Source organism: Burkholderia sp. Ap-955 (assembly GCF_011753045.1).
GTDB lineage: Bacteria > Pseudomonadota > Gammaproteobacteria > Burkholderiales > Burkholderiaceae > Burkholderia > Burkholderia lata_D.
This window is the reverse complement of the sequence record NZ_VWWH01000042.1, coordinates 1-57,671: the sequence shown is the minus strand read 5'-3', so window position 1 is coordinate 57,671 and position 57,671 is coordinate 1. Positions and strand designations below refer to the sequence as shown.

The 57,671-nt window shown below is 68.1% G+C and carries 50 protein-coding genes and 2 pseudogenes; 27 read left to right on the top strand and 25 right to left on the bottom strand.

Features of this window, described 5'->3' with window-relative positions:
- Positions 1-235 precede the first annotated feature (235 nt).
- Complete coding sequence (locus F3J15_RS21755) at positions 236-1,921, top strand: metallophosphoesterase family protein (RefSeq protein WP_166893957.1); 1,686 nt, start codon at positions 236-238, stop codon at positions 1,919-1,921.
- 66 nt (positions 1,922-1,987) lie between these two features.
- Here F3J15_RS21755 and F3J15_RS21750 read toward each other — a convergent pair whose 3' ends face one another.
- Positions 1,988-2,599, bottom strand: a complete 612-nt coding sequence (locus tag F3J15_RS21750; protein ID WP_166893956.1) for a hypothetical protein — start codon at positions 2,597-2,599, stop codon at positions 1,988-1,990.
- Positions 2,600-2,635: 36 nt separating this feature from the next.
- Complete coding sequence (locus F3J15_RS21745) at positions 2,636-2,863, bottom strand: TonB family protein (protein WP_205190905.1); 228 nt, start codon at positions 2,861-2,863, stop codon at positions 2,636-2,638.
- Positions 2,864-3,139: 276 nt separating this feature from the next.
- Between F3J15_RS21745 and F3J15_RS21740 the strand changes: the two genes are divergently transcribed.
- Positions 3,140-3,427, top strand: a complete 288-nt coding sequence (locus F3J15_RS21740; RefSeq protein WP_166893953.1) for a hypothetical protein — start codon at positions 3,140-3,142, stop codon at positions 3,425-3,427.
- 207 nt (positions 3,428-3,634) lie between these two features.
- Positions 3,635-4,579, top strand: a complete 945-nt coding sequence (gene yddG / locus F3J15_RS21735; protein ID WP_166893951.1) for an aromatic amino acid DMT transporter YddG — start codon at positions 3,635-3,637, stop codon at positions 4,577-4,579.
- 72 nt (positions 4,580-4,651) lie between these two features.
- Here the strand turns inward: yddG and F3J15_RS21730 are convergent, their stop codons facing one another.
- Complete coding sequence (locus F3J15_RS21730; RefSeq protein WP_166893961.1) at positions 4,652-5,281, bottom strand: LysE family translocator; 630 nt, start codon at positions 5,279-5,281, stop codon at positions 4,652-4,654.
- 123 nt (positions 5,282-5,404) lie between these two features.
- Positions 5,405-6,301: a LysR family transcriptional regulator gene (locus F3J15_RS21725; RefSeq protein ID WP_166893949.1), complete on the bottom strand. Its 897-nt coding sequence runs from the start codon at positions 6,299-6,301 to the stop codon at positions 5,405-5,407.
- Between the two features lie 320 nt (positions 6,302-6,621).
- On the opposite strand from F3J15_RS21725, the gene F3J15_RS21720 reads away from it, so the two are divergent.
- Together F3J15_RS21720 and F3J15_RS21715 are read left to right on the top strand one after the other, a co-directional pair.
- Positions 6,622-7,482, top strand: coding sequence for a sulfite exporter TauE/SafE family protein (locus F3J15_RS21720; RefSeq protein ID WP_089447800.1), 861 nt, complete (start codon positions 6,622-6,624; stop codon positions 7,480-7,482).
- Between the two features lie 98 nt (positions 7,483-7,580).
- Complete coding sequence (locus F3J15_RS21715) at positions 7,581-7,718, top strand: hypothetical protein (RefSeq protein ID WP_166893899.1); 138 nt, start codon at positions 7,581-7,583, stop codon at positions 7,716-7,718.
- A 121-nt stretch (positions 7,719-7,839) separates the two neighbouring features.
- Here F3J15_RS21715 and F3J15_RS21710 read toward each other — a convergent pair whose 3' ends face one another.
- Positions 7,840-8,790, bottom strand: a complete 951-nt coding sequence (locus tag F3J15_RS21710; protein WP_166893947.1) for a LysR substrate-binding domain-containing protein — start codon at positions 8,788-8,790, stop codon at positions 7,840-7,842.
- A 109-nt stretch (positions 8,791-8,899) separates the two neighbouring features.
- On the opposite strand from F3J15_RS21710, the gene F3J15_RS21705 reads away from it, so the two are divergent.
- The 3 genes from F3J15_RS21705 (at position 8,900) to F3J15_RS21695 (ending at position 11,123) form a co-directional block, all read left to right on the top strand.
- A complete protein-coding gene (locus F3J15_RS21705) occupies positions 8,900-10,225 on the top strand; it encodes a D-serine ammonia-lyase (protein ID WP_166893946.1) in 1,326 nt (441 codons plus the stop codon).
- A 53-nt stretch (positions 10,226-10,278) separates the two neighbouring features.
- On the top strand, positions 10,279-10,533 hold the full coding sequence (locus tag F3J15_RS21700) for a hypothetical protein (protein WP_089447803.1): 255 nt from the start codon (positions 10,279-10,281) through the stop codon (positions 10,531-10,533).
- Positions 10,534-10,823: 290 nt separating this feature from the next.
- Complete coding sequence (locus tag F3J15_RS21695; protein ID WP_089447804.1) at positions 10,824-11,123, top strand: DUF4148 domain-containing protein; 300 nt, start codon at positions 10,824-10,826, stop codon at positions 11,121-11,123.
- Between the two features lie 103 nt (positions 11,124-11,226).
- On the opposite strand, the gene F3J15_RS21690 is transcribed toward F3J15_RS21695, so the two are convergent.
- From F3J15_RS21690 to F3J15_RS21680, 3 genes are all read right to left on the bottom strand, one after another.
- Entirely contained in the window at positions 11,227-13,017 is a 1,791-nt protein-coding gene (locus tag F3J15_RS21690; protein WP_166893944.1) for a sensor domain-containing diguanylate cyclase, read from the bottom strand.
- Complete coding sequence (locus F3J15_RS21685; protein WP_089447806.1) at positions 13,014-14,144, bottom strand: extracellular solute-binding protein; 1,131 nt, start codon at positions 14,142-14,144, stop codon at positions 13,014-13,016. The genes F3J15_RS21690 and F3J15_RS21685 overlap by 4 nt, the downstream gene beginning before the upstream one ends.
- Positions 14,145-14,306: 162 nt before the next feature.
- On the bottom strand, positions 14,307-15,029 hold the full coding sequence (locus F3J15_RS21680; protein ID WP_166893942.1) for a FadR/GntR family transcriptional regulator: 723 nt from the start codon (positions 15,027-15,029) through the stop codon (positions 14,307-14,309).
- 270 nt (positions 15,030-15,299) lie between these two features.
- On the opposite strand from F3J15_RS21680, the gene uxuA reads away from it, so the two are divergent.
- The 5 genes and pseudogenes from uxuA to F3J15_RS21655 all read left to right on the top strand — a co-directional run.
- Positions 15,300-16,364 carry a mannonate dehydratase gene (gene uxuA, locus F3J15_RS21675; RefSeq protein WP_345891572.1) on the top strand — a complete coding sequence of 355 codons (1,065 nt, stop codon included), beginning with the start codon at positions 15,300-15,302 and terminating at the stop codon, positions 16,362-16,364.
- Between the two features lie 71 nt (positions 16,365-16,435).
- The gene (locus F3J15_RS21670) at positions 16,436-17,746 is read left to right on the top strand and encodes an MFS transporter (protein ID WP_166893937.1); all 1,311 of its coding nucleotides are present in this window, start codon (positions 16,436-16,438) and stop codon (positions 17,744-17,746) included.
- Between the two features lie 130 nt (positions 17,747-17,876).
- A complete protein-coding gene (locus F3J15_RS21665) occupies positions 17,877-19,310 on the top strand; it encodes a PLP-dependent aminotransferase family protein (protein WP_166893935.1) in 1,434 nt (477 codons plus the stop codon).
- A gap of 121 nt (positions 19,311-19,431) precedes the next feature.
- The gene (locus tag F3J15_RS21660; RefSeq protein WP_089447809.1) at positions 19,432-19,827 is read left to right on the top strand and encodes a hypothetical protein; all 396 of its coding nucleotides are present in this window, start codon (positions 19,432-19,434) and stop codon (positions 19,825-19,827) included.
- Positions 19,828-19,954: 127 nt separating this feature from the next.
- Positions 19,955-20,087 (top strand): annotated as a pseudogene (locus F3J15_RS21655) (IS5/IS1182 family transposase); the annotation flags it as partial.
- A 9-nt stretch (positions 20,088-20,096) separates the two neighbouring features.
- On the opposite strand, the gene F3J15_RS21650 reads toward F3J15_RS21655, so the two are convergent.
- The 3 genes and pseudogenes from F3J15_RS21650 to F3J15_RS37810 all read right to left on the bottom strand — a co-directional run.
- Complete coding sequence (locus F3J15_RS21650) at positions 20,097-20,870, bottom strand: glycine betaine ABC transporter substrate-binding protein (RefSeq protein ID WP_345891573.1); 774 nt, start codon at positions 20,868-20,870, stop codon at positions 20,097-20,099.
- Positions 20,871-21,247: 377 nt separating this feature from the next.
- Positions 21,248-21,814 carry a LysR substrate-binding domain-containing protein gene (locus F3J15_RS37815; RefSeq protein WP_240159107.1) on the bottom strand — a complete coding sequence of 189 codons (567 nt, stop codon included), beginning with the start codon at positions 21,812-21,814 and terminating at the stop codon, positions 21,248-21,250.
- A gap of 183 nt (positions 21,815-21,997) precedes the next feature.
- Positions 21,998-22,051 (bottom strand): annotated as a pseudogene (locus tag F3J15_RS37810) (hypothetical protein); the annotation flags it as partial.
- Positions 22,052-22,132: 81 nt separating this feature from the next.
- On the opposite strand from F3J15_RS37810, the gene F3J15_RS21640 reads away from it, so the two are divergent.
- The 4 genes from F3J15_RS21640 (at position 22,133) to F3J15_RS21625 (ending at position 27,064) form a co-directional block, all read left to right on the top strand.
- Entirely contained in the window at positions 22,133-23,173 is a 1,041-nt protein-coding gene (locus F3J15_RS21640; RefSeq protein ID WP_205190904.1) for a hypothetical protein, read from the top strand.
- An 81-nt stretch (positions 23,174-23,254) separates the two neighbouring features.
- Positions 23,255-24,475, top strand: a complete 1,221-nt coding sequence (locus F3J15_RS21635) for a Xaa-Pro peptidase family protein (RefSeq protein WP_205190903.1) — start codon at positions 23,255-23,257, stop codon at positions 24,473-24,475.
- Between the two features lie 397 nt (positions 24,476-24,872).
- Positions 24,873-26,657, top strand: a complete 1,785-nt coding sequence (locus F3J15_RS21630) for a nitrite/sulfite reductase (RefSeq protein ID WP_166893933.1) — start codon at positions 24,873-24,875, stop codon at positions 26,655-26,657.
- Positions 26,654-27,064 carry a DUF934 domain-containing protein gene (locus tag F3J15_RS21625; RefSeq protein WP_089447814.1) on the top strand — a complete coding sequence of 137 codons (411 nt, stop codon included), beginning with the start codon at positions 26,654-26,656 and terminating at the stop codon, positions 27,062-27,064. Before F3J15_RS21630 ends, F3J15_RS21625 begins: the two co-directional genes overlap by 4 nt.
- A gap of 78 nt (positions 27,065-27,142) precedes the next feature.
- Here the strand turns inward: F3J15_RS21625 and F3J15_RS21620 are convergent, their stop codons facing one another.
- The 4 genes from F3J15_RS21620 to F3J15_RS21605 form a co-directional block, all read right to left on the bottom strand.
- Entirely contained in the window at positions 27,143-28,423 is a 1,281-nt protein-coding gene (locus F3J15_RS21620) for a virulence factor family protein (protein ID WP_166893931.1), read from the bottom strand.
- Entirely contained in the window at positions 28,420-31,014 is a 2,595-nt protein-coding gene (gene mprF, locus F3J15_RS21615; RefSeq protein ID WP_089447816.1) for a bifunctional lysylphosphatidylglycerol flippase/synthetase MprF, read from the bottom strand. Before mprF ends, F3J15_RS21620 begins: the two co-directional genes overlap by 4 nt.
- A 427-nt stretch (positions 31,015-31,441) precedes the next feature.
- On the bottom strand, positions 31,442-31,876 hold the full coding sequence (locus tag F3J15_RS21610; protein ID WP_069251745.1) for a hypothetical protein: 435 nt from the start codon (positions 31,874-31,876) through the stop codon (positions 31,442-31,444).
- Positions 31,877-31,956: 80 nt separating this feature from the next.
- Positions 31,957-32,871, bottom strand: a complete 915-nt coding sequence (locus F3J15_RS21605; protein WP_205190907.1) for a LysR family transcriptional regulator — start codon at positions 32,869-32,871, stop codon at positions 31,957-31,959.
- A 95-nt stretch (positions 32,872-32,966) separates the two neighbouring features.
- Here F3J15_RS21605 and F3J15_RS21600 point away from each other — a divergent pair, with 95 nt between their 5' ends.
- Positions 32,967-33,404: a heme-binding protein gene (locus F3J15_RS21600; RefSeq protein WP_069251747.1), complete on the top strand. Its 438-nt coding sequence runs from the start codon at positions 32,967-32,969 to the stop codon at positions 33,402-33,404.
- A 4-nt stretch (positions 33,405-33,408) separates the two neighbouring features.
- A complete protein-coding gene (locus tag F3J15_RS21595) occupies positions 33,409-34,185 on the top strand; it encodes an SDR family oxidoreductase (RefSeq protein WP_166893927.1) in 777 nt (258 codons plus the stop codon).
- A gap of 43 nt (positions 34,186-34,228) precedes the next feature.
- Here the strand turns inward: F3J15_RS21595 and F3J15_RS21590 are convergent, their stop codons facing one another.
- Genes F3J15_RS21590 through F3J15_RS21575 form a run of 4 tightly spaced genes read right to left on the bottom strand, consistent with a single transcriptional unit; the run spans position 34,229 to position 42,739 of the window.
- On the bottom strand, positions 34,229-38,416 hold the full coding sequence (locus F3J15_RS21590; RefSeq protein ID WP_166893925.1) for a bifunctional nitrate reductase/sulfite reductase flavoprotein subunit alpha: 4,188 nt from the start codon (positions 38,414-38,416) through the stop codon (positions 34,229-34,231).
- A gap of 16 nt (positions 38,417-38,432) precedes the next feature.
- A complete protein-coding gene (nirD, locus tag F3J15_RS21585; RefSeq protein WP_069251750.1) occupies positions 38,433-38,780 on the bottom strand; it encodes a nitrite reductase small subunit NirD in 348 nt (115 codons plus the stop codon).
- A gap of 38 nt (positions 38,781-38,818) precedes the next feature.
- Positions 38,819-41,392 (bottom strand): nitrite reductase large subunit NirB, encoded by a 2,574-nt coding sequence (gene nirB / locus F3J15_RS21580; protein ID WP_166893923.1) that lies wholly within the window; start codon positions 41,390-41,392, stop codon positions 38,819-38,821.
- Between the two features lie 21 nt (positions 41,393-41,413).
- Positions 41,414-42,739, bottom strand: a complete 1,326-nt coding sequence (locus F3J15_RS21575) for an MFS transporter (protein WP_166893921.1) — start codon at positions 42,737-42,739, stop codon at positions 41,414-41,416.
- Positions 42,740-43,403: 664 nt separating this feature from the next.
- Here F3J15_RS21575 and cobA point away from each other — a divergent pair.
- The 7 genes from cobA (at position 43,404) to F3J15_RS21540 (ending at position 49,445) form a co-directional block, all read left to right on the top strand.
- On the top strand, positions 43,404-44,174 hold the full coding sequence (gene cobA / locus F3J15_RS21570; RefSeq protein WP_166893919.1) for a uroporphyrinogen-III C-methyltransferase: 771 nt from the start codon (positions 43,404-43,406) through the stop codon (positions 44,172-44,174).
- A 156-nt stretch (positions 44,175-44,330) separates the two neighbouring features.
- On the top strand, positions 44,331-44,927 hold the full coding sequence (locus tag F3J15_RS21565) for an ANTAR domain-containing protein (protein ID WP_089427317.1): 597 nt from the start codon (positions 44,331-44,333) through the stop codon (positions 44,925-44,927).
- Between the two features lie 5 nt (positions 44,928-44,932).
- Positions 44,933-45,985: a CmpA/NrtA family ABC transporter substrate-binding protein gene (locus tag F3J15_RS21560; RefSeq protein ID WP_166893917.1), complete on the top strand. Its 1,053-nt coding sequence runs from the start codon at positions 44,933-44,935 to the stop codon at positions 45,983-45,985.
- A 122-nt stretch (positions 45,986-46,107) separates the two neighbouring features.
- A complete protein-coding gene (locus F3J15_RS21555) occupies positions 46,108-46,707 on the top strand; it encodes a uracil-DNA glycosylase family protein (protein WP_166893915.1) in 600 nt (199 codons plus the stop codon).
- A gap of 61 nt (positions 46,708-46,768) precedes the next feature.
- Positions 46,769-47,560: a YkgJ family cysteine cluster protein gene (locus F3J15_RS21550; protein WP_166893913.1), complete on the top strand. Its 792-nt coding sequence runs from the start codon at positions 46,769-46,771 to the stop codon at positions 47,558-47,560.
- 119 nt (positions 47,561-47,679) lie between these two features.
- Entirely contained in the window at positions 47,680-48,621 is a 942-nt protein-coding gene (locus F3J15_RS21545; RefSeq protein WP_069252956.1) for a helix-turn-helix transcriptional regulator, read from the top strand.
- Positions 48,622-48,746: 125 nt separating this feature from the next.
- Entirely contained in the window at positions 48,747-49,445 is a 699-nt protein-coding gene (locus F3J15_RS21540) for a fumarylacetoacetate hydrolase family protein (protein ID WP_089447828.1), read from the top strand.
- Between the two features lie 69 nt (positions 49,446-49,514).
- Here the strand turns inward: F3J15_RS21540 and F3J15_RS21535 are convergent, their stop codons facing one another.
- The 4 genes from F3J15_RS21535 to F3J15_RS21520 all read right to left on the bottom strand — a co-directional run bounded on the left by F3J15_RS21535 (position 49,515) and on the right by F3J15_RS21520 (position 55,110).
- The gene (locus F3J15_RS21535; protein ID WP_089447829.1) at positions 49,515-50,054 is read right to left on the bottom strand and encodes a DUF4303 domain-containing protein; all 540 of its coding nucleotides are present in this window, start codon (positions 50,052-50,054) and stop codon (positions 49,515-49,517) included.
- Between the two features lie 148 nt (positions 50,055-50,202).
- Positions 50,203-51,414 (bottom strand): MFS transporter, encoded by a 1,212-nt coding sequence (locus tag F3J15_RS21530; RefSeq protein WP_166893911.1) that lies wholly within the window; start codon positions 51,412-51,414, stop codon positions 50,203-50,205.
- Positions 51,415-51,641: 227 nt separating this feature from the next.
- On the bottom strand, positions 51,642-53,225 hold the full coding sequence (locus F3J15_RS21525; RefSeq protein WP_166893909.1) for a trypsin-like peptidase domain-containing protein: 1,584 nt from the start codon (positions 53,223-53,225) through the stop codon (positions 51,642-51,644).
- A gap of 412 nt (positions 53,226-53,637) precedes the next feature.
- Positions 53,638-55,110, bottom strand: coding sequence for a PLP-dependent aminotransferase family protein (locus F3J15_RS21520; RefSeq protein ID WP_166893907.1), 1,473 nt, complete (start codon positions 55,108-55,110; stop codon positions 53,638-53,640).
- Between the two features lie 202 nt (positions 55,111-55,312).
- On the opposite strand from F3J15_RS21520, the gene F3J15_RS21515 reads away from it, so the two are divergent.
- Positions 55,313-56,515 (top strand): GNAT family N-acetyltransferase, encoded by a 1,203-nt coding sequence (locus F3J15_RS21515; protein WP_166893905.1) that lies wholly within the window; start codon positions 55,313-55,315, stop codon positions 56,513-56,515.
- A 24-nt stretch (positions 56,516-56,539) separates the two neighbouring features.
- Here the strand turns inward: F3J15_RS21515 and F3J15_RS21510 are convergent, their stop codons facing one another.
- Entirely contained in the window at positions 56,540-57,019 is a 480-nt protein-coding gene (locus tag F3J15_RS21510) for a DUF3331 domain-containing protein (RefSeq protein WP_166893903.1), read from the bottom strand.
- Between the two features lie 38 nt (positions 57,020-57,057).
- On the bottom strand, positions 57,058-57,671 hold a 614-nt coding region (locus F3J15_RS21505), incomplete at its 5' end, for an MFS transporter (RefSeq protein WP_166893901.1).

Below are 57,671 nucleotides of genomic sequence, written 5' to 3'. Positions count from 1 at the left end.
AAATAAATTTCGGTCGAACCGGATGCGCGCCTGCGCGGGCCGGATGCCGTGATACGCACACTCGGACATGTGCCGACACGCGCGTGGGGTTGCCCTGCTGTCACAACCCGGCAAAACTGCCCTTCGACAATGTCTCGCACCGGGATCCCGCTCGTTTCCGGCTCACGCACTGGCCATGCTCGCGCACGGCCAGGCGGTTCCACATCTCGCGTCTCCACCCACGAAAACACCGACCATGTCGAACCAGGACAACTCCCCGATCCAGCCGAACGAGCCGGCCGCGTCCGTCTCGCGTCGCGGCTTCCTGAAATTCGCCGGCGTATCCGGCCTCGCCACCGCCGCCGGTGGCCTCGCGGCAGCCAGGGCCGCCGCGTCGAACCCGGACGGCACGCCCGAACAGGTCCACCTGACGTGGGGCAACGACCCGACGTCGGAAGTCGTGATCTCGTGGGCCTCGCTCGCGTCGGCCGTCAATCCGCGCGCGCGCATCGTCGCCGACGGCGAGCCGGCGCGCACCGTGCACGGCGTCCAGCGCGTGTACACCGACGGCCTGAACGGCGAAACGGTATTCGCGTACCACGCACGCGTGCACGGGCTGAAGCCGAACACGCGCTACCGCTACGAGATCACGGCCGACAACGACAGCAACGCCGCGCAGCCGTTTTCCGCGAATTTCTCGACCGCGCCGCGCGGCCGCGCACCGTTCCGCTTCACGAGCTACGGCGATCTCGCGACGCCGAACGGCGCATGGGTGCTGTCGTCGCCGCAGAGCCGCTTCGCGGTGCAGGCCGTCGAGCAGTTCCAGCCGCTGTTCCACCTGCTGAACGGCGACCTCTGCTACGCGAACCTGAACCCCGCGCACCAGCCCGAGGTGTGGCGCGATTTCGGCAACAACAACCAGACGTCGGCCGCCAATCGTCCGTGGATGCCGTGCCCGGGCAATCACGAGATCGAGTTCAACAACGGCCCGCAGGGGCTCGACTCGTATCTCGCGCGCTATACGCTGCCGGAGAACGGCACGCGCTTCCAGGGCCGCTGGTACAGCTTCCGCGTGAGCTCGGTGCTGTTCGTCTCGCTCGATGCGGACGATGTCGTGTATCAGGACGCCGCCGCGTTCGTCGGCGGCCCCGCGCCGCTCGTGCCGGCCGCGAGCACGGGCCACCCGCCGATCGAGCCCGGCACGTCGTTCTACGTGCGCGGCTACAGCAACGGCGAGCAGACGCGCTGGCTCGAACACACGCTGCGTCATGCCGCGCATGACGACGACATCGACTGGATCGTCGTGCAGATGCACCAGGACGCGCTCAGCTCGTCGAAGACGGGCAACGGTTCCGACAAGGGCATTCGCGAAGCATGGCTGCCGCTGTTCGACCGTTACGGCGTCGACCTCGTGCTGTGCGGCCACGATCACGACTACGAGCGCAGCTACCCGGTGCGCGGCTGCAATCACCGCGCGGGTGTCGATGCGACGACCGGCGAAGTCGTCGAGACGCTGCAGCCGCGTCCGGTCGGCTCGAACGACCCGGACCGCACGAAGTTCGACACGAGCCACGGCACGATCCACCTGATCCTCGGCGGCGGCGGTACCAGTGCGCCGCTCGACGTGTACGGCGAAAACCCGGCGACCGGCTTTGCGCGGGCGAAGGTGTTCACGAAGCCGAACCGGCCGGTGCCGGGCACGGCGCCGAATACGTTCGTGCGCGCGCCGGCCGATGCGCTCGAGGATGCGATCTGGTCCGCGCGCCGCGATACGGGCACCGGTTACGGGATCGCGGTGTTCGACCACGACCCGGGCAAGCCGGGCGGGCACACGACGATCACGATGCGCTACTACCACGCGCCGGGCGCCGACCAGCACCCGACCGCCGACTACGTGCTATTCGAGACGATCGAACTGAGCAAGAAGCGCAACGAGCGGTGATCGGGCGGGCGCCCGTTGCGGCGGGCGCCTGATGCTTCGCCTGCACGGTTCGTTGCCTACGCAACGTTATGGGGCGATCAGGATGCCGCGGTTCGCGAAATAGCGGTCGAACGTCGCGCGCGGCATCGCCGCGTTCTGCTGCGTGCGCGCGTCGAACCCGGACGGGTTGTGGAACAGCCAGTCGCCGGTGTCGCGGTTCGCGCCGTACACGAGCACCATATGCCCGCCGCGCGACGGCGGTTCGAACCCGTCGTGCCGGATGCCGGGATGAACCGATGCCATCAGCATGTGGCCATCCCGCAGCTTCGGCTCGAGCGCGGCCGAATCGATCCCTTCCACGACATCGCCATCGATCCCGTACCGCTCGCGCACCCAGTGCACGAAGGGCCGGTAATGCAGGCGCTTGCCGGTGTCGCCGAGTTCGGGCCGATAGACGCCGAACCCGACGGCTTCGCGTACCAGTTCGAGCAATGGCACGATCGTGTTCGAGCGGTACGCGAGCAGCATCTTCAGGCACGCGATGCCGCAGATGCTCGGGCTCCACTGCGCGTATTCTTCCGGCGTGCTCGCGCCGGAGCGATGCCACAACGGGTCGTCCTCCGAGCGCAGCTCGCGGGACACGAACCGCGAAACCAGATGCGACGATTCCCATTGCGCGAAATACGGCACGTCTTTCATGGCTTCCCTCTCTGATAGCTCGATACGGGCGGCTCGCTACATCAGCGAGAACGTGACCTTCTCCTTCATGCGAATCGGGCGTGCGCCTTCGTCGGCGGTACAGTGAATGCGCGTGAACGCCGCAGTCACCATGGCGTCGAGTTCCGCGTGCCCGCTGCCCTCCAGCAACGTCACGTCCGACACCGTCCCGTCCGGCAACACGACGCCTCCGACCGTCACCTCTCCGCTTTGCACGGCCCGGCGAGCGCTCGCCTGATACGGCACGTCGCGGGAAGCAATCCGAGGGCAGCGCGCGACCTCGCTTGTCTAGACGTATGGCGCTTCGGCACGCGCGACGCCAGAAAGCGCGGCGAAGGCGGCGGCTGAAATGACGCGCATTGAGCGATTCAACATGGATCTTCTGGTTCGTCTCATGGGATTCGACGCATGCGACGACGGCTGCATGACTATAACGCGACGGCGTGTAAGCGCCTGTCACACGCCCATGGCGGGGCGTTGCCCCATGGCACGCGTTAGACTGCCCGCCTCGCCCACCGGCCCATGAAAATGAGTTTCGAATACCGCATCCACACGATCCCGTCGGCCGACGCATTCGATGCAATCGGGAATGCGTTGCGGCAAGCGCATGACGACATTGACATCGATCCCGTCCGGCAACAACTTGAAGTCCGTGACGCCTCTGGCAACTGGCCGCTAATCGGCCTGTCGACCGAAGAAGACGGCTTCTTCCTCGTCACGACGCTCGGGCCGACGCGGGACGCGATGCTCGACTCGATCGGCCGCGCGTTGTCGGCAATCGGCACGGCCTGGCACATCGACGACGCCTGACCGGTTGCCGCGTGACGCCCATGCTCCCGAATCGGCCTCAGGCGCCGGGCTGATCACCGCCGACGCCGCTGCTCGATCTCCGTCACCCCGTTAAACTACGCGCTTCCGTCCGCAATGGCCGTCCCGCATGCCGAATGCGCGCGTGGCTCATGCAGGTGGAACCGACTCATCCGAATTCGAATTTGAATGTTGAAACAGGCAGGAAGCATGAAGCGCAAGAATAAGGCCACGCTCGCCGGGCTCGGCGCGGTGTTGTTGTGGGCCTCCGTGGTCGCCCTGGTTCGTAGCGTGAGCGAAAGCCTCGGCGCGACCGGCGGCGCCGCGATGATCTATACGGTCGCATCCGCGCTTCTGCTGTTTACGATCGGCTTCCCCGATCTCAGCACATTCCCGAAAAAGTATCTGCTCTGGGGCGGGCTGCTGTTCGTCTCGTACGAGCTGTGCCTGTCGCTGTCGATCGGCTATGCCAGCAACGGCCAGCAGGCGATCGAAGTCGCGATGGTCAACTATCTGTGGCCGAGCTTCACGCTGGTCGCCGCGATCGTGTTCAACAAGCAGCGCGCCAACCTGCTGGTCGTGCCCGGCGTCCTGCTGTCGATGCTCGGGATCTGCCGGGTGCTCGGCGGCGACCAGGGGCTCGACCCGGCCGGCATGCTGCACAACGTCGCGGACAATCCGCTGAGCTACGGCCTCGCGTTCTTGGGCGCGCTGATCTGGGCCGGCTATTGCACGGTGACGGCACGCCTCGCCAACGGCAAGAACGGCGTCACGCCGTTCTTCATGCTGGTGGCGCTGGCGCTCTGGATCAAGTTTGCGATCGAAGGCGGCGGCGGCATGACGTTCAGCCTGCATGCGGTCATCTACATCGTGCTGGCGGCATCGGCGCTGGGCTTCGGCTATGCGGCCTGGAACACCGGCATCATGCACGGCAACGTGACGGTCATCGTCGGCGCGTCGTACTTCACGCCGGTGCTCGCCGCCCTGCTCGCCGCGACGCTGCTGCACGCGCCGCTGTCGATCGAATTCTGGCAAGGCGCATCGATGGTTTGCGGCGGGTCGATTCTGTGCTGGCTCGCAACGCGCGGCCGGCGCCGTGAAAAAGCCGCGCCCGTCCGGGTCGGCAACGAAGCGCAGGGCAACTGCCAGGGCTGACGATGCCGGGCGCTTTCGTTGCGATGCCGCTTGAAAGCCCCCGGCGGTCCTGCAAACCGTCAACCACTCGCGCTAGCGCGACTCGAGTGCGATACGCACAGCCAGCCCGGCCAGCACCGTGCCCATCAACCAGCGCTGGGCCGACGCCCAGACCGGCCGCCCCGCGAGAAAGCCCGCGATGCCGCCTGCCATGCAGGTAATCAGCGCATTCACGCTGACACTCACCGCGATCTGCACGCAGCCGAGCGCCAGCGATTGCGCGAGCACGCTGCCATGGCCCGGCGAAATGAACTGCGGCAGAAGCGACAGATACATCACCGCGATCTTCGGATTCGCGAGGTTCGTGACGAAGCCCATCGCGAACAGCCTGGCCCGGCTGTCGTGCGGCAACTGTCTGACCTGGAATGCCGAGCGACCGCCCGGTTTCAGCGCCTGCCACGCCAGGTACGCCAGATAAAGCGCACCAGCGAAACGCAGCGCATCGTACGCATACGGCACGGCCATCACCAGCGCGGTGATGCCCAGCGCCGCGCACACCATGTAGAACACGAACCCCAGCGCGACGCCGCCGAGCGACACCAGCCCGGCACGGCGGCCCTGGCAGATCGAGCGTGACACCAGGTAGATCATGTTCGGCCCGGGTGTCAGCACCATGCCGAGCGACACGAGTCCGAAAGCAAGCAAGGTGGGCACGGTCGGCACGGCAATCTCCTTCGGGACGAAGCGGTCAGGGGCGAGTTCGAACAATGTATTGCATCTCGACTGTCATCGGCTTGAATAAACTTCAAGTCGCCCATGAGCGCTGTTCATCGCCGAAGCCGTTCGTTACCTGGCCTTTCTCGCGCGCGTGTTGACCGCCTTCGCCGCCTTCGCGCGTTGCGCGTCGACGAGCCGCACGAACTCCTCTGCGACCGCGTTGCCGGCCGTATTCCACGACAACCGCACCGAGCGATGCAGCCTGGGCGACAACGCCAGCACGTGGCCGCCGAACGGCGTGTACGTGAGCGTGATGCGCGGCACGATCGACACGCCCATGCCGGCCTCGGCCATCGACAGAATGGTCCGCATCTCGACCACGTTGAACGCGGCCCGCAGCGGCACCCCGCTGCGCGCGAAGTAGTCCGCGATCACCGGCCCGCACCCTGCCTTCGAGAAGATGAACGGCGCCGCGGACAACAGCTTTGCCGACACGCTCTTGCGGCCGGCGAACATGCCGTCGGCCGCCACCGCGACAAAGTCCTCGTCGAGCAGCGGCAGATTGTGTGCGAACGTCTTCGTGCCGGCCACCACGCCAACATCGGCCGTACCGTCGTCGATCCACCCTTCGACTTCGCTGTCCGTGCCTTCGAGCAGCACCGCCGACACGCCCTGGTGCATTTCCTTCAACGCCTCGAGCGCAGGGACGACGAACGCTAGCGACACGCTCGGCAACGACGCGACCACCAGCTTCCCTTCGAGCTTGCCGCGCGACAGGCTGAACTGCTGGCGCAACAGCTGTGCTTCCCGCACCACGTTCTGGACGTACGGCCACAGGCGTTCACCCGCCGCCGTCAGGACGACCGGCTGCCGGTCGCGCCAGAGCAGCTTGACCTCCGTCAGGTCTTCCAGCTCGGTCAATGCATGACTGATCGCGGATTGACTGCGGCTCAACCGATCAGCCGCAGCCGTGAGCGAGCCGAGTTCGACCACGGCCGCCAGGGCCTGCAACTGGGCGAGCGTCATCGACGCCTCCTTGTTCAACGATATGAATCCGGCACATGAAATGAAAAACCATCATGAATTATATTGAACAGCTGCAATGGTCACATCGACGCGACCCATGACGCGCCACGGCCAGCGCCGAATGTCCTTCGCAACGCTCAGGTAAGATGCATCCACGAACCGCCTATCGATTGCCGGCGGTCCCGGCCGCACAACGGCGCGGCGCCCAGCGATCGACTCCGGTTCAAGCCGATCCAGAACAAGTGCGTGCAAGACACACGCGACCGCCACGTGCGCCATCGACAACGCTCGCTGCCGGATATGCCGCGACATGCCATTCCATGATGCATTTCAATCTGACTGAAGGTGTACTGGTCTCCAGCCTGCAGGGGCTCAGCGCGTTCGATCTGGCCGGTATCGCCGTTGCGCTGCTGCTGGGCGGCATGGCCAAGGGGATCACGGGCATCGGCGTGCCGCTGATCGCGATGCCGATACTCAGCCAGTTCCTGCCGATCCGGCACGCGGTGCTGCTGCTGTCGATGCCGATCATCCTCGGCAACATCCCGCAGGCGCTGGAAGGCGGCCAACTGCTGGCGACGGCACGCAAGATCGCCGCGCCGATCGCGGGCACCGTGATCGGCAATATCGTCGGCGTGGCGATCCTGCTGTCGCTCAATCCGGGCCACGCGCAGGCGGCGTCCGGCGCGCTGCTGATCGTGGCCGCGGCGCTGATGCTCGCCGCGCCGAAACTCAACCTGCCGGACGCATGGCAGAAGCCCGTCGGCTTCGCACTCGGCTTCGGTGCGGCGCTGATGGAAAGCATCGCGTCGGTTCCCGGCCCGCTGCTCGCCACCTACCTGATTTCGTCCGGTGCAACCGGACGCGTCTTCACGAAGCAGATCGCGATCATCCTCGTGGTGTCGATCGTCACGCTGATCACGACGTTCAGCGGCGCCGCGCACGCGAGCGGCGCCGACCTCGCGATCTCGGCGGTAGCCAGCCTGCCCGCGATTGCCGGCATGTGGCTCGTTCGCCCGCTGCGGGACAAGATGTCGCCCCGCCTCTTCAGGAGGGTCGTGCTGCTGTTCGTGCTCGTCGCGGCATCGCAGATGATCTGGAAATCGGGCGTGTTCCGGCACGGTGGATCGCACGTTACCCAGATGAACCACGCGCACACCGGCAAGAACCAGGAGATGGCGTAAAGCCATCGATCGCGCATGCGTTCTGAAAGCTGCGAAGCGTAGTATTCGCGGCCCCGGCGTATCGCCCCGCCCGACGGGCCGAACGATACGTCACCGACTTGGCTGCTCGCTCGCTGATGCCCGCATCGGCGCTGCCACGCTTTCAGAGGCATCACATGGAAACCTACGTATTGCTCGGCTGCGGATTGGGCCTCGGCCTGTTGATCGCCGTCTGGGGCATCTGGCAGCTCAAGTAACGCTTGCCGGCCCCGTCCACGCGCAAGCCATCCGTATGGAGACGGACGGGAAACTGTAGTTTGCATCCGCATTCGTCACCCGACTCCTTCGTACTCCGATTCAGCTACCCGACAGCGTCAGCTACCCGCGTTTGCTTCCGTTCGAAAGCCAACGTGAACGCGCTGCATCGAAGCGCTTGCACTCGGCCTTGAGCCAGTCCGAAAACGCCTCGGTACGCGGATCGTCGGGATGGCGTGACAACAGCACGTAGCGCGCCGGCGCACGCACGTGCCTGCCGAAGACATCCACGAGCCGCCCGCTCGCAATCTCGTCATGCACGAGCGCGGCGCGCCCCATCGCGACACCCTGATGGTTTAACGCAGCCGTGATTGCCAGGCTGGAGAAATTGAACTGCGGGCCGTCAAGATCGGCCGCCCACGCCGGACGGACTGCCTCCAGCCACGTGCGCCACTCCACGAACTCGGGCGCGCCGCCCCACGGCGCGGCGTCGTGCAGCAGGACGACGCCGTCCAGCGATTCGCCGCTGGCAAAGGCCGGATGCTGCGCCAGATACGCCGGCGTGGCGACCGGAAACAGGATTTCGTCGAGGATGGCCTCGGCATGCAGCCGATCGTATTGCACCGGGTCGTAGCGCACCGCCACATCGATGTCGTCGGTCTCCATGGCCTGGCGATCCAGCACCTGAAACTCGGCCTTCACGCGAACCGGCACGTTCGGCTGTTGCCGGTGAAATTCGGACAGGCGCGGCATCAGCCACTGCAGCGCGAGCGACGGCAGGCAGCTGACCTGCAGCGGCGCATCCGACATGCCGAGCGCCTGAAGCGTGCGATTGATGTCGACGAACGCGCTCGACATCGTCCCGAGCAGGATTTCGCCCTTCTCGGTCAGCTTCAGTCCGCGCGCCTGGCGCACGAACAGCGGATAGCCGAGCCGGTCCTCCAGATTCCGGATCTGCTGGCTCACGGCGCTTTGCGTCAGGTTGAACGCCTGTGCCGTCTTCGTGAAGCTCAGCAACCGGCCGGCCGTTTCAAAGCAGAGCAACGCACCCAGGATCGAACCGTCGAGTCGCATAGATATCAGTCAGGCTAATGGATTCATTAGAAATCGGCGCTTTCGCGCAGGCTTCCCGGATCGTAGCATTCCGGCCATACCTAACGTTTATCCAGCACAAGATCGACCCATGACCATCACGCTCCAGCCCGCCGATCTATTAGCCAGACTGCAATCCCGCCACCCGCTGCTGTGGCTGAATCCCCATGCCGGCAGTCCGTTGCCGCACGACGCGCCGGGGCTCAGCGCCATTGCGATGGCCGAAGCGCGGCTGGCGCGCTGCGAACCGTTGATGGCCGAGCTGTTTCCCGAACTCGCGGCGAGCGCGGGAAAAATCGAATCGCCGCTGATGCCGGCAGACACCCTGCAGCGCATGTTGTCGCTCCCGGCAGACGCACACGGCGCCTGGTTCATCAAGCGCGACGACGCGTTGCCGATCGCCGGTTCGATCAAGGCGCGCGGCGGCTTTCATGAAGTGCTCGCACTCGCGGAGTCGATCGCGATCGAACACGGGTTGCTCGACCCCGCGGGCGACCGGCGGAACCTCGCATCGGCCGCCGCACGCGACCTGTTTGCCGCGCACACCGTCATCGTCGGCAGCACCGGCAATCTCGGCCTGAGCATCGGCGTGATGGCCGCCGCGCTCGGGTTCGAATCGGTCGTGCACATGTCGACCGACGCGAAGCCGTGGAAGAAGGCGCGCCTGAGAAAGCGCGGCGTTCGCGTGATCGAACATGACGGCGACTATGCGCAAGCCGTCGCGGCCGGACGCGCGCAGGCACGCGATCAGCCACGCAGCCACTTCGTCGACGACGAAGGTTCGCTGATGCTGTTCCTCGGCTACGCGGCCAGCGCCCGGCACCTCGCCGCGCAGCTCGCCGACGCGGGCCGCCGCGTGGACGCGACGCATCCGCTCTTCGTCCATATCCCGTGCGGGGTCGGCGGCGCACCGGGCGGCATCGCGTATGGCCTCAAGGCGCTGTTCGGCGAGCACGTGCATTGCTTCTTCGCCGAACCCGTCGCGTCGCCATGCATGCTGGTCCAGCTGGCCGCCGGCCCCGGGAAGCCCGTGTCCGTCTACGACGTGGGGCTCGACAACCGGACCGAGGCCGACGGCCTGGCGGTCGCACAGGCATCGCACCTCGTCAGTCCGCTGATGGCGTCGCTGCTGTCGGGCGTGTTCACCGTCAGCGACGCGCAGCTCTACGCCCAGTTGCTCGCGGTCCAGCGCGCGACGGGCGTGGAACTCGAACCGTCGGCCGCCGCTGCCGTCAGCGGCCCCGGCTGGCTGACGGCGTCCCCGGCCGGCCGCGACTACGTGCATCGCCACGCGATCGACCTGCGCCGGTCGACGCACGTCATCTGGGCGACGGGCGGCTCGCTCGTGCCGCCAGAAGAGCACCGACGCTTCCAGTCGCATGCGAATACGCTCGCCGGTGCCGCAGCCAACCCGTGACGCGTCGGGGCAAGCGTTCAGCCCCGTTCCCGAAGACGCGTTAGACTGTCCCGATGGAACAATGCCGTTATTGCCAGAGAATCCGCGATGAATGGGATTGCCACGGTGACGAATGCCGCCGGGCAATCGCCAAGGCGCTGCGCCGGCAGCGCGCGGGCCTGCCCATGGTGCCCGATCGCATCCGCAACGAACTGCCGTCCGGCGCGCCGACCCAGCAGGTGATCGCCGTGCTGTCGCGCCAGCGCCTGCGCGCGCGCCGCGGCAACGAGGAACGCCGGGAACGCAAGGAAATCGACGACGACGCCTGATCCGGCAGCGTCGCAGTTCGTCCCCCTCTCCGCCCGCGCCTTCGCCGCCGCGCGCCTGCCCGTGCGTGCCCCCTGCGTGCGATCCGCGCCGCGCGCGTCCGCCTCCTCTCCGTTGCAAATCCGGCAACGTCGATTAGGGACGGAAGGCATTTGTCTCGAAATTATTGTCCCGGCTGCAACGATCTTTCGCCGAAACTCACGTTTACCCTAGGTCGACCGGCGCCTACGATGTAATCAACCGCTTACGACATGGTGTCGAACGCGGAAAGCCAAAAACATCGGAGGTCATCATGAAATCGCTCGTTTCCGCAGTCGTTGCCGCTGTCGCCCTGTCCGCCTCGTTCGGCGCCTTCGCCCAAAGCACCGTGACCCGCGCCCAGGTGCGCAACGAACTGGTCCAGCTCGAAAGCGCCGGCTACAAGCCGAGCCAGTCGAGCCCGTACTACCCGGCCGACATCCAGGCCGCGCAAGCCCGCGTGCACGCCGCAGACAACAGCGGCTACGGTGCGCAACCGGCCGCGACCGTCCAGGGTGGCGCACCGGCCGCCAAGGTGCAAAACCCGCGCGACTCGGTCTACTTCGGCCACTAAGCAAGCCTGCCGCTGCGCGCCTTCGCGCGCAGTCCGCACCCGCCACGAGCCCGTCTTGCGACGGGCTCGTGGCGTTTGCAACGCGCAGGTCAGCGACCGGCCGTCACCGGCCGCCGCCCGACGCGACGCGGCCGGCCGCTTCGTCCGTCCCGGTGCCGGCGCCACTCCCGTTGCCGACCAGTTCCTGATAGCGCACGAACGCGCGCTGCGCGGACGCCTTCGCCGCGTACATCGCCGCATCGGCCTTGACGAGCAGTTCCTCGGCCGACGCGCCGTCGGCCGGAAACTCGCTGACGCCGATACTCGCGCCGACGGCCACGCGCCGGTCGCCGAACTCCAGTTCCTCGTCCATCACGAGCTGGATGCGCGACGCGACGTCGCCGATCACCGCCGGTGAGTGCACGTCCGTAATCAGCACGATGAATTCGTCGCCACCGAGCCGCGCGACCATGTCGCCGCCGCGCAGCACGAGGCTCAGCCGCTTGGCGACCGCGACGAGCGTGCGGTCGCCGGCCGAGTGTCCGTGCTGGTCGTTGATCTGCTTGAAGCGGTCGAGGTCGACGAACATCACGGCCAGCCCTTCGTGCATCGCGGCCGCACGCCGGATCGCGGCATCGAGATGCTCCATGAACAGCAGGCGATTCGGCAGCTCGGTCAGCGCATCGTGTCCGGCGAGGTGCGTGAGCTCCAGCTGCTTCGCCCGCAATATCGCGACCTGCGTGCGGATCTCGACGCGCATGCTGTCGAAACAGCGCGCGAGCACGCCGATCTCGTCGGCACGCCCGACCGGCAACTGCTCGGCGGCCGGATCGTCGAACACGTGCGTGGCGGCTCGCGCGAGCGTCTGCAGCGGCCGCGTGATCGCACGCGCGAACAGGATCGCGAGGATCACCGCCATCAAGCTCGACACGAGCACCATCCGGACGATCCGTTCGCCGAGCATGCCGGCCGGCGACAACACATCCTCCAGCGGGCGCCCCATCCCGAGCACGACGAAGCGGTTGCCCTCGTCGTGCCCGAACGGCGTGCGCACGAACGCGAACATCTGCCCCGGCGCCGCGTCGGGGTCGGCCAGGCCATTGAAGGCAACGCTGACGCGCCCGCTGTCGAACAGCGCGCGCGTGGCGGCGAAGCGGTCCTGCATCAGCACGCGCCGGCCGCGATCGAAGCCGAACGTCTGCGACGGATCGGGATGCACGAGGAAATCGCCCCACTCGTTCGCGAGGTACACCGTGTAGTCTTCCGGCAGATCGCGCTCGAGCCGGTCGAACACGCGCGACAGCTCGACGTCGACGACGAGCGCGCCAACCGTCTGGCCCGACGCGTCGACGACCGGCGTGCCCACGCGCAGGATCGGCAGCCCTTCGGCCGCGTGCGACCCCGTCTCGTGGTTGATCACGATCGGCGACAGGTAGATATGACCGGGCGCCGTTGCCAGCGTATCGAATACGTAGGAAAACTGTCCTTTCTCCTGGAACGCACTGTCCGGCAGCACGACGATGCCATTCCCATCGCGATCGACACGGATGCGTTCGAGTCCGAAATCCCCGCGCGCGATCAGGCGGACCTGCAGGTACTCCGGATGATTTCTCATGAAGCTGTAGAACACCTGCTCGAGCCGCGCGCGTGGCGCGCCATCCCGGTTGTCGCCACCCGAGACCTGTGCAGTCGACGGTAACTGCGCGAGCACGAGCGCATCGTCCGCGACGTCGGACAGCACCGCGGTGAAGCGCTGCCCGAGCAGTTGCGTCGACATCAGCAGGCTGTGCTGCGCCTCCTGCACGAGCATCGTGCGGTTCGCGCGATACGCGTAATAGCCGGTCGCGCCGGACGCGATCACGCCGATGCACGCGAACAGCACCGACAGTTTCGACGTGAGCCCGAGCCGGATCATTTTCCGAACCGCTCCGGCCGGTCGCCCGACACGATGCGGCTCCACAGCGATTCGCGCCGCGCGATGTCCTCGACGGGCTGGAGCCAGACGAGATGCTGGTGTCCGGTGTCGAGTCCCGGCGGCGGCGCGAGCGTGTTCGCGAGGCCCTGGCGTTCGGTCAGCAGCGCGCCGATCGCCGGTTCGAGCATGTAATTGATCCACGCGATCGCGAGCTCCGGATGTTGCGCGCCGCGCGTGACGGCCCAGCAGTCGAGCCACGCGAGCGCGCCTTCATCCGGGATCACGTAGCCGACGTCCGCGCCGGCACGTCGCAGCAGTTCGACCTGTTGTGTGCCGTAGTTGCCGAACATCAGCGCCGCACGATGCTGGACGAACAACGCGGTCGCCTCTTCAGGAAGCGTGTAGTACGTCAGCAGGTTGCGGCGCAGGTCGATCAGCTTGTGCGCGACAGCGAGCGTCTGCGCGGGCGACAGGCGAAACGGATCGGGATAGCCGAGCGCCAGCGCCGTAAACGAAAAATTGTGCTGCGCGCTGTTGAAGTCGAGCACCTTGCCGCGGTAGCGCGGATTCCACAGCTCCCGCATCGAGCGCGGCGCGGCCGGCACCTGCTTGCGGTCGTAGATCAGCCCCATCGACGAATACGTGAACGGGATCGCATACGTGGCGCCCGCTTCAACGAGCCCGTCGATCGCCGCGAGCTGCTGGAAGTTCGGCAACTGCCGCCGCCGGTTCGGGATGCGCGGCAGGTCGATCGGCGCGAGCAGGCGTTCGTGCGCATAGCGCTGGATCTCGGCCGTATTCGCGGCCAGTACGTCGTACGGCGGTGGCGCCGCGCTGTGCATCCGCGCCCACAGAGCTTCGTCGGAGTCGACGAACGTCACTTCGACGCGGGCGTGAAATTGCGCCTCGAACGCGCTGACGACATCGCTGTCCGCATAACCGGGCCATGCGAGCACACGCAGCACGTTGTCGTTGACGGTTTCGGGAGAGGCGGCGAAAGCCGCAAGCGCAGGGGCAAGCAAGCCCGCTGTCAAAATGATGAGCAGCCTGCGCACGGCGAACCGTACGCGCGTACGTGCGCCGATTCCCCTGATGAATAGGACCCCGTGTGAATCGCCCGGCTGCATTCGACTGTCCTTTTTTGAGTCGATGCGATATCCCGCAACAAGACCATAAAACCTGCGGTCGTGCAATCGGAAGAAGCCGTACAAGGGGGCGCGCGCGCACCGGTCCTCGCCGTCGTATGACGGTAACGTTACGCCGGCCTCTTTCCTCTGACGGAACGAGCGTCAGCGCCACGCCTGCGTGAATTCCGCGATCACGCGCGACAGGTGTGCACGCATCGCGTCCCGTGCCGCATTTGCGTCGCGCGCCATGATCGCCGCGAAGATCCGCTGGTGATCTTCCTGCGACGCCTCGCGCAGCGCGGTCGAGTGAAAATGCTCTTCGATCTTGTCCCACAGCGGATCGCTGCGCGCGCAGTCCCACATCGCGGTGACCATGTGCAGCAGCACCGTGTTACCGGTCGATTCCGCGATACGCAGGTGGAACTGGCGATCGGCCGCGTCGTACGCGACCTTGTCGTCCATCTGCTCGCGCATCGTCGTCAGCGAGAAAAACAGCCGGTCGAGATCCGCATCCTTGCGTTCGGTCGCCGCGAGCGCCGCGACTTCCGCCTCGATCAGCCCGCGTGCGCGCAGCGTCTCGATCGGCCCCGGGCCGCGCGGTACCTCGAACGTCACCGGCCGCGCGCCGTCGGCCGCCGATACGTAGATGCCCGAACCGATCCGCACCTCGACGATCCCCTGCACCTCGAGCGCGATGATCGCCTCGCGCACCTGCGTGCGGCTCACGCCGAACTGGTCGGCCAGGCTGCGCTCGGACGGCAGCCGCGCACCGGCCTCGAACGCGCCGGCGGCCACCATCGCGTGAATCTGCCGCGCAAGGCCGATATAGGAGCGGTCCGCGGCATCGGTATCGCGGCTGGCGGGCAGGCTGGAAAGATCGGTCATCGAAAGGCTCGCAACAGGCTGGCCGGCGCCGTCGCGGCACCGGATCGCCAAAATGGTACACCAATTCCGGGCAGCCTCCGATTCGGCGTGGTGGCCGGTGCAACGCATGCCTTTCCTGTGACGCGCTGATACCCCGGTTCCATCTCGATAACTGGTAAACCACTATCCCGCGGAACTGGCATACCAATCATAATCCGCACACCGGAGACGGGGCCGGCACGCTGCCGCCCGTCCGTCCGATGCCTCAACCGCCAGCCAGGAGCCGCTCCAGTGAAGATGTCTTTCCGTTGGTACGGCGAGTCCGATCCGGTCTCGCTGCAATACATCCGCCAGATCCCCGGCGTCACGCATATCGTGTCCGCGATCTACGACGAACCGGTGGGCGAAGTCTGGCCCGCGCACAAGATCGACGCGCTGAAGGCGACGATCGAGCGCGCCGGCCTGCAGTTCGAAGTCGTCGAGTCGGTGCCCGTCCACGAAGACATCAAGCTCGGCAAGCCGGGCCGCGACCGCCTGATCAACCACTACCGTCAGACGATTCGCCATCTCGGCGCGGCCGGCGTGCGCGTGATCTGCTACAACTTCATGCCCGTGTTCGACTGGACGCGCACCGAGCTGTCGAAGACGCTCGACGACGGCTCGACCTGCCTCGCGTTCAGCACCGACGCGGTCGACCGGATCGATCCGGACGACGGCATCGCGCTGCCGGGCTGGGATTCGAGCTACCGGCCCGAACAGTTGAAGGCGCTGCTCGCCGAGTATCGCGACGTCGACGAAGCCGCGCTGTGGGCGAACCTCGAATACTTCCTGAAGGCGATCATCCCTGTCGCCGAGGAAGCCGGCGTGAAGATGGCGATCCACCCCGACGATCCGCCGCGCCCGATCTTCGGGCTGCCGCGCATCGTGAAGAACCGCGACGATCTCGCGCGGATCGTGCGCATCGTCGACACGCCCGCGAACGGGCTGACGCTGTGCTCGGGCTCGCTCGGCGCGGGCCCGCAGAACGATGTCGAGGCGCTCGTGCGCGAATTCGGCGCGATGGGCCGCATCCACTTCGCGCACATCCGCAACGTGAAGGTCGACGCGAACGGTGATTTCGAGGAAACCGCCCACCTGTCGAGCTGCGGCTCGCTCGACATCGCCGCGATCGTGAAGGCCTACCACGACACCGGCTTCACCGGCTATGTGCGCCCCGACCACGGCCGCATGATCTGGGGCGAGACGGGCAAGCCCGGCTACGGCCTCTACGACCGCGCGCTCGGCGCGGTCTACCTGAACGGCCTGTGGGAAGCGCTCGCGAAGTTCGACCGCGCGCCGTCGCACGCCACCCGATAACCCGCCCATCGAGGCCGCCGGCGCTGCGGATCGCCGGCGGCCCGTCACGACATTCCGCGCGGAGACACCGCATGCCACGCATCCGATGGGCCATGATCCTCATGTGCTTCCTGGCCAACGTCATCAACTTCATCGACCGCGCGAACCTCGCGATCGCGGCGCCCAGCATCCGCGCCGACCTCGGCCTCGACGCGGTCGGCATGGGGCTCGTGCTAAGCGCATTCTTCTGGACCTACGCGTTCCTGCAACTGCCGGCCGGCTGGTTCATCGACAAGGTCGGCGTACGCGTGAGCCTCGCGCTCGCGGTCGGCTGGTGGTCGGTGTTCACCGTCGCGACCGGCGCTGCGCGCGGCCTCACGCAGCTCGTCGGCGTGCGGCTGATGCTCGGTGTCGGCGAAGCGGCCGCGATCCCGTCGTTCGCGAAGGTCGCGTTCAACTGGTTCCCCCGCAGCGAACGCGGGCTCGCGAGCAGCATCTTCGACAGCGGCTCGCGCGTCGGCTCCGCGCTGTCGCTGCCGCTCGTCGCGTGGTTGATCTCGATCGTCGGCTGGCGCGGGTCGTTCGTGATCACGGGCGGCATCGGCATTGTGTGGGCACTGGCGTGGTGGTTCATCTATCGCGACCCGGAACGCTATCGCGCGATCGCGCCCGACGCCGTCGATGCACTGCTCGCGCAGCGTGGCGCAACGACCGTTGCGGCCGCAACCGACGGCCCGAAGGTGTCGTGGCTCGACCTGTTCCGCTACCGCACCGTGTGGGGCATGATGATCGGCCTGTTCTGCCTGAACTTCGCGATCTACTTCTTCATCACGTGGTTCCCGAGCTACCTGCTGCAGTCGCGCGGCTTCTCGCTCGCGTCGCTCGGCACGTGGGGCATGCTGCCCGCGCTGCTCGCGATTCCCGGCGGCTGGCTCGGCGGCTATGTGTCGGACAGCCTGTTCCGCCGCGGCTGGAGCGCGACCGCCGCGCGCAAGACCTGCCTCGTGCTCGGCATGCTGCTGTCTTCGTCGATCGCGCTGTCGGCCTTCGTCGAGAACGTGTGGGCCTGCCTCGGTTTGTTCGCGCTGGCTTATGCGAGCCTGTCGTTTGCAGGCGCCAACGTGTGGACGCTCGTCGGCGAAGTCGCACCGACGCCCGCGCATGTCGCATCGCTCGGCGGCATCCAGAACTTCGCGGGCAATCTCGCGGGGATCTTCATCACGACGTTCACGGGCGTGATGCTGTCGATCACGAAGGGCTCGTTCGTCGTGCCGCTCGCGGTGGCCGGCGCGTTGTGCGTGGTCGGTGCACTGTCGTACCTGTTCATCGTCGGCACGGTCGAGCCGTTGCCGCCGCTGCGCGGCGCCGCGAACCGGCAGAACGTCGAGCCGAACGCGGCCTGACGCGGCAGGAAAGCGCGGCCCGCCGCGCCTGCGCTTTCCTTTTCGGGCCACGCATCGGACAATGAGCCGCGCCCGCCGGCGCGGCGCCACTCCGGCCCGCGCGTGGCGACGGTGCGCTCCGCCCTCGCCGATGAAACGCTACGAAACCCTCGCCCACACGATCGCCGACGACATCCGCAACGGCAACCTCGCCGTCGGCACGCGCCTGCCGTCGCTGCGGCAGATCATCGCGCAGCACGGCGTGAGCCAGTCGACGGTGTTTCGCGCGTACTACCTGCTCGAACAGTGGGGGCTGATCCGCGCGCGCGAACGCTCGGGCTACTACGTCGCGCCGGGCGCCACGCCGGCGGCCAGCCCGGCTGGCAAGCGCCAGGCAAACCGTGCCGGCGCCACGCGCAAGGTCGACATCAGCAGCCTCGTGTTCTCCGTCCTCGACGCGGCCACGCAACCCGGCATCGTGCCGCTCGGCTCCGCCTTCCCGTCGCCGCAACTGTTTCCGCTGCCGCGTCTCGCGAAATCGCTCGCCCAGGCCACACGGCTCGTCAGCCCGTGGAGCACGGTCGTCGACCTGCCGCCCGGCAACGAGGCGCTGCGCCAGCAGATCGCGCGGCGCTATCTCGCGACCGGCATCTCGCAGCCGATCGACGAGATCGTCGTCACGAACGGCGCGCTCGAAGCGCTGAACCTGTGCCTGATGGCCGTCACACGGCCCGGCGACGTCGTGGCCGTCGAAGCGCCCGGTTTCTATGCACCGCTGCAGGCGATCGAGCGGCTCGACCTGCGCGCGGTCGAGATTCCCGTCGATCCGCGCACGGGCCTCGATCTCGATGCGCTCGCAAACGCGCTCGACCGGCACGACATCCGCGCGTGCTGGTTCATGACCAACTTCCAGAATCCGACCGGCGTCACGCTGTCCACCGAGAAAAAGCGCGCGCTCGTCGAGTTGCTCGCCGCGCGCGACGTGCCGCTGATCGAGGACGACGTGTACGGCGAGCTGCACTTCGGCCCCGACTATCCGCTGCCCGCGCGCGCGTTCGATCGACACGGCCTCGTGATGCATTGCAGCTCGTTCTCGAAGACGCTCGCGCCCGGCTACCGGATCGGCTGGGCCGCCGCCGGCCGGTTCGCGGAGAAGGTGCAGCGGCTCAAGCTGATGACGACGCTGTCGGCCAGCATTCCCGCGCAGGTCGGTATCGCGAACTATCTCGAGCACGGCGGTTACGACCGGCACCTGCGCAAGCTGCGCGGCGCGCTGCATACGCAGCTCGACCGGATGGACGACGCGCTGCGGCGCTCGCTGCCGGCCGGCGTCGAGTGGGTGCGGCCCGAAGGCGGCTATTTTCTGTGGCTCGCGTTTCCCGACGCGATCGACGCGATGGAGCTGCATCGCCAGGCAATCGCACGCGGGATCAGCTTCGCGCCGGGGCCGCTGTTTTCGGCCGCGCACGGCTTCGAGCGTTGCGTGCGCGTGAACTTCGGCCATCCGTGGAGCCGCGACATCGAGCGTGCGATCCGTGTGCTCGGCGAGCTCGTCGCCCAGCCGTCGGTCCGCAAGGGCGGTTGAATCGCACGCGGCATGCGGAATACGGCGTGCGACAACCGCCGCTCGTCGTCCGCGTCGAGTCCGTGCACGCCGTCCGTGCGCGGGTTACAGTGCTGATCCTGCGGCCCCTTCACGATTGCCAATGAACCCACTGCCCTACCTCGATCACGATGCACTGTTGAAACTCGCGGCCGAAGCGGCGCGCATCACGCAGCCCTGCGTCTGCACGAAAACACCGCTCGCCGGCTGGACGACCCTGCCGCTGTCGCTGCAGGACGCGCAACTGAACGAGGTTGCCACGCTCGTGCCGCCGGACGAGACGGAGCCGACCTACGCGGAACATCATCCGGCCGGCACGCACTACGCATCGGACGACGCGCCGATCGCATTGCGCCATTTCCCGTACAACCGCTCCACCGTCAACCGCTGCCGCTCGTGCGGGCGCCTGTTCCTGCGCTACCAGGAAGGCGGCGGCTACTTCATCGACCAGCGTATCCGCGCGCTCGATCCGGCGCTCGTCGTCGACGCTCCGGTGTAATTCCTGACAGACCCAGGGACCGTTTCAAAACCTCGGCCATCGGGATAACCGACGCCGAGGAGATGGGCATGCCGATCGTCGATCGGCTAACTGTGGACACTCGTCGGGGCGTTGAACGCACGTACGCGCCTGGCTGCATCTTTTTCGTCGTCGGCGCGTTCGTTTCGAGCGCCGCGCCGACATTCACGGCGCGTTTCTCAAACGCGGTTGCTGCCCCGATCTACCGGAATACCCTTCGGCATACAGAACAGTCTGTATGAAACCGACTCTTAGCGTAGCCATTCACCTACCCGGGCGCGATTGGAGGCAATCCATCGCGCGACACCCTTCTGCGGATCGGATTCACCGTTTGCACGGATATCGTTCATCAGCGAGCCGAGTGCCTGGTCGTCCATCTTCCATGCACCGAGCCAGCGCGCGACATCCGGATGCGCACGACCGAAACCCGACTTCGCGATCGCATAGATCGCATCGGGTTGACCGTACACCTGCTTCGGGTCTTTCAGGTAGTGCATCGGATACTTCGCCCACACCCAGTGCGGATTCCACAGCGTGACGATGATCGGCTGGCGACGCTTTTCCGCGCGTTCCAGCGCGAGCAGCATCGCAGCCTCCGATGACGGCAGCACGGTTGCGTCAAGCGCATACGCGACGCGCGCCTCGCCCGTCAGTTTCATCAAGCCACTGCCAGGTTCGATGCCGAAAATCGTCGGCTTGCCGTCGTGGCTGAACTGTGCGGCATTTGCATTCAACTGGTCGATGCTGTCGATCGCGACGTAATCGGGCACCGCGAGGCCGAGCTGTGCGCGGGGAAACCACGGGCCGATTTTCTCGACGCGCGATTTGATCGCGTCGTACGGCGGGCCGTCCGCGGACGGCAGCCAGACTTCGAACGTCAGATCGAGCTTGCCCTGCGCGACGCCGTTGTAGATGATGGCCTTGTCGCCGGGCTGCAGCGTGACGTCGTAGCCCTTTTCCGCGAGCAGCGCCTTCCACAGATTCGCGACCGCGATATTCTCGGCCCAGTTGTTCACTCCGATCACGACCGTTCCATTGCCGGCGGCATGTGCGAACGCCGAAACCGATAGCGCGAAGAGAAGCATGCACCGTCCGAGTACCGGGCGGCGCATGGCGGCAATGAACAAGCGGGCAAGCAACGAAGGGATCATGGGAAAGGCTCCTGTTGGATGGCGAAGGAACTTGGGCACGGCATGACGTGGCCGATGGAACCGGGCGTGCGCGATCGCGCGGACGCCGGCATCCATGGCGACGGTCATCCGTTCGCTCACCGATATGTTTATTGCGCCAATTTCGTTTTGACAGCGAGGAATTCCGATAGGGACCATCGGAGAGGCCGAACGATCGCGTCGTTGCGTTTGGCCCGGTTCACCCGAGGCTACCGGATGCGATGCGCGATCATTCAGTCGGGCGACAGCGCGCTCGCCGCGCGGCGGCGTTCCTCGACCATCGTCTCGATCAGCAGGGCCAGATCGTCGGCGGCAGGATCGCGATTGCCGGGGGCGCGGAGCAGTTCGAGATCCGCGGGCGGCAGCGCCGGCAAGCCGTCTTCCAGGTCCAGCACGCGCCAGTTCGCGGGCAGCGTGCAGCGGTCGATGATCGTCACCGCCGCACCGTGATTGACGGCGACCTTGATGCCGGTCGGGCTCTGGCTCGTGTAGACCACGTGATACGGCCGCCCGAGTGCCGCCAGGGCCGCGAGTCCGCGCTGACGGTAGCAGCAGGTTTCCGGAAACAGCGCGAGCGGCACGGACGCGCCACCCGGTAACACGAAATCGCGATGCGCGGCCCACACCACGTCCTCGCGGCCGAGATGACGACCGCCGCTTTGCGTGTTGTGCCTGACGACGAGTGCCAGGTCGAGTTCGCCCGCCTGCAGGCGCTCGATCAGCTCCAGCGACATCCTGCAATCGATATGCGGGCGCGCATCCGGCCGCAGGCGATAGAACTTCTCGAGCAGATCGGGCAACCAAAGCTCCGCGTAATCCTCAGGCAAGCCGAAGCGGATTACGCCATGACTGCCCGTGCGTTTGAGTGCGGCTATCGCTTCGTTCTGCACCTGAATGATGCGGCGCGCGTGAATCAGGAAGTTTTCGCCGTCTCGCGACAACGCCAGACGGCGGCTGTCGCGCAGGAACAGGTGCGTTCCCAGCCGCTCTTCGAGCGTACGAATGCGAAGGCTGATCGTCGATTGCGTCCGGTGCATCTGCCTGGCGGCGGCGGTCACCCCGCCGCTGTCGACCACCGTGATGAACGCGCGCACCAGTTCCCCGTCGAGCGAGCTGAGTTGAGACCAATCGGGATCCCTGATGGTAGTCATCGAAATTACTCGCTATGCAATGGAATTTGTCGATCAAATCATGGGGGCATCGATAGGCCGATTGTTGTCGAAAACAATTCAGGCCACAAACGTCCTCACCCCTCGCAAATGGAGTCAACCGTGCAAGCAAGCCTGCCTCTCGCAGACGCAGAATGTACCGATCTGAGTGATATCGTCGATGCCGAACGCTATCCGTTGCATGAACCCGAGCACCCCCGAATGCGCGACCTGGTCGCAACCTGCCGGACCCAGCTCGCCGGCAGCGGCAGCGCGGTGCTGCGCGGCTTCCTGCGCCCCGCCGCACTGGAACAGGCGCGCGTCGAGGGGCTCGACTTCGCGAAAAAGACCTATTTCTCGAGCCGCAAGGTCAATGCATATTTCACCGCCGACGATCCGTCGTTGCCCGAAGCGGACCCGCGCCGTGTCTTCATGGATCGCACGAGCGGATTTGTCACACGCGATGTGATCCCGGCCGACGCAATCGTTCACAGGATTTACGTGGCGCGTGCGATGAAGCAATTCGTCGCCGCCTGTCTCGGCGAAGCGCAGATCTGGGAATACGCGGACCCGTACGCCGGGCTGGTTCAGAACGTGATGCCGCCCGGCACCGAACAGCCGTGGCACTACGACACCAACGAATTCATCGTATCGATGATGACGCAGCAACCCACGGCAGGCGGCGATTTCGAGTACTGCCCGAACATCCGGTCGCCCGAGGGCGAAAACTACGGAGCGGTCGGCGCCGTGGTGCGCGGCGAGACGCGCGCACCGATTAGCGTGATTACGCTGCAGCCGGGCGATCTGCAACTGTTCAAGGGCCGTTTCTCGCTGCACCGCGTGACCCAGGTACGCGGCGACATCGACCGTCACACCACGATCTTCGCCTATTCGAAAAAGCCCGGCGTGATCGGCCGCCTCGAACGAACCCGCCAGCTGTACGGCCGCGTATCCGAAATGCACCTGGAAGCCGAAAAGACACTGGTCCGCGCGGACGATCTGGTCGACTGACGATGTGAGTTCCCGACGGGTCAACCCATCACCATATTTCGTTCTACTGATACACATAACATTCACCCTACCATCATGACGATGCTCCGACCGACTCACCGCCCGGAAGATTGCGAACCAACCGCCGACGAAATCGCGCAGATCCAGCGCGACCGGCTTGCCGCGGTTCGCCGCGAACTGAAGAAACGCGACCTGACCGCCGCGATCCTGTTCGACCCTACCCACATGCGATACGCGACCGGCTCGCGCAACATGCAGGTGTATTCGATGCGCAATCCGGCACGCTATCTATTCGTGCCGGCCGAGGGAAAGGTAGTGCTGTTCGAATACGCGGGATGCGAATTCCTGGCCGAAGGACTCGACACCGTGGATGAAATCCGGCCGGCCACCGCGATCTCGTACTACTTTTGTGACGACATGCTGCGTCAGGTCACCGAGCGCTGGGCGGACGAGATCGACGATCTGGTTCGCGCGTGCGGTGGCGGCAAGCGGATCGCGATCGAAAGCGCGACATCGGCGGCCGCATTTGCGTTGCAGGCGCGCGGCTACGAGATTTCGGACGCCCAGGAACCGCTCGAACGCGCCCGTGCAATCAAGGTGAAGAACGAGATCAAGATGATCCGCGCGTCGCTTCGCGCCGCGGAGGCGGGCGTGCACAAGCTCGAGGCTGCCCTCGTGCCGGGCATCAGCGAGAACGAACTGTGGTCGCACCTGCATCAGCATGTGATCGAGACCGACGGCGACTACGTCGAGACCCGCCTGATAAGCTCGGGCCCGCGCACGAATCCATGGTTCCAGGAAAGCAGCCCGCGCAAGATCCAGGCGGGGGAACTGGTCGGGCTCGATACCGATGTGGTGGGCCGCTTCGGCTACTACGCGGATTTCTCGCGCACGTTCCTATGTGGCGACGGCCCCGCATCCGCCGCGCAAAAGACGCTATACCGCCTCGCCTATGACCAGATTCACGCGAACATGGAGAACGTGAAGGCCGGCACCACGTTCCAGGAATTCATCGCGAAGGCGTGGCAGATCCCGCAGCCGTACCGTGCACGCCGCTATTTCGCGCTGGCCCACGGCGTCGGGATGACAGGCGAATACCCGTACATCTGCCATCGCGAGGACAACGATGCAAAGGGCTATGACGGCGTGATCGAACCCGGCATGACGCTGTGCATCGAGAGCTACATCGGCCACGAGGCGGGTGGCGAGGGCGTGAAGCTCGAGGAACAGGTGTACGTGCGCGACGACGGCCAGCTCGAACTGCTGTCCGACTACCCGTTCGAGCAACGTCTGCTCGCGTGAACGCCGCGCAAGACCGATCCCGCGGGGCCATTGTTTGAGTCCGTCGCCGCAACGGTATGCAACGCCGGGCACTGCAATCGAAAATCAGGTGACGCTTACGTGAACATGGCGCGTCGGGGTGGTGTCGCTTTCGCCCCGACGTATAGGATCGGCGCACCGCCACCGGCTTGCCGAACGTGCAGAGAAATCCTCTTCTCGAGCACGATGTCGTCCACGCCGGCGTCCAACCGTGTCACGGGAATGCACGCCGGCCATCTGCTGCGCCCTTTTCGTCCCGATCTGCTGCTTGTCCCGCCGCACCGCGTTCCCTACGCTGTCTTCCGTTGCCCGACACCCGTCGCAACGTCTGTCCGAGCCGCGCGCAACCCGCGTCGCGGCGCTTCTCGCGTATCACGTCATGTATCGATATACCGTTTTCGACCGGGCGCTCGTGCACAGCCGCGCCGCCCAGTTTCGCGACCAGCTCGAACGCTGGCAGCACGGCACGCTGAGCGAAGACGCATTCCGGCCACTGCGCCTGCAGAACGGCTGGTACGTGCAGCGCCACGCGCCGATGCTGCGCGTGGCCGTCCCGTACGGCGAACTGTCGAGCGCGCAGCTGCGCGTGCTCGCGCGAATCGCACGCGACTACGACGTGCCCGACGACGCCACCTACCGCGCCGCATGCGACGCGCAGGCGTTGCTCGGCACGCTGCGCCTGCCGACCCGCAGTGCACACTTCACGACGCGTACCAACGTGCAGTTCAACTGGATTCCGCTCGACAAGGCCGCCGACGTGATGGACCTGCTCGCGACCGTCGACATGCACGGCATCCAGACGAGCGGCAACTGCATCCGCAATATCTCGTGCGACGAGCGCGCCGGCGTCGCGCCGGACGAGATCGCCGATCCGCGCCCGTTCGCCGAGGTGATGCGCCAGTGGACCACGCTGCACCCCGAGTTCGCGTTCCTGCCGCGCAAGTTCAAGATCGCGATCACCGGCGCGACCGAAGACCGCGCGGCCACCGACTGGCATGACGTCGGGCTGAAGCTCGTGCGCAACGACGCGGGCGCGCTCGGCTTTCGCGTGAGCGTCGGCGGCGGGATGGGCCGCACGCCGATGATCGCGACGCTGCTGCGCGCGTTCCTGCCCTGGCAGCACGTGATGAACTACATCGAGGCGATCGTCCGCGTGTACAACCGCTACGGACGGCGCGACAACAAGTACAAGGCGCGCATCAAGATCCTCGTGAAGACCGAGGGACAGCGCTATATCGACGACGTCGAGGAGGAGTTCCGCCAGATCGTCGATCACGACGGCGGGCCGCACACGATTCCGCAGATCGAGTTCGATCGCGTCGCCGCATCGTTCGTCCCGCCGCGGCTCAAGCCGCGCACGGTCAGCCTGCGTGACGCGAACCTGCGCCTGTCGGCCCAGGCCGCACGCCATCCGGCCTTCGCGCGCTGGCTCGCACGCAATGTGGCCGACCACCGCGACCCGGCGCTGCGCATCGTCACCCTGTCGTTCAAGCGCCGCCTGCAGGCACCGGGCGACGCGTCGCCGGACCAGCTCGACGCGCTCGCCGATCTCGCCGACCAGTTCTCGGCCGGCGAGGCGCGCGTCACGCACACGCAGAACGTCGTGCTGCCATGGGTGCATGTCGACGACCTGTTCCTGTTGTGGGAAAACGCCCGTGCGATCGGGCTCGCCAGCGCGAACGTCGGACTCCTGACGGACATGATCGCGTGCCCGGGCGGTGACTTCTGCGCGCTCGCGAATGCACGCTCGATCCCGATCGCCGATGCGATCGCCGAGCGCTTCCAGGATCTCGACATGCTGCACGACGTCGGCGACATCGACCTGCACATCAGCGGCTGCATCAACTCGTGCGGCCATCATCACAGCGGCCATCTCGGCATCCTCGGCGTCGACAAGGACGGCGCCGAGTGGTACCAGGTCACGCTCGGCGGCTCGGACGGCTCGACCGCGAGCGGCCCCGCGCGGCCGGGCAAGGTGATCGGCCCGTCGTTTTCGGCGGACGAGATCGTCGATGTCGTCGATGCGATCGTCAACGCGTATCTCGACGCACGAATCGACGACGACGGCCGCAGCGAACGATTCATCGACACCGTTCGCCGCATCGGCACGGAACCCTTCAAGGCCGCCGCGAACGGCGCGCGCCATCAGGTGGAGCACGCATGAAGCACGAACACCCGACCGCACGCATCCGGCTGCTGACGCCGGCCGAACACGCCGGCGACGCGCAGCAGCACGACACGGCGACGCTGACGATCGGCAACGACGAGGAACTGCCGCCGCTCACGGAACACATCGCGCGGGCCGCGCGCATCGACCTGGTGTTTCCGTCGTTCACCGATGGGCGTGCGTACAGCCAGGCGTACCTGCTGCGCAAGCGCTACGGCTTCGCCGGCGACCTGCGCGCGACCGGCGAGGTGCTGGTCGACCAGCTGCTGCTGATGGAACGCACGGGGTTCTCGAGCGCGGTGCTCGGCGACGGTACGGACATCACGGCCGCGCGGCGGCAGCTCGACCGGTTCACGGGCTTCTACCAGCACGATGCGCGAACGGCGATGCCCGCCGGAAAATGAAACGGGCGGCCCGCAGGCCGCCCGTACGATGAACCGGAAGCTACCGGCCGGCGCCCGCCGCGAAGCGGGCGCCGGCGTTCAGCGCGCCGCGACCGGCTTGCCGAACGCGCCGAGGATCTTCTTCTCGAGCGCGATGTAGTTGCGGCCGAAGTGGTGATCGCCTTGCGTCTTGATCACGTCGGCGCCCGTGTTCACGAGTGCCGGACACATCGTGTCCTTCTCTTCGGCGCCATAGAAGCACTGCACGAGCTGCGGCGGCACCTTCGCGATTTCCGGCGCGACCTTCAGTGCGTTGTCGCTTGCGGGCATGCCGAGCCAGCCCGTCACGCGGATCTGGAAATCGGCGGCCGGCGCGAAGCCGAGCAGCGACATCACGGCGACCTTGTCGCGCAGGTCGGCCGGCAGCCGGTTGTACGCGAACGGCATCACGTCGGCGCCGAACGAATAGCCGACCAGCGCCACGCGGTTCGCATGCCAGCGCGCCATGTAGGTGCGCATCACGCGCGCGAGATCGCGGCTCACCTGCGCCGGCGGCTTCTCGCTCCAGAAATAGCGCAGGCTATCGATGCCGACCACCGACACGCCGTCGCGCTGCAGCGCTTCGGCGATCGTCTTGTCGAGATCGCGCCAGCCGCCGTCACCCGAGATCACGATTGCGAGCTGGCCGTTGCCGCCCTTGGCCGGCAGCTCGACGAGCGGCAGGTCCGACACGTCGAGTTCGTCGCCGCTGGTGGTGTCCCGCAGATGCGACGTGACGAGCGACACGAGCTTCGCGGAATCGCCCGTGGCCGCCGTTTCGACGAAGCCCGGCATCGCGCGGCGCACGATCGTCGGATCGGGCGGGCACGGCTTGAAGCGCGGATCGAGCTTGGCGGCCGGATCGACCGATACGACACCGGCGATCGTATTCTCTGGCGCCATCGACAGGATCTGCTTCGCGATCGCGCCACCCTGGCCCACGCCCGCGACGATCGGCGTGAAATAGCGCGACGACTGTGCAAGGCGTTCGAGCTGGTGGCTGACCGCTTCGGCGTCGCCGTCGAGGTGGTGGCAGGTCTCCTGCTTCGCGGCGAGATTCATCGCATACCGCTCCGAATCGACGCCGACGGTCATCGCACCGGCCTTCGCGAGCGCATCGGCGGCCTGCTGGTCGGCCGCATTCCAGCCGGCCTCGCGCGAGAACAGCACGACGAAGCCGCGCAGCGGCCCGCTGGGTTTGGTCACGGTCACGGGCCCGTAGCGGCCGCCCGATACGGTTTCGGCCTTCATCGCGGCCGGCTGCGTGGCGCACGCGGCGCCGGCCAGCATCATTCCCGCGCAGGCGGCTGCCGCCCGCGCGATTCCCTTCTTCAACATCATGAACGCCGACCTCCAGCCAGCAATGACAGGTCCGCAAGCGTGACGAACACGCCGACCGTGCCCGAGGCCGCGAGGTAACGCGGCTCCCAGTTCGGTTCGAACTTGCTCTTGAATGCGCGCAAGCCGCGGAAGTTGTAGAAGCGGCCGCCGAAGCGCCAGACCATCAGGCCGATCCGGTGCAACGGCGACGGCATCTTCGCCGCCCCCATCCCCGAGAACGGCGCGATGCCCAGGCTCAGCTTGCGGAAACCCGCTTCCTTCAGATGCAGCGCGAGCTGCGTAAACAGATATTCCATCGCGTACGGCGACGCGTCCGGCAGATGGCGCATCACGCCGACCGTCGCCTCGGTGTTGAGGTCGGTCGTCATGAACGTGACGAACGCGATCGGCTTGTCGGCCTGCCGCACGAGCATCACCGACTGCGTCGCGAGATAGCCGTCGTGGAACGCGGCGACCGAGAAGCTCTTCTCGCGCGCGTCGCGGCTGTCGAGCCAGCCGTCCGAGATGTCGCGCAGCGCCGGCAGCGCGGCCGGCACGTCGTCCGGTGCGATGACCTCGACCGTCAGCGCATCCTTGTCGCCGCGACGCAGCGCATAGCGCAGGTGCGAACGGTTCGATCCTTTCAAATCGAATTGGTCGAGCGCGATATGCGCTTCCTCGCCGAGCTTCATCAGCGTGAGCCCCGCGTCGAGATACAGCGGCAGTGCGTTCGCGCGCACCTGATAGAACGCCGCGCGACCGCTGTGCGCGTGCGCGAGCGCAATGAACTTGCTGATCAGCGCCGGCCACTCTTCGCGCGGCCCGACCGGGTCGTGCAGTGCGGCCCACGTGCGGCCGTTCTTCGCGTACATCAGGAACGCGCGACGCGACTCCGAGAACAGGAACGACTTGTCGCCCATCAGCGCCAGGCCCGCGTCGCTGCATTCCTGTGCGCGGATGATCTGCTCCGCGTCGATCAGGTCCTGCTCCGCGGGCTTCACGAAACGTCCGGGCGCCGGGCGCAGCAATTGCCACAGCGCGAACAGCGCGACGAACACGCCGGCCGCAAGCGTCGCGCGCAGCGCACGCGGCGCACGCGCGTCGAACGAGAAATGCGACCACAGCTCGCGCGTGTACGGCACGTCGCGGAACGCGAAGAACAGCACCCACACGGCCAGCATCAGCACCATCGCCACCGACACGAACCAGCTCACCGTGAAGCGCTCCGCCAGCAGCGACGAATGGCGGTTGAAGCGGCGACGACTGACGAGCAGCAGCACCAGCAGCGTGCCGAGCACGCCGGCCTCGACGAACGCGAGCCCCTTCGCCAGCGACAGCGCGAGACTGGCGAGCGTCAGCGCGAAAGTCATCCACCAAGCACCGTCGAGGCGGCGCAGCAGCCCGCGCGCGACGAACAGCAGCGCCACGCCGAGTACGCTGCAGATCACCTGCGAACCTTCGAGCACCCACAGCGGCACGAGGTGGCGCAGGATCGCGATCCGGTGCCAGAACGCGGGCGTCGCGCTCGAAATCACCAGCATCCCGCCGACCGCGAACGTCACGAGGCTCAGGAACACCGGTGCGAGCTGCGACACGCGCACGGCCTGCCGCGTCACGAGCCGGCGCCGCAGCGCGCGGCCCTCGAAACCGGCCAGCAGGCCGGCCGACAGCACGAGCGGCACGCCGAAATAGATCGCGCGATACGCGATCAGCGCGGCGACCATCGCGTGCGGCGGCACTTCGCGGCCGAGCGTGAAGACCATCGCGGCTTCGAACACGCCGATCCCGCCCGGCGTATGGCCGATCATCCCGAGCAGCAACGCGGCCGCGTAAACCGTAATGAAGGTCGGGAAGCCGACCGGCGCGGCCGGCAGCAGCACCCACAGCGTCAGGCCCGCCGCGACGACGTCGAATACCGCATAGACGACCTGCGCGACGAGATCGCGCCGCGCCGGCACGTCGAACGACAGCCACTTGAAGCGCGTGACGACCGGGCGCGCGGTGTTGCCGCACATCACGACCATCGCGGCCAGCACCACGAGCAGCGCCGCGCCGGTCCACGTCAGCACGCCGGGCGCGACGTGCAGCATCGCGGCGAGCGCCTCCGGCACGCAGACCATGCCGATCGCCGTCATCCACACCATCGCGAGCGCCAGCGTGCCGCTCGTGAATACCGTCATCCGGCCGATCTGCGCGGGCGTGACGCCCGACACGCCATATACGCGTGCGCGGACCGCGCCGCCCGTCAGCGCACCGAAGCCGGTCGCGTTACCGAGCGCGGACCCGGCGATCGCGCCGATCCACAGCGCGACGCGCGGCACCTTCGCGGCGACGTAGCGCAGGCCGACCGCGTCGCGGGCGACGAGCGCGAGATAGCTGAGGGCAGTCGCGGCCAGCGACGCGCCCCACTCGCCGGCGGACATGTGACGCAGCTGGCGGATCACCGACCGGTAGTCGACGGATTCCGACAGGTGCTGGAAAACCACGATCAGCAGCAGGCCGATGCCGAGCGCGAGCAGCGGCGACAGCACGCGCTCGTTGCGGATCAGCGCCCGGACACGGGCGATCACCGCCGCGGCGCGGCCGGGCGAACCAGAGTGGCGGGAAGACATAGGTTGTTCAGTGGTGGTGCATAGCGTGTCGCGGCGCGAGGAGGCCAGGCGGCGACGTATCTGGTTGTTCTGCGTGGGCGGTCGGCCGGCGAAATGGCAGGCGGCGCCTGGATCAGAACTTACGAGTATACGGAATTTATATTACAGAATCTTTCAAGTTCGGATTGTGCGGATTTGTCGTGCCATGTGCGTAAAAATCGCATCAAAAATAACGCGTCCGACAAACGCAAGGTGCGCATCATACCGGGAACCGGCGGGGTTTTTTCATCGGATGAATGGCCGGTAGCGGAATTGGGAGAAATTCTCCCGGTCGGGCTGCGTGGACGAGGACGGATTCACGGGCTGGCGCGGCACTTCGGAAATGGGGACCGGTTGATCCGAGTGACGGGTGCACTCCGTCTCCCAACCCGGGACCACAGGGGCCCCATTACTTCGCCCGCTCATGCTCCCCCAACCCGATCGCCTTGTAGTCGTAAGTCGGATAGAACTCCGTCCGGTACGCACCCCACGCCGTATCCTCGAGCACGCGATTCACCTCGCGCAGCCGCGACGCCGGCAACCGCAGCACGACGATCTGCCCGATCCCCATCGTCACGGTCCAGCTCACCACTTCGACACCCGGCGGCGGAAATGCCTTGTAGAACCCCTGCTTCGCGAGCTGCGCATTCAGCTCGGCAAGCGGGCGCGACTGGTCGTGTTTCAGGAATACCGTGAGCAGAACCGCGTTGTCGGATGTTGCAGCGGAAGAACCAGCCGGCACGGTCGACGTCTGGCCGATGGCCGGTGCGCTGCACATCACGGCACCGGCCAGCGCTGCAGCAATGGCAAAGGTTCGAATCGGGAACGGCAGGCATACGGTCATCACGCAACTCCATGGATTCGTGGCTGGAGCCGCCATCATGCGCCGTCGAACCAACCGTTGCAGCGGGCCGGCGGATGCGGTTACGCGTCGTCCCCGCCGTTGCGTTCGCGCAGTACGTCGATGAACGCCCGCAGCTTGGCCGGCACGTGCTTGCGATTGACGTAGTACAGCCACATCGGGGGCAGCGTGCGGCACGCACCGGCCAGCACCTCGACGAGCGTGCCGTCGCGCACGTCCTGCTCGATCCGCTCTCGCATGAACGCGAACGCGATGCCCACACCCGCGCGCGCCGCATCGATCACCGCGTCGGCATCGTTCGTCACGAACACGCCGTCCGGATCGAGATCGACGTCGCGCTGCCCGTCGCGCAACAGCCATTTGTGCAGCCGCCCGCTCTCCGAGAACCGGAAACGGATGCACGCATGCCGCTCGAGCTCCGCAATCGACGCCGGCGCGCAATACCGCGCCAGATAACCGGGCGATGCCACCAGCGCACACGTCAGCGCCGGCGCGATCCGCACACCGATCATGCCCGGCTGCAACCGGTCGGCCAGGCGAATCCCCGCATCGAACCCGTCCTTCGCGATATCGACCAGTTCATTCTCGTAGCGGATCTCGAGCCGGACTTTCGGATAGCGTTCGCGGAACGTGGCGAGCACCGGCGCGATCACGAGCGAGCGCGCCAGCGGCAGCGCGGTCACGCGCAACAACCCGTTCGGCTCGCTGCGCACATCCTTCAGCGCGTCGCGGGCCTGCATGACCTGCCGGTACGCAGGTTCCGTCTGCCGCCAGTAGTGCTGGCCGGCCTCCGTCAGGCTCACGCCGCGCGTGCTGCGGTTGAACAGCTTCACGTTCAGCTCGCCCTCGAGCTGCCCGATCGCGAGGCTGACGGCCGCCGGCGTCAGGCCCAGCGCGGCGGCGGCGCGCGTGAAGTTGCCGGCCGTCGCGACGGTCATGAATACGTGCAGCCCGGCCATCGGATCGCGTCTGCTCATCATTAAAAAAACTTGAAACTCTTTCGAGCGGAATGCGGATTCTCCCATATACCGCAACTGCCTACACTGGCGCTGTCGTCCCATCGGAGCCCAACATGAACCCGCTCACCGCCGCCCTGCCGCTTGCGGCCGCCCGCCGCACGCTCGACGCGGCACTGGCGCATGCCGCATCGCTGCAGGTTGCCGGCATCGCCGTCGCGATCGTCGATGCCGGCGCGAACCTGCTCGCGTTCGCGCGCACCGACGACTGCTTTCTCGGTGCGATCGATCTCGCGCAACGCAAGGCGCTGACGGCGGTCCGCTTTCGCACATCGACCGGCGCGCTCGGCGCGATGTCGGGCGACGGTCCGCTGCGCGGCATCGAGCACAGCCACGGCGGGCTCGTCACGTTCGGCGGCGGCGAACCGCTCGTCGACGGCGACGGGCATTGCGTCGGCGCGATCGGCATCTCGGGCGGCAGCGTCGACGAAGACACCGCGATCGCGCAGCACTGCCGCGACCGCTTTCCGGCAACGTTCCACTCCACAAGGTAAGCACATGGCACAGAAACGCATCCTCATCACCGGCGCGGGCACCGGCTTCGGCCGCGAAGTCGCGTTGCGCCTCGCCGAACGCGGTCACGACGTGACGGCCGGCGTACGCGTCACCGCCGAAATCGACGCACTGACGGCCGCCGCCACGCAGCGCGGCACCGCGCTGCGCGCGATCAAGCTCGACGTCACGTCGCCTCACGATCGCACCCGCGCGGCCGAGCTCGACATCGACGTGCTCGTCAACAACGCGGGCGTTGGCGAAGCGGGCGCGCTGGTGGACCTGCCGGTCGAGATCGTCCGCGAGCTGTTCGACGTGAACGTGTTCGGGCCGCTCGAGCTCACGCAGCAGATCGCGCGCGGCATGCTCGCGCGCCGGCACGGCAAGATCGTGTTCGTGTCGTCGATCGCGGGCCTGATCACAGGGCCGTTCACGGGCGCCTATTGCGCGTCGAAGCACGCGGTCGAATCGGTGGCCGAGGCGATGCACGCGGAACTCGCGCCGCACGGAATCAAGGTCGCGGTCGTGAACCCCGGCCCGTACAGCACGGGCTTCAACGACCGGATGATGGAAACGACGCGACGCTGGCACGATCCGGCCGTTCATACCGTGACGCCCGAGCGGCTGACGTTCCCGCTCGAACAGCACGACCCGGAGGAAATGATCGCGAAGATGGTCGACGTGATCGACAGCGATGGCGGCGCGTTCCGCAACCTGCTGCCGACATCGTCGGAAGCGTTCGTGCGCGCCGAACAGGCGCACGCTTGGGAGCGGCAGCAGTAACCTGGCGGCGGAGCGGCGGGCCGCACGCCGCCGCTCCGCGTGTTCAATACACGTCCCGCATGTAGCGTCGCGCCTTCGAAAGCCGCGCAACATAGTCGTTCGCGGCTTCGTCCGACATCCCGCCGTGCTCGGCGACCACCGCCTTCAGCGCCGTATCGACGTCCTTCGCCATCCGCGCGGCATCGCCGCACACGTAGAAGTGCGCGCCTTCCTCCAGCCACGCGAACAGCTCGGCCCCCTGCTCGCGCATCCGGTCCTGCACGTAGATCTTGTCGGCCTGGTCGCGCGAGAACGCGAGATCGAGCCGCGTCAGGAAGCCGCTGTCGTGCATCTCGCCCAGCTCGTCGCCGTAGTAGAAGTCGGTCTGCGCGTGCTGCTCGCCGAAGAACAGCCAGTTGCGCCCGCGCGCGCCGCGCGCCTGCCGCTCGTGCAGGAAGCCGCGGAACGGCGCGACGCCGGTACCGGGGCCGACCATCACGATCGGCACGTCGCCGTTCACCGGCGGCCGGAAATGCGCGGACTTCTGCACGAACACGGGCACGCGGCCGTCGTCCGCGCGATCGGCGAGGAACGTCGACGCCACACCTTTGCGCGCGCGCCGGCCGTTGTGATAGCGCACGGCCGAGACGGTCAGGTGGATCTCGCCCTGGTGCGCGCTCGGGCTCGACGCGATCGAATAGAGGCGCGGCTGCATGCGCTTGAGCATCCCGACCAGCTCCGTGCCCGACAGCTCGACCGGAAACTCGTGCAGCACGTCCGCGAGCTGCTGCCCCCACAGCCATTGCTTCAGGTCGCCCTTGCGATCGTCGCCCAGCAGCGACTTCAGCGCGCCGTTCGCGCTGCGCGACGCGATGAAGGCGAGCGTGTCCGGATGCGGGCGCGTGATGTCGAAGTGGCGTGCAAGTGCATCGCCTAGGCGCATGTCGCCGACGCCCGCCACCGACACCGGCGCATCGGCCTTCAGCGCGGTGACGGACAGCAGTTCGTCGACCAGCTCCGGGCAGTTGGTCGGCCACACGCCGAGCGCGTCGCCGGTTTCGTATTCGAGGTTCGCGCCTTCGGTCGACAGCGACACGTAGCGCGTGTCCTTCGCCGCGCCCGGACGGTTCAGCCGCAGGTTCGCGACGAGCTTCGACGGTGCCGGATGCGCCTTCGTCGGCAGCAGCCCAGACGGGCTCATCCCGACGGTCGGCACCGCGTGCAGCGCGGCATCGGCCCCCTTGATCCGCGCGACGACGCGTTCGAGCCACTGGTCGGCGTCACGCTGGAATTCGACGTCGCAATCGACGCGTGCGCAGAGGCGCGCCGCGCCGAGTTCCGCGAGGCGCGCGTCGAGCCGGCGGCCGTGACCGCAGAACTGGTCGTAGTTGCGATCGCCGAACGCGAGCACCGCGAAGTGCACGCCATCGAGGCGCGCGGCGCTGCCGGCCTGCAGTGCTTCCCAGAATTCGCTGCCGTTGTCGGGCGCATCGCCGTCGCCGAACGTGCTCGTCATCAGCAGCACGTATTGCGCGCCGGCGAGCGACGCCACCGGATAGTCGGACATGCACGCGGTGCGGATCTCGAAGCCCGCGTTCATCAGCTGCGTCGCGTAATCCTCGGTCAACGATTCGATGTTGCCGGTCTGCGACGCCCACAGCAGCACGACCTTCGGCCGCGTGCGCACGATCCGCACGCCGCCGGACGCGCCGGCATCGGCCGTCGGCGCGGGCGCCGCGGCACCCGGCACGCTCGCCGGCAGCGAGCGGCTGAACAGCCCGGCCAGCATCCCGTCGAGCCAGAACCGCACCGGCGGCGTAAGCGGCGCGGCAGCGGGCAGCACGGGCACGCTGCCCGCGCGCCGGCCGGCGCTCGCCTTCAGCCCGCTGACGAGGCCGGCCACGTACAGCCGTTCGGTGTCCGTCAACGGCGGCGGCGCGAGGTCGGCCACGCCGAGCGCGGCCGCGAAAGTGTCGATGTCTGCCATGTCGGATTCCTGTGAAGCAGTCGCCTGCACCCGCGCCGGCGCGGGCTGCACGTCGTCGGCGCGGGCATCGGGTTGCGCGGTCTCTTCATCGACGGACGCGAACGCGTCGGTCTCGACGCGCCGCAGCGCGACCGCGCAGTATTTCAGTTCGGGTTGCTGAGATTCGGGATCGATCGCGTCGTTCGTCACCGCGTTGATGCACAGGTCGTCGCCGTACACGTCGTTCCAGTGCATCGGCGCGAAGCAGTTGCCGCGCCGCACGCGCTCGGTCACGACGGCCGGCAGCACCGCGCGGCCGCGCGCCGAGCGGATCTCGACGCTGTCCTTCGCGGCAATGCCGAGCGCGCTCGCATCGTCCGGATGCAGCTCGACGAACGGGCGCGGATTGAGCTTGTTCAGCATCGCGACCTTGCCCGTCTTCGTCATCGTGTGCCATTGATGCTGCAGCCGCCCGGTGTTCAGCACGATCGGGAACGTGTCGTCGGGCAGCTCGGCCGGATCGACGTGCGGCCGCGCGAAGAAGCGCGCCTTGCCCGACGGCGTCGGGAACGCGAGGCGCGGCGCGTCGTGGCCGTCGGCGGCCGGACGCAGCGTCTGGCTCACGCCGTCGTTCAGGTAGCGGATCGGGTGCCGCTCGCGCGCGGTGCCCGGCGCGACCGGCCACTGCACGGGCCCGTCGCGCAGCGCCGCATGGCTCGCGCCGCGCAGGTCATAGCCGGTCGCCGGATTCGAGAAGCGCACGATCTCGTCGAACACGTCGGCCGCTGACGCATAGTCGAACGCATCGCCGAAGCCCATCGCACGCGCGACTTCCGCGACGATGCGCCAGTCGGGCAGCGCGTCGCCCGGCGGCGCGATCACCGCACGCATCAGCGTCATGTTGCGCTCGGAGTTGATCATCACGCCGTCGCCTTCCGCCCACAGCGCGCCGGGCAGCAGGATGTCCGCATAGCGGTTGGTCTCGGTGTCGAGGAACGCGTCCTGCGCGATCACGAGCTCGGCGGCCTGCAACCCGGCGATCACATTCTGCCGGTTCGGCACCGTGGCGACCGGGTTCGTGCAGATGATCCAGCAGGCCTTGATGTCGCCGGCCGCCATCCGCGAGAACATGTCCACCGTGCCTTGCCCGGCCTCCTTGCGCAGCGTGCCGGCCGGCACGCGCCACAGGTTCTCGACGAAACGGCGGTCGTCGTCGGACGCCACCGAGCGCTGGCCCGGCAGCCCGGGGCCCATGTAGCCCATCTCGCGCCCGCCCATCGCGTTCGGCTGGCCGGTCAGCGAGAACGGACCGCTGCCGGGGCGGCAGATCTTGCCCGTCGCGAGATGCAGGTTGCAGATCGCGTTGGTGTTCCACACGCCGTGCGTGCTCTGGTTGAGCCCCATCGTCCAGCAGCTCATCCACTCCTGCGCGTCGCCGATCCATTGCGCGGCCGTGCGCAGGTCGGCTTCCGCGAGCCCGGTGATGTCGGCGACACGCTCGGGCGTGTAGTCGGCGAGAAACGCGGGCATCGCGTCCCAGCCTTCGGTGTATGCATCGATGAACGCGGCATCGGTGCGGCCGTTCGCATGCAGCAGATGCAACAGCCCGTTGGTCAGCGCGAGATCGGTGCCCGGCCGGATCTGCAGGAACAGGTCGGCCTTGTCGGCCGTGCCGGTGCGGCGCGGATCGACGACGATCAGCTTCGCGCCGGCCTTCACGCGATCCATCATCCGCAGGAACAGGATCGGATGACAGTCGGCCATGTTCGCGCCGATCACGAAGAACAGGTTCGCGCGATCGAAATCCTGGTACGACCCGGGCGGGCCGTCCGCGCCGAGCGACTGCTTGTAGCCGGTGCCCGCGCTCGCCATGCACAGGCGCGAGTTCGACTCGATGTTCTGGGTGCCGACGAAGCCCTTCGCGAGCTTGTTGACGAGATATTGCGCCTCGATCGACATCTGCCCCGATACGTAGAACGACAGCGCGTCGGGCCCGTGCGCGTCGAGCACCGCGCGCAGGCGGCGCGCGGTGTCGGCGATCGCGTCGCGGGCCGGAAACGGCACCAGGTCGTCCTCGCGCGCCCGGCGCACGAACGCGCGGTCGAGCCGCCCCGAGCGGCGCAGCGCGACGTGCGCCGACGAGCCCTTCGTGCACAGCCGCCCGAAGTTGGTCGGATGGTCGGCGTCGCCGGACACCTTGACGACTTCGCCTTCCTCGACGTGCAGCACCATCCCGCAGCCGACGCCGCAGTACGGACACACGCTCTTGACAGGGGTGGCGGTCATGCGCGCTCCGGGGCGGTCAGGCTGCGATCCACACGAAACCGTCCTCGACCCGCGACGGATACGCGCTCACCGACTGCTCGGGCGCCTCGAGACATTCGCCGGTGCGCAGGTCGAAGTGCTGCTTGTACAGCGGCGACGCGACGACGACGCGCTCGCCGAGGCTGCCGATCAGCCCGCGCGACATCACGGCCGCCTGCGACACGGGATCGACGTTGTCGATCGCGAACACGCCGCCGACTTCGGCATGCGCGACGTGAAAAACCGCGACCTGCTCGCCGTTGACGAGGGCACACACGCCGGTGTTCGGCACGATGTCGTCGAGCGGGCACACGCGGGTCCAGGACAGCGGAAGACGATCGTTCATGATGGGCTCCTTGGAAAAGACGCGGGTGTCGGTCAGGGTCAAACGGTCTCGGGTTCGGCGACGACCGGAATCGCCACGGGCTTGCCGCGCACGCGCTCGTCCGGCGTCGCGGGCCGGATCTGGCCGCGCGTCTCGACGAATTCGATGGTCGTATCCGGCGCGTCGCTGTTCACGAAGTGGCGGAAGCGCTTGCGCGTGTCGGGGTCGGTCACGGCCTTCTTCCATTCGCACTCGTAGGTGTCGACCACGTGCTGCATGTCGGCTTCGAGTTCGGCGCCGATTCCGAGCCGGTCGTGCACGACGACGTCGACCAGGTAGTCGAGGCCGCCTTCGAGGTTGTCGCGCCACACGCTCGTGCGCTGTAGCCGGTCGGCGGTGCGCACGTAGAACATCAGGAGGCGGTCGATGTAGCGGATCAGCGTGGCACGGTCGAGATCGGACGCGAGCAGTTCAGCGTGGCGCGGCTTCATCCCGCCGTTGCCGCACACGTACAGGTTCCAGCCCTTCTCGGTCGCGATGATGCCGACGTCCTTGCCCTGTGCTTCCGCGCACTCGCGCGTGCAGCCGGACACGCCGAACTTGATCTTGTGCGGCGCGCGCAGCCCCTTGTAGCGGTTCTCCAGGTCGATCGCGAGACCGACCGAATCGTCGACGCCGTAGCGGCACCACGTCGACCCGACGCACGACTTCACGGTGCGCAGCGCCTTGCCGTACGCATGCCCCGATTCGAAGCCGGCCGCGATCAGTTCTTCCCAGATCGACGGCAGCTGCTCGACGCGTGCGCCGAACAGGTCGACACGCTGGCCGCCGGTGATCTTCGTGTACAGGCCATACTTTTTCGCGACCTGGCCCACCGCGATCAGCCCTTCCGGCGTGACCTCACCGCCCGGCATGCGCGGCACCACCGAATACGTGCCGTCGCGCTGGATGTTCGCGAGATAGTAGTCGTTCGAATCCTGCAGCCCGGCGTGCTCCTTCTTCAGCACGAATTCGTTGAAGCACGACGCAAGGATGCCCGCCACCGCCGGCTTGCACACGTCGCAGCCGAGGCCGTGGCCGTGCTTCGCGAGCAGTGCGTCGAAGGTCGTGATGCGCTCGACGCGGATCAGGTGGAACAACTCCTGGCGCGAATGCGGGAAGTGCTCGCACAGATGGTTGTTGACCGCGAGGCCCTGCTTCTTCATCTCGGCCTTCATGATCTGCGTGACGAGCGGCACGCAGCCGCCGCACGACGTGCCGGCGCCCGTGCACGTCTTCAGCGCGCCGAGGCTCGTCGCACCGTCGGCAACGGCCGTGCAGATCTGCGACTTCGACACGTTGTTGCATGAGCAGATCTGGGCGGCCGCAGGCAGCGCCTCGACGCCGATCGCCGGCTTCGCGACGCCGTCCGACGACGGCAGGATCAGGAATTCCGGCGATTCCGGCAACTCGATCCGGTTCAGCATCATCTGCAGCAGCGTGCCGTACTCGGCTGCATCGCCGACCATCACCGCGCCGTACAGGAACTTGCCGCAGTCGGACACCACGAGCTTCTTATAGACCTGGCGGCGCTCGTCCGCGTACTGGTAGGTGCGGCTGCCGGCCGTCGTGCCGTGCGCGTCGCCGATGCTCGCGACGTCCACGCCCATCAGCTTCAGCTTCGTGCTCATGTCGGCGCCGGCGAATGCAGCCTCGGCTGCGCTGTTCGCATCGCCGCAAAGCTGCTTCGCGACCACGCGCGCCATGTCGTAGCCCGGCGCGACGAGACCGTACACCATGCCGTTCCAGGCCGCGCATTCGCCGATCGCATAGATGTCCGCGTCGCTCGTGCGGCACGCGTCGTCGATCGCGACGCCGCCGCGCGGGCCGATGTCCAGACCGCATGCGCGGGCCAGTTCGTCGCGGGCGCGGATGCCGGCCGAGAACACGATCATGTCGGCGTCGAGGTGCGACCCGTCGGCGAACGCCATCCGGTGCGTGCCTTCCTCGCCATCGACGATCTCGAGCGTATTCTTGCCCGTATGCACGGTCACGCCGAGCGCCTCGATCTTCGCGCGCAGCATCCGGCCGCCGCCGTCGTCGACCTGCACGGCCATCAGCCGCGGCGCGAATTCGACGACGTGCGTGTCGAGCCCCATGTCGCGCAGCGCCTTCGCGCATTCGAGGCCGAGCAGCCCTCCGCCGATTACGACACCACGCTTCGCGTGTGTGCCGCACCCCTGCATCGCTTCGAGATCCTCGATCGTCCGGTACACGAAGCAGCCGTCACGATCGTGTCCCCGCACCGGCGGCACGAACGGGCGCGAGCCCGTCGCGAGCACCAGCTTGTCGTACGCGAGCGTTTCGCCGGACGCGAGCGTGACCGTATGCGCGGCGCGGTCGATCGACGCGACTGGCGCGTTCAGGCGCAGGTCGAACTGCGGATGACGTTCGAAGAAGCCGGGTTCGACGAGCGACAGGTCGTCCGCCGACTTGCCCGCGAAGAATTCGGACAGGTGCACGCGGTCGTAGGCCGGGCGCGGTTCCTCGCCGAGCACCGTGACCTGCGGCGCGCCCACGGCGCCCGCTTCCGCCGCGACGCACTCGAGGAGCTTGTGGCCGACCATGCCGTGGCCGATGACGATGAGTTTCATGGTGACGTTTCCTTCGGTCGATCAGTTCGCGACGCCACTGGCAGCCAGCGCACGGTCGCGCAGCTCGGCTTCGCGCGCCTTGTGTTCTTCGCTGAAGCGCACGGCCATCGCGCACAGCGCGGTCGCGGTGACCGCCAGGCCGAGCAGGCTCAGCGTGTGCTGCACGTCGCCGACACCCTTCAGCAGGAAGCTCGCGGCCACCGCGCCGACGTTGCCGCCCGCGCCGACGATCCCCGCGACACCGCCGAGTGCCTTGCGGTCGATGAACGGCACCAGCGCGTAGGTCGCGCCGCAGGCCATGTGCGTGAAGAGGCCGAAGGCGAGCATCGCGACGAGTGCGATGCCGACGCTTTGCGCATGCGAGAACCAGATCAGCCCGAGCCCTTCGCCGACGATCAGCGCGCACAGCAGCGTCGCGCGCACGTCGAGGCTGCGGCGCGCGGCGATCTTGTCGGACAGCCAGCCGCCGAGCGCGCGGGCGAACAGCGCGAGCAGCCCGAACAGGCCGACCGCGAACCCGGCGTCCTTCAGCGACAGGCTGAAGTGATCGACGTAGTACAGCGCGGCGATGTTGTGGATGAACACCTCGACGCCGAAGCACGCGCCGTACGTGACGAACAGCATCCACACGCGATAGTTGCCGCAGGCCGCGAAGAAGCTCGCCCAGCCGCCCTTCTTGCCGCTGTCGACCGTCACGCCTGCCTTGCGCAGCGCGATGATGTCGCCTTGCGGGCAATCCTGCGTGAAGCGCCAGTACGCCCAGGCCATCACGAGCATCGCGACGCCCGGCACGACCAGCGCGATGCGCCACGACGAATCGTCGCCGAAGCCGAGCATCAGGCCGGCGGCGACGAGCAGCGGCATCAGCGCCTGTGTGGCGCCTGCGCCGGCGTTGCCCCAGCCGGCCGTCGTCGCGTTCGCGGTGCCGACCACGTTCGGCGCGAACATCACCGACGTGTGGTACTGCGTGATCACGAAGCCCGCACCGATCGCGCCGATGCCGAGCCGGCAGATCAGGAACGACAGGTAGTCGTGCGTGAACGACACCGCGAACACGGGAATCGCGCCGAGCAGCAGCAGGCCGACGTACACGCGGCGCGGTCCGAAGCGGTCGCACAGCGGGCCGACCAGCAGCCGCACGGCGATCGTCGCGGCCACGGCCGCGATGTTGATGTTGGCGACCTGTGCCGCGGTCAGGTGGAATTCGCGTGCGATCAGCGGCATCAGCGGCGCGCACGCGAACCACGCGAAGAAGCACACGAAGAACGCCATCCACGTCAGGTGGAACGCGCGCATCGGCGCGGTGCGGAAGCTGAAGAGATCGATACGGGTAGCTTTGTCGGTCATGTCATCCGCCAAACGAAAAACGGCGTCCTGCGCACTGGTCTCGTCGAGACCTGATGCGTAGGACGCCGTTGCCCATGAAGCCCGTTGCCGGGCGCGTCGGTAATCGGTACTGCCGGACGAATCGCCATTGATCCGCCCGATCCTCGTCACGCAAACGCCGTGCCATGTTGATGCGAATCGAGGCCGCAGCCACGCCACGCAAGGCGCATCGGGCGTCGTGGGCCGCGCGGCGCCACGACGCCCACGATGCGCCGTGATGCAGCGAGGCACAGATGTGGTGCGCTGCAGCGCTGTCGCCGTGCGACATCGCGGTGCGCGCTGACGGCGCACGATGCACGCCGACGCGGCGTCGCGGCTGCCCGCGCGCGGCGGCTGCATGCATGCACGGGGCCATCGCGCGGCACGTTGCGCACCGCTCCCGCCGCGCCCACGCGACGTGTCATGCCGGTTGGCCCGGATATTGCTGAATCCGCTGCATGACACCGGCAACGGCGCCGGTGGGCAGTCCCCTCAAACCATGCCCGTCATTCAGGCGGGCCGATCAGGACAACGGCGTCCTTCCGTGCGCGGCACGGCCGGATGCCGGTGCGTTTCGACCGCCCGCCGCCGCCGCGCAAGACAACGCGCTATCGGCCGCCGCATGCAGGCGGCACTGGAACACGACATGACGACAGGCAAAGTCACGCTGCTGGGCGCCGGTCCCGGCGATCCCGATCTCCTCACGCTGAAGGCGGTGAAGGCGCTGGCCGCCGCCGACGTGCTGCTGCTCGACGATCTCGTCGCGCCCGGCATCGTCGAACTCGCGCCGCAGGCACGCGTGATCCGCGTCGGCAAGCGCGGCGGCTGCCGCTCCACGCCGCAGGCATTCATCGAGAAGCTGATGCGCCGCTACGCGCTGCGCGGCGCGCACGTGGTGCGCGTGAAAGGCGGCGATGCGCTGCTGTTCGGGCGCGCCGGCGAAGAACTCGCGACGCTGCGCGCCGCCGCGATTCCGGTCGAGATCGTCAACGGCATCTCGTCGGGCTTCGCGGCCGCCGCGAGCCTCGGCATCTCACTCACGCATCGCGAGCATTGCCACGGCGTCACGTTCGTCACCGCGCACCGTCAGGACCACGGCGAGCCCGACTGGGCGCGTCTCGCGGCGACCGGCACCACGCTCGCGATCTACATGGGCATGAGCCGCGTCGACAGCATTGCCGCCGGCCTGCTCACCATGCTGCCGCCCTCGACGCCGGCCGCGGCCGTGCAATGGGCCGGCACGCCCGACGAATGCCGCTGGACCGGCACGCTGGGCGGTCTCGCGCGCGGCATCGACGCAGCGCGGCTCGGCAGCCCGGCCGTGATCCTCGTCGGCGGCGCGATCGGCGAAGCAGCCGTGCAGCACGTGCCGGACGCGGGCGCTGCGATCGAAACGGCCTTGTCCCGGGCCGCGTAGCATGCGGGACGCCATGCGGCACCGGCCGCCCACCTACCATGAAGACGGCGGCACCGGCCGCCGGGCCGCCGTGCGCGGCATCGACACGATGTCCGCACGGGGCCGCCGCCCCCGATCCGCCCATCGCGCCAGGCTTTCGCCGCCGCCGTTCGCGTCATGAGTACGTCTGCTTCTTCCTCCCGCCTGCGCGTGCTGCTCGTCACCGACACCGACAAGCCGATCGGCGAGCTCGGCGATGCGCTCGCGCACCTCGGCTACGAGATGCTGAACGACGTCGCGACGCCCGCGCGCCTGCCGGCCGCCGTCGAGGAGCAGCATCCCGACGTCGTGATCATCGATACCGATTCGCCATCGCGCGACACGCTCGAGCAGCTTGCCGTGATGCACGCCACCGCGCCGCGCCCCGTGCTGATGTTCAGCCACGACGCCAACCAGTCGTTGATCCGCGCGGCGGTCGGCGCGGGCGTCAGCGCGTATCTTGTCGAAGGGCTGTCGGCCGAGCGCCTCGCGCCGATTCTCGAAGTCGCGCTCGCCCGCTTCTCGCACGACGACGCGCTGCGCCGCCGGCTGGCCGACGTCGAGCGCGAGCTCGCGGAGCGCAAGCTGATCGACCGCGCGAAGCGCCTGCTGATGGATGAGCGCAAGCTGTCCGAACACGACGCATACGCGGCGCTGCGCAAGCGCGCGATGGACCAGGGCCTGCGCATCGTCGACGTCGCGCGGCAATTGCTCGACGCGTCACCCCAGTCATGACTGCCATGGATACCTCCTCTCCCGCCGCGCCGGAACGCGCGCATCTTCGCCTCGGGTTCGTCGCGCTGAGCGACGCGGCCCCGCTGATCGTCGCGCAGCGCCTGAACCTCGGCGAACGGCACGGCCTCACGCTCGAACTCAGCCGCCAGCCGTCGTGGGCCACCGTGCGCGACAAGCTGCTGAGCGGCGAGCTCGACGCGGCGCATGCGCTGTACGGGCTCGTCTGCGGATTGCAGCTCGGCATCGGCGGCCCGCAGGCCGACATGGCCGCGCTGATGGTGCTGAACCGCAACGGACAGGCGATCTCGTTGTCGCGCGGCCTCGCCGACGCGTATCGCGCCAGCGGCAGCGTGCGCGACGCGTTCGCGACGCTCGGCCGCAAGCCGCTCCTTGCCCAGACGTTCCCGACCGGCACGCACGCGATGTGGCTGAACCACTGGCTCGCGTCGCACGACGTCGATCCGCTGCACGACGTGCGCAGCGTCGTGATCCCGCCGCCCGAGATGGTGGCCGCGCTCGCCGGCGGCGAGCTCGACGGCTTCTGCGCCGGCGAGCCGTGGCATGCGGTGGCCGAGGCCTGCGGCGCGGGGCGGACCGTTGCCGTCACGAGCGAGATCTGGCCCGATCATCCGGAGAAGGTGCTGGCGGCCCGGCGCGATTTCGTCGCGCTGTATCCGGCCGCGGCCCGCGCGCTGATCCGCACGCTCGTCGATGCCTGCGCCTGGCTCGACAGCGCCGCGCACCGTCGCGAGGCGGCCGACTGGCTCGCGTCGCCCGATGCGCTGGGCGTACCGGCCCGGCTGATCGCGCCGCGCCTGCTCGGCGACTACGGCTCGGGCCCGTTCGCCGTGCCGCCGCTGCCGATCCGCTTCCACGACGGCGGCGCCGTGAACCGCCCCGATCCGCGCGAAGGCGAGTGGTTCCTGTCCCAATACCGGCGCTGGGGCATGCTCGACGGTGCGCACGACGACGCGGGGATCGCCCGGGCGATCGCGCAAACCGCGTTGTATGATGCTGCCGTCGCCGAAAGCGGCGCACCGGGCTTGTCGCAGGCGTGATGCGCACCGCGTGATGCAGGCGGCGCGCGCTCCCGCGCCATGCCTGTCCGGGCCGCCTGCCGGCGCCCGGCACGCGGCCCCCGGGTGACGCCGCATGACCACTCCGTCCCCGATCAGATTCAATGCCGAAACCCACGCGCGCGCCGCTCGACGTGCTGCTCACCGAAATCCGCGCGTGCCGTGTCTGCGAAGCCGACCTGCCGCTCGGCCCGCGCCCTGTCGTGCGGGCCCATCGCGACGCGCGCATCCTGATCGTCGGGCAGGCGCCGGGGGCACGCGTCCATGCGAGCGGCACCCCGTGGGACGACGCGAGCGGCAAGCGGCTGCGCGGCTGGCTCGACGTCGACGCCGACACGTTCTACGACGAGACACGCTTCGCGATCGTGCCGATGGGCTTCTGCTACCCGGGCCGCGGCGCAAGCGGCGACAACCCGCCGCGCCCCGAATGCGCGCCACTGTGGATCGACCGGCTGCTCGCCGAGCTGCCGTCGATCCGGCTCACGCTGCTGATCGGCCAGTACGCGCAGCGGCATTTCCTGCGCGAGTCGCGCAAGGCCACGCTGACCGACACCGTGCACGCGTGGCGCGACTATGGCCCGGACGTGTTGCCGCTGCCGCATCCGTCGCCGCGCAACCAGGCGTGGTTCAAGCACCACCCGTGGTTCGACACCGAGGTCGTGCCCGAGCTGCGGCGCCGGGTCGCGCCGCTGATCGCCCGATAAACGCAACCACCGACATGTCGCGGCGCGTCGCGACATCCCCGTTATCCGTATCGAATCAAGCATGAACGACACCCCCACCGACCTCGACTTCGCCTGCAACGGCTGCGGCGGATGCTGCCACGACCTGCGCATTCCGCTGACGATCGACGAGGCCACCGCGTGGCTGCAGCGCGGCGGCCACGTGGAGCTGCTGTGCGATGCGATGCCGTGGCTCGTCGAGCCCGAGCCCGACAACGCGTTCGCCGCGTACAAGCGCGTGCGCTCGACGGCCGCGCTCAGCGGCTCGCTGCCGGTCCGCATCACGGTCATGCTCACCGCGACTCATGCCGGGCCATGCCCGAACCTGCTCGACGACCTGCGCTGCGCGATCTACAACGCGCGCCCGCTCGTGTGCCGAATCTATCCGGCCGAAGTGAATCCGTTCGTGCCGCTGGTGCCGGACGGCAAGCAATGCACGCCCGACGCGTGGCAGCAGGCGCCGTTCGTCCGCGGCGGCACGATCGTCGACGCGGCCACCCGCGAGAACATCGCGCGCTCGCGTGCGGCGAGCGAAGCCGAGACGCCGCTGCGGGCGCGGTTGTGCGCGGCATTGGGGATCGATACGGCGGCGGTCGCCAACGAAGGGTTCGCGGTCCATGCGCCGCCGGCCGCCGCGCTGCTCGCCGCGCTGACGGCTTTGACGGCGCAGCGCGCGTCTGAGTCGGCCCCGGCCAGCGACGATGCCATCGCGTGGACACTGGTGTCGAACCGTACGTCGACGATGAACGCGCTCATGTCGGTCGGCGCGGCGAGCCAGCGAGCCGGTAACGGCAGTCCGCACGCCCGTTATCTCGGCTTCCATCCGGACGAATGATCGCCGCGCGGCACGCCGCAAGCGACACCGGGCAAAGCCGCACGGCCGCACGGATCGCCGCCGCGCCCGGTTCGCTGTACCATCGCGGCTCAACCGCGTCACGAACAGCAGAATCCTTCATGCCCTCCACCGCCCCGCCGCGCCTGTACGGGATGCCCGAACGCAGCGACCGGCTCGACTTCTACATCCGCGACCAGGCGTCGCGCCAGGCGATCACCGAGCCGCACCGGCACGCGTATTTCCAGATCCAGTTCAATCTCGGCGGCGACACCGAGCAGCGGATCGGCGGCGTCACGCGGCCGTTTCCGCGCGGCGCGCTCGCGTTCGTGCTGCCGCACCGCGAGCACCTGATCCCGCATCCGGAAGGCGCGCACTTCATCGTGATCAACTTCAGCCAGGCGTTCCTGCGCGCCGATCTCGACGTCGATCCGCTCGATCTCGAGGACGTGCCCGCGCACCGCTTTCCCGAGCTGACGCCGTTCCGCTTCCAGGAACACCTCGACTTCATCCTGACCGGCGACACCTACGAAGAAGCGCGCCGCCTCGCACTGTGCATGCTCGACACCGATCGCGTGCGCACGTTCGGCTCGACCACGCTGCTGCGCGGCTACCTGCTGCAGCTGATCGGGCTCGTCTGCACGCAGTACGCCGGTGCGCTCGACAAGCTCGCGCAGCGCGGCGCCCAGCGCGCGGGCCGGCGCGACGCGCTCGCGCGCGTGCTGCGCCACGTGCGCGCCAACCTGACCCGCGAGGACCTGACGCTCGCCGCGACCGCCGAGGCCGCGTTCCTGTCGCCCAACTACCTCGCGCACCTGGTCCGCAAGGAAACCGGCAGCACCTTCACCGATCTCGTAACCGAACGCCGGATCGCGCTTGCGCAGTCGCTGCTGGCCCATACCAGCCGGCGCATCGCGGATATCGCGCGCTCGGTCGGCTTCCGCGACGAAGGCTATTTCGCGCGGCGCTTCCGCGCGCGGGTCGGCGTGTCGCCGAAGGCATACCGCGACGCGAACGCCGCGCTGCCGGGCGGCGACGACACACCGGCGGCGGCCGACGCGTAGTTTTGTCCCGGTAAAACGCAGTTGCGTCGCATCCGGCCGCACGGGCGTCGGGTATCGTTGCACGCATGCCGGCCCGTGCACAGCACGGGCGCGGCATCCGTCTTCCCACCAAACGAGGCCATCCGATGTCCGCTTATGTCATCGACGCTGCCGAGCGTCCTTCCGTCGAAGTCGACCAGTCGTCCGCGCGCTTTCCGGTGCGCCGCGTCTTCTGCGTCGGCCGCAACTACGCCGACCACGCGCGCGAAATGGGCGCCGATCCCGACCGCGAACCGCCGTTCTTCTTCACGAAGCCGGCCGACGCGATCGTCCCGGCCAGCGGCACCGTCGCCTATCCGCCGCTGACGAACGACCTTCATCATGAAATCGAGCTGGTCGTCGCGATCGGCAAGGATGGCCGGTCGATCGACCCGGCCGACGCGCTGTCGCACGTGTGGGGCTACGGCGTCGGCGTCGACCTCACGCGCCGAGACCTGCAGGCCGAAGCGAAGAAGCTGAGCCGTCCGTGGGACTGGGCGAAAGGCTTCGATGCATCAGGCCCCGTGACCCCGCTGCGCGAGGCAGCGGCCACCGGCCACCCGGCGACGGGCCGCATCTGGCTCGCGGTCAACGGCGACACGCGCCAGCAAGGCGACCTGGCCGACATGATCTGGGCCGTGCCCGACGTCATCGCGTATGTGTCGCGCTCGGTCGAGCTGAAGGCCGGCGACCTGATCTTCACCGGCACGCCGGCGGGTGTCGGCGCGCTGCAGCCTGGCGATCGCGTCACGGGCGGCGTCGACGGCGTCGCGACGTTCGAATTCGTCGTGGGCGCGAAGCCGTAAGCCATAAACCGACACGCAGCACGCATGGCGGCGCCTGCCCGGGGCCGCCGTGCGATGTCCCGATTTCGGTCAGTCGTAGCGGCGCAGGAATGCGTCGGCGACGGCCGGCGGATTCAGCGCCTTCGCCGATTCGTTTTCCAGTGCCTCGGCCGCATCGTCGTCGCTGATCGACACGAACAGCGTGATCGCCGCCCTTTCGTCGCCCGTGCCGAACAGGCCTTCGCGGTCGAGCAGGCGCAACGCCGCGATCATGTCGGCGTGCAGTTGCCGCGCATGTTCCGGGAATCTCGAGCGGACGAACTGCGGGCTCAGCACGTCATCGGCGAGCTTGCCGCAGATCGCATTGAACGGCGATGCTTCCGCCGCCGCGTATGCCCATTCGGAGAAACCCCACGCATACCACGGGTCGTCGTCCGGGACGGCCTGTTGCTCGCGGATCCGGCGCAGCCCCTCGACCGAATTGGCCGCCGGCACCACCGTCATCGCGCCGCTGTCGGTATACAGCGCGAACGCATAGAAATGCTCGTCCGGATGTTGCGCCCGCAACGCCCTGAATGTCGCTCTCGCGGCGTCGGCAATGTCTCGCTGGAAATCAGAAAAGTCGCTCATCGCATCCTCGTCCAGTCGCCCTTCTCGCGTCCGAGCATGCCCGGCGCGCGGCGGGTTCGTCGTCTCCCGATAATCGATCGATTGTCCGCCAATCGTCCACGGCACGGTAGCAGTGCCAGCCCCCATGCCCGATGCCGCGCGTCTGCGTTCACCGCCCCGCGTCCCGCGCATCGAACACCCGCACGCAGACGGCCGCCGCCAGTGCGATCGCGGCCGACAGCAGCATCATCGCGAGCGGCGCATAGCCCGCGTTGCCGGCCGTCAGCACCGCCCCCGTCAGCGACGAAAGCGCGGCACCGCCGGCAATCGTCATCGCGCCCGCCAGCCCCGACGCGCTGCCCGCCAGTTCCGGGCGCACCGACACCGCACCGGCATGCGCCCCGGGATTGGTCAGTCCGTTGCCGATGCCGACCAGCACGCATGGGCCAAACCACGCGATCGCCTGCGTCGCCCCACCGCACATCAGCGCGAGGCCGATCAACGGCCCCGCGCACGCGACCACCCGTCCGAACAGGATCGTCGTGGCCAGCGCGTAGCGGCGCGCGTAACGCGCGGCCAGGAAGCTGCCGCACACGAAGCCGGCCGTGATGGTCCCCATGTAGAAGCCGATCTCCGCCGGCGCGATGCCGAACACCGTTTGCGCGACGAGCGGTGCGCCGGCCAGGAACGCGTAGAACGCGCCGGTCGAAAACGCCATGCAGAGCGCATAGGCCCAGAACCGGCGCGCGCGGAGCAGCGCCGGATACGCGCGAAGCTGCTGCCCGAGGCTCGACGACCGGTTCGCATGGGTTTCGACGAGATCGAACGCACACCAGACGAACAGCGCGATGCCCGCCGCCCCGAGCAGCCAGAAGCTCGCGCGCCAGCCCAACGTCTGGTCGAGCGCGCCGCCGAGCGTCGGGCCGAGCATCGGCGCGAATGCGGCCGCCATCGCCGCATAGCCGATCCGGCTGGCCACGCGCGCGCCGCCGCCGGTGTCCCGGATCGTCGCCATCGATACCGGATAGACCGACGTGATCGCCGCCTGCATCAGCCGGCATGCCAGGAATGCGCGAATATCGGTCGCCATCGCGCAGCCGAGCGAGCCGATCGCGAACACGCCGACGCTCGCCATGACGACCGGCCGCCGCCCGAACCGGTCCGACAGCGGCCCCATCACGAACTCCAGCGACGCGGCCACCGCCGCGTAACCGCCGAGCGACAGCGCGACGAGCGCATAGTCGGCGCGCAGGTCGCGGGCGATAGCGGGCAGCGACGGCAGGAACAGGCTCAGCGGCAGCACCGAGCACGCACACAGCAGGATCAGCGTCGCGAGTCTCGGCGACGCCCGTTCGGAAGCGATCGGCAGGTTCGATTGCAAGTGGATGCCCTCCGCGCACGTGCCGCACGGCCGTGCGCAATGCAAAAAAAAGCCCCCGAACGAATCGGGGGCGCATGGGTGCCGGCGCGGTGCCGCTACCGGACCCTGCGCCTGTGGACGACTACGATGAAGCGTGCTGCTTTCATGCCGGATGGCTCCTGATGGCCTGGCTGACCGGGTGCGATATCGGACGATGGTAGGCGGACGATGCCGAGCGCGTCAACGCCCTAACGTGCACGCACCGACACGAATTTGCGGGCGTTGTTGCGCTGGATCAGCACCGCGATCACGCTGCCGTTCGCTTCGAGCGCCGGTATGTCATCGGGCGTCTCGAGCAGCGTGTCGTTGAGCTCCAGCACGACATCGCCCGGCTGGATGCCGGCCTTGGCTGCCGGGCCGTGCACCGCGTCCACCATCATCCCGACCGCGAGCCCGGTCGAGCGGCGCTCGTCGTCGCTGAGCGCATGCATCGTCAGCCCGAGGCGGTCGCCGCCGTCGGCCGCCGCTGCTCCCGCCCCCGGTCGTGCAGCCGCCTTCGGCGCGGCCATGCCGACGGTCGCACCCGCGTTGCCGGCGGCCTCGTCGGCGCCCGTGATCGTCAGCATCACCGGCGCGCGGTTGCGGATCAGCCGCAGCGGCGCCTTCTGGCCCGGCGGCAGCGCGGCGGCCAGGTCGTTCAGTTCGGCCGAGCGGCCGATCGTCTTGTCGCCCAGCTTCACGATCACGTCGCCGGGCTTCACACCGGCCGCGGCGGCCGGTGAGCCGGGCGCGACGCCGTTGACGAGCGCACCCGCCGGCCGCGGCAGCCCGAACGCCGCGGCCAGCCCGATGCCGACATCCTGCACGTCGACGCCGATCGCATTGCCGGACGACGACTCGCCCGGCGCCTGGGGCTGCTGCGCCTGTGCCTGCGCCTGCATCTGCTTCTGCAGTTGCGCACGCACCTTTGCGGCAAACGCGATCGGGATCGCGAATGTCGTGCTCGCATAGCGGTCGCTGCCCGTATAGACCTGCACCGCGATGCCGATCACGTCGCCCGCACGATTGAACACGGGGCCACCGGAGTTGTCGGGGTTCGGCGCGATGTCGGTTTCGAAGAACGGAAACGCGCCGCCGTCCGGCAGCCGGTGCGACGTCGCGCTGACGATGCCGGCCGTGACCGTGTTGCCCGACCCGTCCGGCGCGCCGATCGTCATCACCGGCTCGCCCGCGCGTACCTTCGACGAATCGCCGATGCGCACGAACGGCAGCTTCTTCCCGTCGATCCGTAGCACCGCGACGTCGCTTTGCGGGTCGACGGCCAGCACCGTCGCCTTGAATTCGCGGCGGTCGGTGAGCCGTACCGTCACGTCGGTCGCTTCGTCGACCACATGCGCCGACGTGAGGATCAGGCCGTCGGCGCTGACGATGAAACCCGAGCCGCTGCCCGATACCGCGCGCGGCAACATCTCGGGTGCCTGTACCTGTACCTGTGCCGGTGCGCCTTGTGCCGACGGCGGTACGTCGTGCCTGAAGAACGCGGCGAGTGGATCGTCGGTATCGAGGATCGCGAACGACGGGCCGCTCGCCTGCTGGTCGGGAGCGGCGGTCATGATGGTCACGACCGCCGGGCCGTAGCGGTCGACGATCGCCGGAAAATCGACCGGCATCGCGTAAGACGCAGCAGCCGGCCGCTGCTTCATCGGGTGTGGCGTGACAGGCGGCGAGAGCGTTCCGGCAAGGGCGGCCGGCGGGGCCTGCAAACAGCCGGCGAACACGCCCCCGATCAACGCGGTGCGAAGCACGGCGCGAGCAAGCGTCTGGCGAACCACGGTGCACCTCCCCCGGGAGTCACGGCGCCGACATGCGCGAGACGCGCAGGCGCTCGACAAGGCCCGGTACACCCATCCATTTATAGTCCACGCGGCCCGTTCGAACATACGAATCGAAACCCGAATGCCGGGCGGCGCGGCAAGTGCGGAGCCGCGACGGCGTTCGTTTCGAACAAAGTGCGCGGTTCGTCAATCCGCACAAGTCCGATTATCATCCGTCGCACGAGAGCGTCCGGCTCCTGTAGCGAAAGCAGCCGGAGCAACAACAGTCATCACCGATCCAGTTCGAATATTCATGACTCGATTCTCCTGTCGGGATTCCGAGGCGAACGCGAGATCGAAAGCGAAATCGATACGGTCGCGGAAATCACCGGCGACGGGTGATGTATCCCGGGCGCTCGGCCCCCCCACATCACGCCCCACCCACCCGCTCCGCGATCGCCGACAGCATCCGCAACATCGGCTCGAACGCGTCGGCCGACGTATTGCCGAAACCGAGCACGAGCCCGTTACCCGCCGAGGCCGCATCGATCGAAAAACCCGACAGCGGGAACGGCCCGATGCCGTGCGCACGCGCGGCGTCGACGATCGCGCGATCGCGGTAGCGCGCCGGCAGCCGCAGCGCGAGATGCAGCCCGCACGGCCCGCCCTCGATCTGATGCGGCACGCTCAGGTTGCCGTCCAGCGCCGCGAGCAGCAACCGCCGCCGGTCGCGATACAGCCGGCGCATGCGGCCGAGATGGCGGCCGTACTCGCCCGTCTCGATGAAATCGGCCAGCGCGAGCTGCACGTGGCGCGTCCCGCCGCGCAGCATCTCCGGCAGCACCGGCCGCACCGCGGCCAGCAGCGCGTCGGGCAGCACGAGAAAACCGATCCGCAGCGCCGGAAACATCGTCTTGCTGAACGAGCCGAGATAGACGACGGGCGAATCGGGCGCAAGCCCGTGCATCGCGCCGATCGGCTCGCCGGTATGACGGAATTCGCTGTCGTAGTCGTCCTCGATGATCCACGCGCGATGCCGGCGCGCGGCATCGATCAGCGCGAGCCGGCGCGAGATCGACAGCACGGCGCCGGTCGGGAACTGGTTCGACGGCGTCGTATAGACGAGGCGCGGCGTCCGCTCGCGCCAGTCGTCCTCGTCGGTGCGCAGCCCTTCCGCGTCGACCGGCATCGGAACGACGTCGAGGTCGGCCGCCTGCATCGCGGTGCGCGCGCCGCGATAGCCCGGCTCCTCGACCCACACCGTATCGCCCGGGTTCGTCAGCAACTGCGCGCATAGCGCGATCGCGCCCTGTGCGCCTTCCGTGATCACGATCTGCTCGGGATCGCAGCGCACGCCGCGCGTCACGGCCAGGTGGCGCGCGATCGATTCGCGCAGCGCGGGCTCGCCGAGCGGGTCGCCATAGCCGAGCAGGTCGCGGCCGGCGCGGCGCAGCGCGCGGTCGATCGCGTGACGCCACGCGTCCGCCGGGAAATGCGTCAGCGCGGGCACGCCCGGCCGGAAGCCCTCCGATTCGCCGGTGCCGATGCGGCTGGGGCGAATCCGGCCGAGCCGCTGCGCGACGGCCGGCGGCGCGGCACGCCGGCGCGGCGGCGCCGGCCGCGACAGCCCGACCACGCGCGTACCGCGGCGGTCGGACTGCAGGAAGCCTTCGGCGACGAGCTGCTCGTAGACGGCGGCCGTCGTGTTGCGCGACACGCCGAGCGTTTCGGCCAGCGCGCGCGTGCCGGGTAGCCGCGTGCCGGCCGGCATCGCGCCGCCGAGAATCGCGTCGCGCACGCGGCGCAGCAACTGGCGCTGCAGCGAAGGCGCGCCCGGCGTGCGCGTCAGCGGCGCGTCGAGCGGCAGCAACGGCGCATCGCCGGAAGGAAGGACAGTCGTCATCGGAACATCGCAGCGTGAAAATGTCGGAACGTGGCGCACGGCTAGTGGCGCACGGCGGGTGAGCGACGGCTCGCGGTTCGGCCCCCGAAATTCGTGGCACCATAAATTTGCCAATCTCTGGCGCTTCTCATGGTACCTCGCCGCGACTACGATCATCTGCATGCCGGCATGTCGCCGGCCGCCAACCGAAGCGAGATCGACCTTGTCCACGCTCACCAACGCTTTCCAGCAACCCATCGGCCACCCCGTTCCCGACTGGTCCGCACGCCCGCGCCCGGAGCGCATCGTGCTCGAAGGCCGCTACTGCCGGCTCGAACCGCTCGACGCCGAGCGCCACGCGGCCGACCTGCACGCCGCCTACTCGCAGGCGCCGGACGGCAGCGACTGGACCTATCTCGCACACGGGCCGTACGCCGACGAATCGAGCTACCGCGACTACGCACGTACCGCGCAGGCGAGCCCGGATCCGCTGCACTACACGGTGATCGACCGCGCCACCGGCCGCGCGGTCGGCACGCTCGCGCTGATGCGCATCGATCCGGCCAACGGCGTGATCGAGGTCGGCTCCGTCACGTTCTCGCCGCTGCTCAAGCGCACGCCCGTTTCGACGGAAGCGCAGTTCCTGTTGATGAAGTACGCGTTCGACACGCTCGGCTACCGGCGTTACGAATGGAAGTGCGACGATCTGAACCTCCCGTCGCGCAAGGCCGCCGCACGGCTCGGCTTCCGCTACGAAGGCACGTTCCGGCAGGCGATCGTCTACCGCGGCCGCAATCGCGACACCGCGTGGTTCTCGATCATCGACGGCGAATGGCCCGATGTGCGCGCCGCGTTCGACGGGTGGCTCGCACCGGAAAACTTCGACGCGCAGGGCGGGCAACGCCAGTCGCTCACCGCGATCCGCCACGCCCAGGCACGCGCGCGCGATGCGGCCAGCCGCGCGAACGACGCGACGCGCGTCACGGTGCGCCCGCTCGTCGCCGCCGACGAAGCCGCGTGGCGCCCGCTGTGGCAGGGTTATCAGAAGTTCTACGACACCGCGCTGAGCGACGCGGTGTTCGCAACGACGTGGGCCCGCCTGATGGATCCGGCGGAGCCGATGTTCGTGCTCGGCGCATTCGACGCATCGGGTGCGCTGGTCGGGATCGTGCATTCGATCTACCACCGCTCGTGCTGGACCGAAGGGCCGTACTGCTACCTGCAGGACCTGTACACCGCGCCCGACGCACGCGGGCAAGGCGCAGGCGGCGCGCTGATCGAGGCCGTGTACGAACATGCCCGTGAAGCCGGTGCGAGCCGTGTGTACTGGCTCACGCACGAAACCAACACGACGGCACGCGCGCTGTACGACAAGCTCGCGAACAACGCCGGGTTCATCCAGTACCGGCACGACGTGAAGAAGTAACGCGGCGTCGCAACCGGCCGGCGTTCAGCCGGAAACGTCGGCCGGCTCGCGTGCGTCGTCGCCCTCCGGGGCGGCGTCACATGCCAGGCCGGTCGCACCCGGCACCGCCGCCGGGCAGATCATCTCGTCGCCATTGGCCGGCACGGGCCTTCGCACCGGCCGGAACACCGGCTCGCCCGGCTCGATCGGCTGCCCCGAGATCGCGCAGCGGCCCGGCTGCAACGCGACGCGCAAGCGCCAGCGCTGCTCGCCGTAATGGCACCGGCCGCTCTCGACCCAGCGGATCAGCAACGCATGGTCGTCGGCCTCCAGCACCGTGACGAACAGTTGCGGGCGCAACGGCGAGACGGCCGCCGCGGCGTGGTCGGGAACCGGCGCCCGGCCGATCGTCCCAAACGGATGCGCGATGCCGCCACGTGGCGGCATCGCATCGTCTTCGACCCATGCCGGCGCGTCGCACGGCACGTCTTCTTCGCAAATCAGGCTTTCCATGGTGTTGAGCATGCTTGACGGATTTCCGTGCAGGTTGAACGGCGCCGCGCTCAGCGCCGGCCCATCGGTTCGCGCAGCAGCGACAGGCCGATCGCCGCGCCGGTGACGGCAGCCGCGAGCATCAGCCCGATGCCGCCCGACCAGCCGAATGCGCCGACGATCGAGCCGATCGCGAGCGGCCCGATCACCTGCCCGAGATAGTTGCCCTGCACGACCCAGCCGATGCTGAGCGGCGCCAGCGACGGCGTCGGCGCGGAGCCCGGCGCACACGCGAGGATCGTCGCCGGCAGCATCCCCGCGATCGCCGAGAACGCAAAGCCCAGCACGACCGCAAGCGGCGCCGGCGTCGCCGCGCTGAAGAGCCCCGCGCCGGCCGCGCCGATCGCGACCGATGTCGCGGCCATCACGATCCCGGGCCGTGCGCCGCGCGACAACAGCCAGCCGGCCGTCAGATTGCCGATCACGCACGCGGCGACGATCGCCGCGCTGATCAACCCTGCCGCGCCGACCGCGACGCCGAGGCGCTGCATCAGGAACACCGGCAGGAACGTCATCGCCGCGAAGAACTGCACGTTGTAGGTGGCGAACCCCAGCGCCAGCAGCGTGGTCGAGCGCGACGCGAGCACCTCGCGCAGCGCGGGCCCGACGCGCGGCGCGCCGGCCT

What these genes read in the sequence shown, in the direction of transcription:
- F3J15_RS21755 (WP_166893957.1), top strand. Translation starts at nt 236, where the DNA reads ATGTCGAACCAGGACAACTCCCCGATCCAGCCGAACGAGCCGGCCGCG.
- F3J15_RS21750 (WP_166893956.1), bottom strand. Translation starts at nt 2,599, where the DNA reads ATGAAAGACGTGCCGTATTTCGCGCAATGGGAATCGTCGCATCTGGTT.
- F3J15_RS21740 (WP_166893953.1), top strand. Translation starts at nt 3,140, where the DNA reads ATGAAAATGAGTTTCGAATACCGCATCCACACGATCCCGTCGGCCGAC.
- yddG (WP_166893951.1), top strand. Translation starts at nt 3,635, where the DNA reads ATGAAGCGCAAGAATAAGGCCACGCTCGCCGGGCTCGGCGCGGTGTTG.
- F3J15_RS21725 (WP_166893949.1), bottom strand. Translation starts at nt 6,301, where the DNA reads ATGACGCTCGCCCAGTTGCAGGCCCTGGCGGCCGTGGTCGAACTCGGC.
- F3J15_RS21720 (WP_089447800.1), top strand. Translation starts at nt 6,622, where the DNA reads ATGATGCATTTCAATCTGACTGAAGGTGTACTGGTCTCCAGCCTGCAG.
- F3J15_RS21710 (WP_166893947.1), bottom strand. Translation starts at nt 8,790, where the DNA reads ATGCGACTCGACGGTTCGATCCTGGGTGCGTTGCTCTGCTTTGAAACG.
- F3J15_RS21705 (WP_166893946.1), top strand. Translation starts at nt 8,900, where the DNA reads ATGACCATCACGCTCCAGCCCGCCGATCTATTAGCCAGACTGCAATCC.
- F3J15_RS21700 (WP_089447803.1), top strand. Translation starts at nt 10,279, where the DNA reads ATGGAACAATGCCGTTATTGCCAGAGAATCCGCGATGAATGGGATTGC.
- F3J15_RS21695 (WP_089447804.1), top strand. Translation starts at nt 10,824, where the DNA reads ATGAAATCGCTCGTTTCCGCAGTCGTTGCCGCTGTCGCCCTGTCCGCC.
- F3J15_RS21690 (WP_166893944.1), bottom strand. Translation starts at nt 13,017, where the DNA reads ATGATCCGGCTCGGGCTCACGTCGAAACTGTCGGTGCTGTTCGCGTGC.
- F3J15_RS21685 (WP_089447806.1), bottom strand. Translation starts at nt 14,144, where the DNA reads ATGCAGCCGGGCGATTCACACGGGGTCCTATTCATCAGGGGAATCGGC.
- F3J15_RS21680 (WP_166893942.1), bottom strand. Translation starts at nt 15,029, where the DNA reads ATGACCGATCTTTCCAGCCTGCCCGCCAGCCGCGATACCGATGCCGCG.
- F3J15_RS21670 (WP_166893937.1), top strand. Translation starts at nt 16,436, where the DNA reads ATGCCACGCATCCGATGGGCCATGATCCTCATGTGCTTCCTGGCCAAC.
- F3J15_RS21665 (WP_166893935.1), top strand. Translation starts at nt 17,877, where the DNA reads ATGAAACGCTACGAAACCCTCGCCCACACGATCGCCGACGACATCCGC.
- F3J15_RS21660 (WP_089447809.1), top strand. Translation starts at nt 19,432, where the DNA reads ATGAACCCACTGCCCTACCTCGATCACGATGCACTGTTGAAACTCGCG.
- F3J15_RS21635 (WP_205190903.1), top strand. Translation starts at nt 23,255, where the DNA reads ATGCTCCGACCGACTCACCGCCCGGAAGATTGCGAACCAACCGCCGAC.
- F3J15_RS21630 (WP_166893933.1), top strand. Translation starts at nt 24,873, where the DNA reads ATGTATCGATATACCGTTTTCGACCGGGCGCTCGTGCACAGCCGCGCC.
- F3J15_RS21625 (WP_089447814.1), top strand. Translation starts at nt 26,654, where the DNA reads ATGAAGCACGAACACCCGACCGCACGCATCCGGCTGCTGACGCCGGCC.
- F3J15_RS21620 (WP_166893931.1), bottom strand. Translation starts at nt 28,423, where the DNA reads ATGATGTTGAAGAAGGGAATCGCGCGGGCGGCAGCCGCCTGCGCGGGA.
- mprF (WP_089447816.1), bottom strand. Translation starts at nt 31,014, where the DNA reads ATGTCTTCCCGCCACTCTGGTTCGCCCGGCCGCGCCGCGGCGGTGATC.
- F3J15_RS21610 (WP_069251745.1), bottom strand. Translation starts at nt 31,876, where the DNA reads ATGACCGTATGCCTGCCGTTCCCGATTCGAACCTTTGCCATTGCTGCA.
- F3J15_RS21605 (WP_205190907.1), bottom strand. Translation starts at nt 32,871, where the DNA reads ATGAGCAGACGCGATCCGATGGCCGGGCTGCACGTATTCATGACCGTC.
- F3J15_RS21600 (WP_069251747.1), top strand. Translation starts at nt 32,967, where the DNA reads ATGAACCCGCTCACCGCCGCCCTGCCGCTTGCGGCCGCCCGCCGCACG.
- F3J15_RS21595 (WP_166893927.1), top strand. Translation starts at nt 33,409, where the DNA reads ATGGCACAGAAACGCATCCTCATCACCGGCGCGGGCACCGGCTTCGGC.
- F3J15_RS21590 (WP_166893925.1), bottom strand. Translation starts at nt 38,416, where the DNA reads ATGACCGCCACCCCTGTCAAGAGCGTGTGTCCGTACTGCGGCGTCGGC.
- nirD (WP_069251750.1), bottom strand. Translation starts at nt 38,780, where the DNA reads ATGAACGATCGTCTTCCGCTGTCCTGGACCCGCGTGTGCCCGCTCGAC.
- nirB (WP_166893923.1), bottom strand. Translation starts at nt 41,392, where the DNA reads ATGAAACTCATCGTCATCGGCCACGGCATGGTCGGCCACAAGCTCCTC.
- F3J15_RS21575 (WP_166893921.1), bottom strand. Translation starts at nt 42,739, where the DNA reads ATGACCGACAAAGCTACCCGTATCGATCTCTTCAGCTTCCGCACCGCG.
- cobA (WP_166893919.1), top strand. Translation starts at nt 43,404, where the DNA reads ATGACGACAGGCAAAGTCACGCTGCTGGGCGCCGGTCCCGGCGATCCC.
- F3J15_RS21565 (WP_089427317.1), top strand. Translation starts at nt 44,331, where the DNA reads ATGAGTACGTCTGCTTCTTCCTCCCGCCTGCGCGTGCTGCTCGTCACC.
- F3J15_RS21560 (WP_166893917.1), top strand. Translation starts at nt 44,933, where the DNA reads ATGGATACCTCCTCTCCCGCCGCGCCGGAACGCGCGCATCTTCGCCTC.
- F3J15_RS21555 (WP_166893915.1), top strand. Translation starts at nt 46,108, where the DNA reads ATGCCGAAACCCACGCGCGCGCCGCTCGACGTGCTGCTCACCGAAATC.
- F3J15_RS21550 (WP_166893913.1), top strand. Translation starts at nt 46,769, where the DNA reads ATGAACGACACCCCCACCGACCTCGACTTCGCCTGCAACGGCTGCGGC.
- F3J15_RS21545 (WP_069252956.1), top strand. Translation starts at nt 47,680, where the DNA reads ATGCCCTCCACCGCCCCGCCGCGCCTGTACGGGATGCCCGAACGCAGC.
- F3J15_RS21540 (WP_089447828.1), top strand. Translation starts at nt 48,747, where the DNA reads ATGTCCGCTTATGTCATCGACGCTGCCGAGCGTCCTTCCGTCGAAGTC.
- F3J15_RS21535 (WP_089447829.1), bottom strand. Translation starts at nt 50,054, where the DNA reads ATGAGCGACTTTTCTGATTTCCAGCGAGACATTGCCGACGCCGCGAGA.
- F3J15_RS21520 (WP_166893907.1), bottom strand. Translation starts at nt 55,110, where the DNA reads ATGACGACTGTCCTTCCTTCCGGCGATGCGCCGTTGCTGCCGCTCGAC.
- F3J15_RS21510 (WP_166893903.1), bottom strand. Translation starts at nt 57,019, where the DNA reads ATGCTCAACACCATGGAAAGCCTGATTTGCGAAGAAGACGTGCCGTGC.